Source organism: Acinetobacter sp. CFCC 11171 (genome assembly GCF_003268405.1).
GTDB lineage: Bacteria > Pseudomonadota > Gammaproteobacteria > Pseudomonadales > Moraxellaceae > Acinetobacter > Acinetobacter amyesii.
Genome location: NZ_LQXP01000029.1, coordinates 1 through 45,244 on the forward strand (window position 1 = coordinate 1; position 45,244 = coordinate 45,244).

General features: G+C 40.3%; 38 protein-coding genes and 3 pseudogenes. 20 read left to right on the forward strand and 21 right to left on the reverse strand.

The window, feature by feature from the left end:
- Positions 1–348 precede the first annotated feature (348 nt).
- Together AVJ20_RS13115 and AVJ20_RS13120 are read right to left on the reverse strand one after the other, a co-directional pair.
- Positions 349–975, reverse strand: coding sequence for a superoxide dismutase (locus AVJ20_RS13115; protein WP_078192384.1), 627 nt, complete (start codon positions 973–975; stop codon positions 349–351).
- A gap of 156 nt (positions 976–1,131) precedes the next feature.
- Positions 1,132–1,890 carry a Nif3-like dinuclear metal center hexameric protein gene (locus AVJ20_RS13120; RefSeq protein WP_111885526.1) on the reverse strand — a complete coding sequence of 253 codons (759 nt, stop codon included), beginning with the start codon at positions 1,888–1,890 and terminating at the stop codon, positions 1,132–1,134.
- 169 nt (positions 1,891–2,059) lie between these two features.
- On the opposite strand from AVJ20_RS13120, the gene AVJ20_RS13125 reads away from it, so the two are divergent.
- Both AVJ20_RS13125 and AVJ20_RS13130 read left to right on the forward strand, forming a co-directional pair.
- A complete protein-coding gene (locus tag AVJ20_RS13125) occupies positions 2,060–3,238 on the forward strand; it encodes a S1C family serine protease (protein WP_078191894.1) in 1,179 nt (392 codons plus the stop codon).
- 186 nt (positions 3,239–3,424) lie between these two features.
- Positions 3,425–3,682, forward strand: coding sequence for a hypothetical protein (locus AVJ20_RS13130; protein WP_078191893.1), 258 nt, complete (start codon positions 3,425–3,427; stop codon positions 3,680–3,682).
- Positions 3,683–3,786: 104 nt separating this feature from the next.
- Here AVJ20_RS13130 and AVJ20_RS13135 read toward each other — a convergent pair whose 3' ends face one another.
- The 3 genes from AVJ20_RS13135 to lipA form a co-directional block, all read right to left on the reverse strand.
- Complete coding sequence (locus tag AVJ20_RS13135) at positions 3,787–4,173, reverse strand: carboxymuconolactone decarboxylase family protein (RefSeq protein WP_111885527.1); 387 nt, start codon at positions 4,171–4,173, stop codon at positions 3,787–3,789.
- A gap of 159 nt (positions 4,174–4,332) precedes the next feature.
- A complete protein-coding gene (locus AVJ20_RS13140) occupies positions 4,333–6,846 on the reverse strand; it encodes an acyl-CoA dehydrogenase (protein WP_111885528.1) in 2,514 nt (837 codons plus the stop codon).
- A gap of 408 nt (positions 6,847–7,254) precedes the next feature.
- Positions 7,255–8,268 carry a lipoyl synthase gene (gene lipA, locus AVJ20_RS13145; RefSeq protein WP_111885529.1) on the reverse strand — a complete coding sequence of 338 codons (1,014 nt, stop codon included), beginning with the start codon at positions 8,266–8,268 and terminating at the stop codon, positions 7,255–7,257.
- A gap of 206 nt (positions 8,269–8,474) precedes the next feature.
- Here lipA and sthA point away from each other — a divergent pair.
- Together sthA and AVJ20_RS13155 are read left to right on the forward strand one after the other, a co-directional pair.
- A pseudogene (gene sthA / locus AVJ20_RS13150) lies at positions 8,475–9,889 on the forward strand (Si-specific NAD(P)(+) transhydrogenase).
- A 142-nt stretch (positions 9,890–10,031) separates the two neighbouring features.
- On the forward strand, positions 10,032–11,144 hold the full coding sequence (locus AVJ20_RS13155; RefSeq protein ID WP_111885530.1) for an AAA family ATPase: 1,113 nt from the start codon (positions 10,032–10,034) through the stop codon (positions 11,142–11,144).
- 34 nt (positions 11,145–11,178) lie between these two features.
- Here the strand turns inward: AVJ20_RS13155 and chrA are convergent, their stop codons facing one another.
- Complete coding sequence (gene chrA, locus AVJ20_RS13160) at positions 11,179–12,417, reverse strand: chromate efflux transporter (protein WP_111885531.1); 1,239 nt, start codon at positions 12,415–12,417, stop codon at positions 11,179–11,181.
- Between the two features lie 335 nt (positions 12,418–12,752).
- On the opposite strand from chrA, the gene AVJ20_RS13165 reads away from it, so the two are divergent.
- On the forward strand, positions 12,753–13,736 hold the full coding sequence (locus AVJ20_RS13165; RefSeq protein WP_111885551.1) for an alpha/beta hydrolase: 984 nt from the start codon (positions 12,753–12,755) through the stop codon (positions 13,734–13,736).
- 93 nt (positions 13,737–13,829) lie between these two features.
- Here the strand turns inward: AVJ20_RS13165 and AVJ20_RS13170 are convergent, their stop codons facing one another.
- Positions 13,830–14,681 carry a pirin family protein gene (locus tag AVJ20_RS13170; protein WP_111885532.1) on the reverse strand — a complete coding sequence of 284 codons (852 nt, stop codon included), beginning with the start codon at positions 14,679–14,681 and terminating at the stop codon, positions 13,830–13,832.
- Between the two features lie 102 nt (positions 14,682–14,783).
- Between AVJ20_RS13170 and AVJ20_RS13175 the strand changes: the two genes are divergently transcribed.
- A complete protein-coding gene (locus tag AVJ20_RS13175; RefSeq protein WP_078190231.1) occupies positions 14,784–15,695 on the forward strand; it encodes a LysR substrate-binding domain-containing protein in 912 nt (303 codons plus the stop codon).
- A 107-nt stretch (positions 15,696–15,802) separates the two neighbouring features.
- Here AVJ20_RS13175 and AVJ20_RS13180 read toward each other — a convergent pair whose 3' ends face one another.
- The 4 genes from AVJ20_RS13180 to AVJ20_RS13190 form a co-directional block, all read right to left on the reverse strand.
- On the reverse strand, positions 15,803–16,759 hold the full coding sequence (locus AVJ20_RS13180) for a TauD/TfdA dioxygenase family protein (protein WP_111885533.1): 957 nt from the start codon (positions 16,757–16,759) through the stop codon (positions 15,803–15,805).
- A 218-nt stretch (positions 16,760–16,977) separates the two neighbouring features.
- The gene (locus tag AVJ20_RS18895; RefSeq protein ID WP_265735977.1) at positions 16,978–17,112 is read right to left on the reverse strand and encodes a hypothetical protein; all 135 of its coding nucleotides are present in this window, start codon (positions 17,110–17,112) and stop codon (positions 16,978–16,980) included.
- Positions 17,105–18,316: an MFS transporter gene (locus tag AVJ20_RS13185; RefSeq protein WP_078190227.1), complete on the reverse strand. Its 1,212-nt coding sequence runs from the start codon at positions 18,314–18,316 to the stop codon at positions 17,105–17,107. The genes AVJ20_RS18895 and AVJ20_RS13185 overlap by 8 nt, the downstream gene beginning before the upstream one ends.
- 244 nt (positions 18,317–18,560) lie before the next feature.
- The gene (locus tag AVJ20_RS13190; RefSeq protein ID WP_111885534.1) at positions 18,561–19,619 is read right to left on the reverse strand and encodes an OmpW/AlkL family protein; all 1,059 of its coding nucleotides are present in this window, start codon (positions 19,617–19,619) and stop codon (positions 18,561–18,563) included.
- Between the two features lie 440 nt (positions 19,620–20,059).
- On the opposite strand from AVJ20_RS13190, the gene AVJ20_RS13195 reads away from it, so the two are divergent.
- Positions 20,060–20,239 carry a hypothetical protein gene (locus AVJ20_RS13195; RefSeq protein WP_111885535.1) on the forward strand — a complete coding sequence of 60 codons (180 nt, stop codon included), beginning with the start codon at positions 20,060–20,062 and terminating at the stop codon, positions 20,237–20,239.
- Between the two features lie 60 nt (positions 20,240–20,299).
- On the opposite strand, the gene AVJ20_RS13200 is transcribed toward AVJ20_RS13195, so the two are convergent.
- Both AVJ20_RS13200 and AVJ20_RS13205 read right to left on the reverse strand, forming a co-directional pair.
- The gene (locus AVJ20_RS13200) at positions 20,300–21,757 is read right to left on the reverse strand and encodes a sensor domain-containing diguanylate cyclase (RefSeq protein WP_111885536.1); all 1,458 of its coding nucleotides are present in this window, start codon (positions 21,755–21,757) and stop codon (positions 20,300–20,302) included.
- Between the two features lie 198 nt (positions 21,758–21,955).
- Positions 21,956–22,744, reverse strand: a complete 789-nt coding sequence (locus AVJ20_RS13205; RefSeq protein WP_111885537.1) for a hypothetical protein — start codon at positions 22,742–22,744, stop codon at positions 21,956–21,958.
- A gap of 294 nt (positions 22,745–23,038) precedes the next feature.
- Between AVJ20_RS13205 and uvrB the strand changes: the two genes are divergently transcribed.
- The 7 genes from uvrB (at position 23,039) to AVJ20_RS13240 (ending at position 32,632) form a co-directional block, all read left to right on the forward strand.
- On the forward strand, positions 23,039–25,060 hold the full coding sequence (gene uvrB, locus AVJ20_RS13210; RefSeq protein WP_111885538.1) for an excinuclease ABC subunit UvrB: 2,022 nt from the start codon (positions 23,039–23,041) through the stop codon (positions 25,058–25,060).
- A 156-nt stretch (positions 25,061–25,216) separates the two neighbouring features.
- Positions 25,217–25,813, forward strand: a complete 597-nt coding sequence (locus tag AVJ20_RS13215) for a lipocalin family protein (RefSeq protein WP_111885539.1) — start codon at positions 25,217–25,219, stop codon at positions 25,811–25,813.
- 126 nt (positions 25,814–25,939) lie between these two features.
- Positions 25,940–26,872 (forward strand): EamA family transporter RarD, encoded by a 933-nt coding sequence (rarD, locus tag AVJ20_RS13220; RefSeq protein WP_078191878.1) that lies wholly within the window; start codon positions 25,940–25,942, stop codon positions 26,870–26,872.
- A 218-nt stretch (positions 26,873–27,090) separates the two neighbouring features.
- Positions 27,091–28,767, forward strand: coding sequence for a hypothetical protein (locus AVJ20_RS13225; protein ID WP_111885540.1), 1,677 nt, complete (start codon positions 27,091–27,093; stop codon positions 28,765–28,767).
- A gap of 712 nt (positions 28,768–29,479) precedes the next feature.
- Positions 29,480–30,937 (forward strand): glyceraldehyde-3-phosphate dehydrogenase, encoded by a 1,458-nt coding sequence (locus tag AVJ20_RS13230; protein WP_111885541.1) that lies wholly within the window; start codon positions 29,480–29,482, stop codon positions 30,935–30,937.
- A 309-nt stretch (positions 30,938–31,246) separates the two neighbouring features.
- Entirely contained in the window at positions 31,247–31,948 is a 702-nt protein-coding gene (locus tag AVJ20_RS13235; RefSeq protein ID WP_111885552.1) for an MFS transporter, read from the forward strand.
- Positions 31,949–31,951: 3 nt separating this feature from the next.
- Complete coding sequence (locus AVJ20_RS13240; protein WP_111885542.1) at positions 31,952–32,632, forward strand: hypothetical protein; 681 nt, start codon at positions 31,952–31,954, stop codon at positions 32,630–32,632.
- 57 nt (positions 32,633–32,689) lie between these two features.
- Here AVJ20_RS13240 and AVJ20_RS13245 read toward each other — a convergent pair whose 3' ends face one another.
- Complete coding sequence (locus AVJ20_RS13245) at positions 32,690–33,544, reverse strand: SDR family oxidoreductase (RefSeq protein WP_111885543.1); 855 nt, start codon at positions 33,542–33,544, stop codon at positions 32,690–32,692.
- Between the two features lie 115 nt (positions 33,545–33,659).
- On the opposite strand from AVJ20_RS13245, the gene AVJ20_RS13250 reads away from it, so the two are divergent.
- From AVJ20_RS13250 to AVJ20_RS13265, 4 genes are all read left to right on the forward strand, one after another.
- Complete coding sequence (locus tag AVJ20_RS13250) at positions 33,660–34,034, forward strand: winged helix-turn-helix transcriptional regulator (protein ID WP_078191873.1); 375 nt, start codon at positions 33,660–33,662, stop codon at positions 34,032–34,034.
- A 213-nt stretch (positions 34,035–34,247) separates the two neighbouring features.
- A complete protein-coding gene (cgtA, locus tag AVJ20_RS13255; RefSeq protein ID WP_111885544.1) occupies positions 34,248–35,462 on the forward strand; it encodes an Obg family GTPase CgtA in 1,215 nt (404 codons plus the stop codon).
- Between the two features lie 40 nt (positions 35,463–35,502).
- Positions 35,503–36,636: a glutamate 5-kinase gene (proB, locus tag AVJ20_RS13260; RefSeq protein WP_111885545.1), complete on the forward strand. Its 1,134-nt coding sequence runs from the start codon at positions 35,503–35,505 to the stop codon at positions 36,634–36,636.
- A 90-nt stretch (positions 36,637–36,726) separates the two neighbouring features.
- On the forward strand, positions 36,727–37,245 hold the full coding sequence (locus tag AVJ20_RS13265) for a GNAT family N-acetyltransferase (protein WP_111885546.1): 519 nt from the start codon (positions 36,727–36,729) through the stop codon (positions 37,243–37,245).
- A 57-nt stretch (positions 37,246–37,302) separates the two neighbouring features.
- Here AVJ20_RS13265 and arsH read toward each other — a convergent pair whose 3' ends face one another.
- From arsH to AVJ20_RS13290, 6 genes and pseudogenes are all read right to left on the reverse strand, one after another.
- Positions 37,303–38,007: an arsenical resistance protein ArsH gene (gene arsH / locus AVJ20_RS13270; RefSeq protein WP_078191860.1), complete on the reverse strand. Its 705-nt coding sequence runs from the start codon at positions 38,005–38,007 to the stop codon at positions 37,303–37,305.
- A 1-nt stretch (position 38,008) separates the two neighbouring features.
- Positions 38,009–39,049, reverse strand: coding sequence for an ACR3 family arsenite efflux transporter (gene arsB / locus AVJ20_RS13275; protein WP_111885547.1), 1,041 nt, complete (start codon positions 39,047–39,049; stop codon positions 38,009–38,011).
- Positions 39,049–39,522 carry an arsenate reductase ArsC gene (locus AVJ20_RS13280; RefSeq protein ID WP_078191858.1) on the reverse strand — a complete coding sequence of 158 codons (474 nt, stop codon included), beginning with the start codon at positions 39,520–39,522 and terminating at the stop codon, positions 39,049–39,051. Before AVJ20_RS13280 ends, arsB begins: the two co-directional genes overlap by 1 nt.
- On the reverse strand, positions 39,519–39,848 hold the full coding sequence (locus AVJ20_RS13285) for a metalloregulator ArsR/SmtB family transcription factor (protein WP_078191857.1): 330 nt from the start codon (positions 39,846–39,848) through the stop codon (positions 39,519–39,521). Before AVJ20_RS13285 ends, AVJ20_RS13280 begins: the two co-directional genes overlap by 4 nt.
- Before the next feature lie 113 nt (positions 39,849–39,961).
- Positions 39,962–40,054, reverse strand: a pseudogene (locus AVJ20_RS19010) (hypothetical protein); the annotation flags it as partial.
- Positions 40,055–40,129: 75 nt separating this feature from the next.
- Positions 40,130–40,831, reverse strand: coding sequence for an SIMPL domain-containing protein (locus AVJ20_RS13290; protein ID WP_111885548.1), 702 nt, complete (start codon positions 40,829–40,831; stop codon positions 40,130–40,132).
- Between the two features lie 484 nt (positions 40,832–41,315).
- Here AVJ20_RS13290 and AVJ20_RS13295 point away from each other — a divergent pair, with 484 nt between their 5' ends.
- Both AVJ20_RS13295 and AVJ20_RS13300 read left to right on the forward strand, forming a co-directional pair.
- Positions 41,316–42,689: a diaminobutyrate--2-oxoglutarate transaminase gene (locus AVJ20_RS13295; protein WP_111885549.1), complete on the forward strand. Its 1,374-nt coding sequence runs from the start codon at positions 41,316–41,318 to the stop codon at positions 42,687–42,689.
- A gap of 3 nt (positions 42,690–42,692) precedes the next feature.
- Positions 42,693–44,225: a pyridoxal phosphate-dependent decarboxylase family protein gene (locus AVJ20_RS13300; RefSeq protein WP_111885550.1), complete on the forward strand. Its 1,533-nt coding sequence runs from the start codon at positions 42,693–42,695 to the stop codon at positions 44,223–44,225.
- A gap of 375 nt (positions 44,226–44,600) precedes the next feature.
- On the opposite strand, the pseudogene AVJ20_RS13305 reads toward AVJ20_RS13300, so the two are convergent.
- Positions 44,601–45,244: pseudogene (locus tag AVJ20_RS13305) on the reverse strand (aromatic ring-hydroxylating dioxygenase subunit alpha); the annotation flags it as partial.

Below are 45,244 nucleotides of genomic sequence, written 5' to 3' on the forward strand. Positions count from 1 at the left end.
ATATAAAGTTGAATTATACAATGACTTTCGAAAAATCTAATTTGTGGCAGTCCATTTTTGATGATAAGTAAAATTAAGACGAATTCCATAATTGATAATCCAGTCAATATTAGTGCTGAATTAAAGCTATATTTAATAGATTCTTGAACATAAGAGTAACTCACATACTGGATTATAGTGATAAAGATAAACATCACTAATATTTTGGTATATTTTGCTTTTAAGATTAGTAATGGTTCTTGATTCATTCTTTTGTATAGTATTGATTGTTGTGGCAGTATGATATTTAAAGCATAAAAAAATCACCCTAAAAGGGTGATTTTTTTACTTTAAAATAAGTTTTAAAACTTATTTTTCAACGCCAGCAGCTTGACCTGCATATTTAGCGTTTGCATAGTCCCAGTTCACTAGGCTTTCTAAGAAAGTAGAGATGTATTTAGGACGAGCGTTACGGAAGTCGATGTAGTAAGCGTGTTCCCAAACGTCGATAGTCAACACAGCAACTTTACCGTGAGCAAGTGGAGTGTCAGCATTTGAAGTTTTAAGGATAGAAAGGTTACCGTTTACTTCGTCAGCAACTAACCAAGCCCAACCTGAACCGAACTGAGTTGCAGCAGCATTTGCAAATTCTTCAGCGAATTTTTCGTAAGAACCGAAAGCTTCGTCGATTTTAGCTGCTAAAGCGCCAGTAGCTTTACCGCCACCGTTTTTAGCCATACAGTTCCAGTAGAATGTGTGGTTCCATACTTGAGCTGCATTGTTGAAGATACCAGCTTTAGAAGCATCGCCTTTAACAGCAGTGATGATTTCTTCTAAAGTTTTGCCAGCAAGGTCAGTACCTTCAATTGCTTTGTTTAGGTTAACCACATAAGTATTGTGGTGTTTGTCGTGATGGTATTCTAAAGTTTCTTTGCTGATGTGCGGAGCAAGATCTTCGTAACCGTAAGGTAACGCTGGTAAAGTAATCGTTGTCATGTTTTCAATTCCTTGCATTTTGCTGGGTTTTGACATTAAGTGCCGTTATTGTAATAGATTCTTGCAGTAAAATGCGCATTGCTTATAAATAACAATACAGAATAAAGCCTGAAAATATACGTATAACGACTGAGCCAAAGACCAAGACGATTTAAATTAAATCGGGTTATTTAATTCGAAATAACTATACTCAATATTGAACTGTTCTGAAATAGCTTTTGCGAGTCGTTGTACACCATATCTTTCAGTTGCATGATGTCCGCAGGCATAATAATGCACATTTAATTCTTCAGCTTCGTAAAAAGTACGTTCACTCACTTCACCTGAAATATACGCATCACAATCTAATGCAGCGGCTTTGCCAATAAAGTCTTGTGCGCCACCCGTACACAAACCAATTTTTTGAATCGATGGTTTATCTGCCGGCAGGTGAATGACATCAAATCCTAATTTTTCAGAAACGAAGTCTTTAAACGCCGCTGGAGTCATTGCTTGTTTTATATAACCAACATTACCAATAGGATTGCGCTCAGTAGGATCTAAGGCTTCAATATTCTCTAATTCGAGCAAATCTGCTATCGCTGCATTATTACCTAAAGTAGGGTGACTATCTAAAGGTAAGTGATAGCCAACTAATGAAATATCTTTTTTGATCAGGCTTTTGATTCGTTTGCCACGCATACCTGTGATTGGGTAAGCTTCACCTTTCCAAAAATAACCATGGTGTACCAATAGCAAATCAGCTTTTGCTGCTATCGCGGCTTCAATCGCTGTTTGTGACGCGGTAACTGCACATAAAATTTTATGCACTTCTGCTGAGCCTTCAATTTGCAAGCCGTTGGGAGCATAGTCCTTAAATTCATGTGCTTTGAGTGTGCTGTCACACCATTGAATAATTTCACTTAACTGAGCCATATACTGTCCAAAATCTCAAAGAGATGCATCAAAATTTACGATTGTTTAAATTGTAACTAAAGAATCACAAATCTCTGTGTTTATTTTTAAGTTTGTTGAAAATATTACATTACAATACGATATAAATTATTTAGCCATCAATGAATTATAAAATTTAGAGGATATAGACGTGCGTCGGACCTTTACATGGTTACCTTGGGTATTATTAATACTTGTGATCATCGGTTTCTTTACATGGCAACAGGTTCAAAAACCTAAAGCACCCATTGCCCCAGATGGGGTTAAAATGCCTGCAGAAAAGGTTGAGCCCCTCATTGATACGTCGCGTACAGGCGGTGTAGTTTCGTATAGTGCTGCGGTAAAAGTTGCTGCTCCAGCGGTTGTCAATATTTTCACTACGCAAAAAGTGAAACAATTGGATCATCCTTTATTAAATGATCCTGTTTACCGTGAGTTTTTTGGTAATCAACTTCCAGATCAAACCAATCAAAACGAAAATAGTTTAGGTTCAGGTGTGATTGTTCGTCCAGATGGCTATATTTTGACGAATAACCACGTGATCGCACAGGCCGATCAGATCGTTGTGGCTTTACATGATGGTCGTCGTGCTGAAGCGAAAGTTGTGGGCACAGACCCAGATACAGACTTAGCTGTGATTAAGATTGAAATGAGTCAATTACCGGTTTTACCGTTTAAGCTAAGTGGCAATGAAGTCGGTGATGTCGTCCTAGCGATTGGTAACCCTTTTGGCGTGGGTCAGACGGTTACGCAAGGGATTATCTCAGCTACAGGTCGTTCAGATTTGGGAATCAACACTTACGAAGACTTTATTCAAACAGATGCTGCGATCAACCCCGGCAACTCTGGTGGTGCTTTAATTGATGTTGCAGGAAACTTAATTGGTGTAAATACCGCGATCTTCTCGCAGTCAGGTGGCTCTTTGGGGATTGGTTTTGCCATTCCTGCAAAAGTGTGCCAACAAGTGCTGAACGCCATTTTAAAAGATGGGCGAGTGGTACGTGGTTGGTTAGGTATTAGTTTACTTCCAATTAAACAAGAAAATATTTTAGATCCACGGGTGAATGGCGTGATTGTCGCAGATGTCATTCGCAATGGACCTGCAGCACAAGCAGGTTTAAAACGTGGTGATAAAATCATGAAAGTGAATAATGAGCTAATTACCTCGACTTCGCATTTAATCAACTACGTTGCACAACAAGCGCCATTGAGCACTATGCAAATTGACATTGAGCGAGACGGAAAGGCGATGACATTACCTGTACAAGTGGGAGAGCGTAAACCGCAAACTCAAAACAGTGACTCGCAATATATTCCATTACCCCGCTAGCATAGAAAATCCCTCGTCATGAGGGATTTCTTTTGAGTACCTTTTTTTGTATATCGCTTTGAAGAGCATCGTTTGGGCCAAACAATGTGCTTTGTAATTGAAATATCAATTACAAAAATGCATTGCACACTTTGCTGAATTTGGCTTAATTTATAAGCAATAATAATCAGATAAGCGTATAAGAATATGAGCTTTTTACCCGCAGAACATGCTAAAGTTTTATCCAGTCAAGCCAATTTAGATATCGCCTTATATAAGACACGTTTGGCTTTGCTGATTGAGGAAAATGCCAAACAGGGGAATACCGCCGTATTTACGGTTTTACCCAAGCATTTAGCTTTAGAAGAGATTCGAAGTTTATCTGCTGAGCTTACAGAATTGGGATATCAAGTTCGATTTGAAGTGAATGAATTCTTCTATAATTTTAATGTCTACTGGATTTGATTCGGGATTCACTGCATTTAAGGTCCTAAGTTAAAAACAAGATGAAACCCTTTAGAAAACCACGATAAGCGTAGTTTTCTAAAGCCGTTTTATAACGCAGTAACTTATTTAGATTTTTGATAGTCATTAATGACTTCAAGTGCCGCACGAAAGGCTTCTTGAGTCGCCGGTGCGCCACAATATGGCAAACTATGAAGTAACACTTCCTGAATTTCTTCTACAGTCGCCCCATTATTTAAAGCCCCTCGGACATGACCTTTGAGTTCTGTCGGACTTTTTTGTGCAGTTAAAAAGGCAATGGTAATCAGTGAGCGATATTTACGGGGTAATACGCCTTCACGTTGCCAAGTTGAACCCCATGCATGCTCATTAATCCAATCTTGCAATGGTTGAGTAAATGGCACGGTATTGTCTTGAGCACTTTTGACGAAACTTTCACCCATAACTTCAGTACGAACTTTTAAGCCATTTTCATAATCTTGTTGTGACATGTAGCAAACCCTCTGTGATGTAATTTTGCAGTACAGCCTATACCTTTGACTCTGCGATACCATTGGCTGATGGTCGTATAAAAAAGCCATCCCATTGTTTAACAGTGGAATGGCTTTTATTTTGAGAAAAATAAAGCTTAAAAGCGATGCAGAAGCTGATTAATAACGCAGGAAGGCTTCTGGTTCATCATCGGTGTGTTGTTGCTTTTTCACTTCTGGTGCAATGGTTAAATGTGGATTGGATAGCTCAAGTTCGTGGATGAGTTGCATATCGAAAACATCTGTGAGCATACTGTCATAGCGTTGAATGTTGTAAGTGCTGAGCTGTTCAGCTTCGGAGGCAGTAATGACTTTTTGTGCAATGGCATCGGCTATATGTGCTTCAAAAGTTAAACCTTTGAATTGACCTTTAGATTCAGCTTTTTTAAATTGGTTCCACAGCGGTTCAATTTTCAACAATTGTAAAAAGGCATTTTCCATACGACCAGAAACTTCATCTGCTGCAGTGCTGTAATACACGTGCTTTTTGAGTTCTTGGCGGAAAGTATTGTCTAGCATCATTTGAGTGGCAACTTCACGTTTTAAATGGTCTGTAGGTTTGGCAACAACTCGTCCAAACGGAAAGCAGATGATTTTTACTACGCTTGCTGCTAGTCGCATTGGGAAGTTGTCAAATAAGCCCTGGAAAGCTTTTTCAACATTGTACAAAGCTTTATCTAATGCAAGTTGCGCATGTAATTGTTCAGCTTCACTTCTTTGACCTTGTTCATAATATTTAAGAATAGCCGTTGCTATAAATAAATAAGAGTGAATGTCTGCAAGTCGGCCAGAGAGCATTTCTTTACGTTTAATATCGCCGGCTAAAAGGCCAAGACACATATCTGCAGTCAGCGCGAAATCGGCACTGAATCGATTAATTTTTTTATAGTAGGGGCGGCTAAATTCATCTGCTGAAGCTGGTGAGTCGGATGGGCCACCTGTGAACGCATAAGCAAAGGCGCGTGCAGTTCGGTTAAAGGTATAGCCTAAGTGCTTAAAGAGCATTTCATTGAATGTATTGAGTGCAGCGTTTTTATCTTCGGCTTGAAGTAATTGTAGCTCTTCAAATAAATATGGATGGCACCGCATTGAGCCTTGTCCAAAAATCATCAGAGAGCGACTTAGAATATTGGCACCTTCGACAGTAATTGACACAGGAATGGCCTGATAATTCAAAGCTAAAAAATTACGAGGTCCCATTTGCACGGCACGTCCACCGACGATGTCCATGCCATGATTCACCACTTTCCGCATGGTTTCAGTGGCATAGTATTTGGCCATTGCAGTCATTACAGCAGGTTTGCCGCCTTGGTTTAAACCACAAGTCACCAAATAGCGAAATGCTTCAAGCATATAAGCGTCTGATGCGATATCACTCGAAGCTTCTTGTACACCTTCAAAATTACCTACAGAAATTTTAAACTGCTGACGAACTTTGGCAAATGCACCAACATTTAAATATGCCATTTCTCCGGCTGCCGTTGACAAAGCTGGGAGTGAAATGCCACGACCGACCGCTAAACATTCCATAAGCATACGCCAGCCTTTACCGGCATTTTCTATCCCACCAATGATCCAGTCTAAGGGAATAAAGACATCTTTACCTTCAACTGTCCCATTCATAAATGGTGAGCCTGGATTATGACGAGGGCCTGTAATGACACCGTCATGACTCGCCGGTAGCAGCGCGCAGGTGATGCCATATTCCGTTTTATTTTTATCTCCCAATAAGCCATCTGGATCGTATAACTTAAATGCCAGACCAATGACGGTGGCAATTGGTGCAAGGGTAATCCAGCGTTTGGAGAAGTTCATGTTTAAGCCGAGCACTTGTTGGCCCTCAAAAGTGCCATAACAGACGACACCTGTATCTGGAATGGCGCCTGCATCTGAGCCTGCTTCAGGGCTGGTGAGTCCAAAACATGGAATTTCTTCACCTTTTGCAAGGCCAGGGAGGTATCTGTCTTTTTGTGCTTCGGTACCATAGTGTAGAAGTAATTCCCCCGGTCCAAGAGAGTTGGGCACCATACAACTGACTGCGGCAGTCAGTGATCGGGATGCAATCTTGCTCATGACACGGCTTTGTGCAAATGAACTAAATTCACGTCCTCCATACGATTTTGGAATCACCAGTCCTAAGAAGCCATTATCTTTAATGAATTGCCAAGCTTCTGGTGGGAGGTCTTTGTGTTTATGGTGAATATCCCACTCGTTGAGCATGGCACAAAGTTGCTCGACTTCATTATCAATGAAGGATTGTTCTTCAGCGCTGAGCTGAGGGTAGGGATAAGCCTCAAATTTTTTCCAATCAGGCGCGCCCATAAATAGCTCTTTTTCCCACCAACTTGTTCCTGCATCTAACGCTTCACGTTCCGTAGTACTCATACTCGGCATCGCATTTGCTAAGGTTTTATAGGCAGGTTTGGTGAGTAGATTGAGCCTCAGTGGATCAATCAACACAATTAAACTTAAAGCAATAAGCGGGATGCCAAGTATTAATGACCATGGGGTTAAAAAGGCGAGTGCAATTGAAACAAATATCAGTGTTATTGCGCCTACAGCTCGTGAAAGTTCAAAGAAAAAAACGGCCCAAAGAGCAAAAATAAAGAGTACTGCACTGAGTATAAATAGCATTTGTTATGGCTCCAGTGACAAGGGCCAGAGCGTTATGCGTTTAAAACAGCCTACATGCGTTTAAAAATGATCTCATCTTTTGTCTTTCTGATTTTAAAGTGCATGAGACTGTCAAAATGGCATCACTCGGCTGGTGAGTTTGATTGGACAATTGCGCGAATATAATGAAAGCGCAAATAAAGTGTTATCAATAGATTGATTAATAAATAATCACAACACAATCCCTATCGGGCAAAGAAATGTCACATTACGTAAATTTGGATGATTCGATATACTGGATAACGTTTAAGGAACGCACTATTTTCAAAAGATCATATAGTGGTAAATGAATTGGGCTGAGTGTGAAAGCCACAAAAAAGCCTCAATCAATGAGGGCTTTAATTTGCGATGTTTTAAATCTTTGCGTGATTAGGCTTCAATCGTTTGAACTGCAATTTTCTTTGCAGGATCAGTTTTACGACGTACCGTAGGTACTGGCTCACCATAGTATTGACGGTCAGCAAAGTAGCTTGAACGGACCATTGGTGCAGCCCAAATGTTTTTGAAACCAAGCTTTTGACCATGTGCTGTGTAACGATCAAACTCTTCAGGTGTAACGAAACGATCGATCGGTGCATGTTCTTTAGAGGGCTGTAAGTACTGACCAATGGTGACATAGTCAACATCGTGTGCTTTTAAGTCGTCTAATAACGCGATCACTTCTTCTTCAGTTTCACCAATACCGACCATCAAACCACATTTGGTTGGAACATCTGGGCAGTATTCTTTAAACATTTTTAATAAGTTTAGAGAGTGTTGGTAGTCAGAACCCGGACGCATTGCTTTATACAAACGTGGCACGGTTTCAATATTGTGGTTAAACACATCAGGTGGACACTCCGTCATAATACGAAGGGCAACATCCATACGACCACGGAAGTCAGGAACTAGAATTTCCAAAAGTGTTTTTGGACTCAAGTCACGAGCTTCTTTAATACAGTCAACAAAGTGCTGTGCGCCGCCATCAACTAGGTCATCACGGTCGACCGACGTAATTACGGCATATTTCAAACCAAGATTGGCAATGGTTTCTGCCATGTGACGTGGTTCATCTGGGTCAAGAGCATTGGGACGACCATGCGCAACGTCGCAGAATGGGCAACGACGAGTACAGATATCGCCCATAATCATAAAGGTTGCAGTACCGCCACCGAAACATTCAGGTAAGTTCGGGCAAGCCGCTTCTTCACACACGGTATGTAATTTTTGTGCGCGCAAAGTTGTTTTAATACGTTGAACTTCATCAGGGGCAGCCATTTTGACCCGAATCCAGTCAGGCTTACGAGGCGTTTCAACCGTTGGCACAACCTTCACAGGTATGCGAGCGACTTTTTCTGCGCCACGAAGTTTTACACCCTGTACAGGTTTACGGTTCTCAGACATATTCAACTTTTCCACTGTTTTTGACGAGGAGATATTCAAAAAATTAGCTCGATCATTATAGCGGACTTGAGCTTAAATAGGGGGAAAACGATATTCATATAATAAATGTGGTTATCACATAATATATGTGAGCTAAATATCCAAAAAAGTTAGGATATACGTCATAATACAGCCTAGATTAAAGAATATTTGTAAAGGAGCGTTGAATGCCACGTAAGAAAGAGGTCGTTAGTGGAACTTTCGTGAAATACGATGCGGTAGTTCTGGGTTCTGGCCCTGCGGGTGAAGGCGCTGCAATGAAACTTGCTAAATCAGGTAAGCGAGTTGCAATTGTAGATATGCGTGAACAGCTTGGTGGTAACTGTACCCATGTAGGAACAATTCCAAGTAAAGCATTGCGTCAGACCGTTTCAAGCATTTTACGTTACCAACGTGACCCTATGTTCCAAAAAGTCGGTGAATGGAAACAGTTCACGATGAAACAGGTGTTACGTAATGCGCATAAAGTGATTCAACAACAAGTTGAAACGCATTCACGTTTTTATGACCGTAATAAAATTGATATTTTCCACGGCCGTGCGTATATCCAAGATCAAAACACTGTTTGATTTTTAGCAATGAAGGTATGACGGAAACTTTAGTATTCCAGCAATTAGTGATTGCTACAGGTTCACGTCCTTACCGTCCAGCTGCTTTAGACTTTAATCATCCTCGCGTATTTGATTCAGACAAAATTTTGGATCTGGATTATTCAATCCAAAAAATCATCATTTATGGTGCAGGTGTGATTGGTTGTGAATATGCGTCTATCTTTATTGGTCTAGACCACAAAGTTGATTTGATCAATACACAGCACAAATTACTCAGTTATTTAGACGATGAAATCTCAGACGCCTTGTCATACCGTTTACGTGAGCAGGGTGTACTGATTCGCCACAACGAACAGATTGATCATCTTGAAACACATGATGATCACGTGGTTCTTCACTTGCAAAGTGGTAAGAAAATTAAAGCCGACGCGATTTTGTGGTGTAACGGTCGTTCTGGTAATACCGATGGTTTAGGCCTAGAAAATGTAGGTATTAAACCAAACAGCCGTGGTCAATTAACCGTGAATGATCAATATCAAACTGAAGTAGAGAATATCTTTGCTGCGGGTGATGTAATCGGTTGGCCTTCACTTGCATCTGCTGCATATGACCAAGGTCGCTGTGCCGGTTCTAACATGAGCGGTGAAGAAGGAATTGCACCTGTAACGGATATTCCGACAGGTATTTATACGATTCCTGAAATTTCTTCGATTGGTAAAACTGAACAACAGTTAACTGAAGAAAAAATTCCGTATGAAGTAGGTCAAGCATCTTTCCGTCATTTGGCACGTGCGCAAATTACGGGTGATACCGTAGGCGAGCTTAAAATCTTGTTCCATCGTGATACTTTAGAAATTTTAGGCGTTCATTGCTTCGGTAATAATGCTGCGGAAATTATTCACATTGGTCAGGCCGTGATGAACAGCCCGAACAATACGATTAAATATTTCGTAGAAACCACATTTAACTATCCGACTATGGCGGAAGCGTACCGTGTTGCAACATTGAATGGTATGAACCGTTTATTCTAAGGTTAAATTGAACTTAGAATGTGCAATGAAAGACCCGTAAGTTTCGGCTTGCGGGTTTTTTATGGGTAGAATAAAGTGCATGAAAAATATACAAGCAATAAACTTATAATCATCAACATTTCCAACTCATTTTAGGTAACCCATGACGATCCGTTCAGTGACTATTCAAGGTTTTCGATCTATTCATCATATGAATCTGACCTTGTCGCGTCTGAATATTGTCAGTGGTCCGAATGGTTGTGGTAAATCCAATCTATATAAAGCTGTACGTCTCCTACATGAAGCTGCAAATGGCCAATTATCCCAAGCTATTGCAAATGAGGGCGGGATTCAAAAAATCATGTGGGCAGGTGGTCACCGTGCGGGTGATCGATCGAAAGACCCTAAGCGCATGAAGCTTGCAGTGGAGATGGAGCATTATGAATATCAACTTGAAATAGGTTTTCCTGAACCGCTCATCACCTTGTTTGCACTCGATCCTTTGGTCAAAGTAGAAGGAATTTGGTTAAGCGGCTATCAACGTCGAAAAATGAGCGAGTTGTTAGAGAGAACCAACCAAGCGGCATTTCTGAAAAATGTTGATGAAGAACGGATTGCTTATCCGATGTCTTTAACACCTGAAGAGTCGGTGTTTGGACAATTGTCCGATCCACATTTATACCCCGAAGTTTCACAAGTGCGTGAGACCATGAAAAACTGGCGCTTTTATCATGAGTTTTCAGTCAGTGGAAATTCACCGATCCGTGTCCCGCAAGTAGGCATTCGTTCACCGGTTTTAGCGCATGATGGCACAAATTTAGCCGCAGCCTTTGAAACTTTACGTGAGCGTGGCAACAGTGAAACCTTGTTTGAAGTACTAGAAAAAGCCTTTCCGCAGACCCAGTTTTATGTGCAGGAAATGGGTGGGCGCTTTCAAATGATGATGCAAAAGCAGGGGATCTTAAGACCTTTAGAAAGTGCAGAATTTTCAGATGGGACGTTACGATTTTTGTGTTTAGCCGTGGCTTTGTTGAGTCCTAGACCCCCAAATTTTATGGCACTGAATGAGCCAGAAAATAGCTTACATCCAGATTTATTACCTGCCTTGGCGATGCTGATTGCCGAAGCAAGTCGCTATACACAGCTTTGGTTGACTACACATTCCAATGAACTGGTTGAAATGATCAAACAGTATAGTGATGTGCAGCATTATCAATTGGATCAAGTCGAGGGGAAAACTGTGGTCAAGGGCGCAAGTTTAATCGATGAGGATTAGATTATTCCTTTAGCTATAGTTTTTTTGCTTTCGTTTAAAAAGGCAGAAAAGTTAAAAAAGCATAATAGCCGATAAAACTGCTTATTAAGCTAAACCAGACTGGCAGCTTGCTGCGAAGTAAAGCAATAACGACGGCAACAAATATAAAGTCCGTCCATTGAATGATGTATTTCTGGCTCATTTGAAATAGTAGACACAGTAATAGACCGACGACAGCTGCATTGATTATTTTTAAGGTGCCAAAAAGCATCGGGTATTTCATCAACTTATTCCAATAGGGCAATAAGCCAAACAGTAATAAAAATGATGGTAAAAATATCGCCACAGTCGCGAGTACAGCATTTAAGAGTAGTACATCAGTCATGGGTAAAAGCGTGCCGAGATAGGCGGCGAAACTAAACAAAGGCCCCGGCATGAGTTGTGCAAGGGCATAGCCTAAGTCAAAATTTTCATTACTGATCAGTCCTGTCGAGACAAAGTCCTGATGTAAAAATGGCAAAATAATATGTCCACCACCAAAGACTAGGGACGCTGTGCGGTAGAAGCTTTCTAAGCTAAATGCCAAGACACTGCTGTGTTGTATATCGAAGAATGGCGGAACGAAAAAAGGGCTGATAAAGGCGAGAAGCCATAACCACGAGGTGCAAGTATTTTCATGTGCATTCCGGCTAAAATTGTCATGTTTGGGTGGAACTGTTTCGGCGATATTTGGCTTTTGGCTGCGTAATTGATTTGACGATAAAACTAAACCGATAATTGCAGCAGCTACAATCACCAAAACTTGATTTAGAGAAAATTGAAAGAAATAAATAAAAAATGCAGCTAAAAGCATGACTAGATACTGAAATTTTGTTTTACAGAAGCTTCGCATCATTTGCCAAAATGCCCATGCAACAACGGCTAGTACAATTAACTGAATAACATGAAAGAATAAAGTTGAGAGTTGATTACTGAGTTTTATACTTAAAGTGGCCGCGGCACACATCAGCAGGGCTGAAGGTAAAGTAAATCCTAACCATGCAAAACAAGCACCTTGATAGCGGTTGAGTTGAAATCCAATCGCCATGCCGAGCTGGCTACTTGTTGGGCCTGGAAGGACTTGAGCCAAGGCAAGCAAATGCGCATATTCATGCTCTGTTATCCATTTTTCTTGTTTCACAAAATATTGAAAAAACAACACCAAATGTGCCGCAGGTCCACCAAATGCAATACACCCTAATCTTAAAAAGGTGAGAAAGATGACAAGGTTTGGTTGTGGTTTGGACTGGCTCATGCGTTACCAATATTTAAAATCAAAAGTAAGGTTATGAATTTCTAAAGGATAAAATTATGAAAGTTAAAAGATCTTAAAGGCTGATTATTGCAGGAGTATGTAAATCCTGCTTCAAAAATATTTTGAAGTGCTTAGCAGGGAAAAAGGTAATTGGACGAAGTGACATAGTGCTGTCCCACATGCACATGGCGTCGGTTTCCGCCGCTGATTAGCATCAGCACATACACATAAAAAATTGTCTAAAAATGACTTCTCCAAAATCAGACACCTTATCAGAAATTTTGAGCGCTTTATTGAAGTGGTTGATGAGTGGCATTGCATCGTTACTTTCAATCATGGCATTTGCAGATGATCAGCTACTTGCTTCACAAGCATTAGCAAGTTATACAGATCAAAACAGTTGGCAGGAAATTCAGCACTATCTACCCAAAGAATACAATTTAACAGAAACGCAGCGACCCAAAGAAGAGTGGTGGAACTGGCAAGGTCATACTGTTCACTTAGATACTTATCGGAATCCACAGGCAAAAGTGAAGGTGATTCTGTTTCATGGTGTGGGAACAAATGGTCGACAAATGTCGATGATTTTGGGTCATCCTTTGGCACAACGTGGCTATGAAACTATCGCTATTGATATGCCCGGTTATGGCCTCACCCAAGTCAAAAAGGGCTCAAAAATTCGTTATGATGATTGGGTTCAAGCAGGTAATGACCTCATTGAAGCCGAGCTACAAAAAGATCATCGTCCTATCGTTTTGTATGGGCTTAGTGCAGGTGGTATGTTGACCTATCACGTGGCGGCAAAAAATAAAAAGGTGAAAGGTATCGTCGGTATGACCTTTCTAGACACTTCAAATAAAACTGTGCGTGATCAAGTCTCTTTGAATAAATTTATGAGCCGCGTGGGCAGCCCACTGGCTCATGTGACAGCACATACACCATTTTCAGCATTGCCAATGCCGATGCGGTGGGTAAGTAAAATGCATCGCTTGGTGAATAATGACGCAGCATTGCAGGTCTTTTTAAAAGATAAAACGTCAGCTGGGAATAGTGTATCGGTTAAATTTCTAGATTCGTATTTATATTATAAAAATGACACGCCACCGGAGCAGTTTGATGTCTGCCCAATTTTACTAACGCAGCCTGAACAAGACCGCTGGACGCCTTTGGCTTTAAGTCAGCCATTTTTAGCACGGATTCACCAAGTTCCAGTCGATGTCGTGCTGTTGAAAAATGCAGGACATTATCCTTTGGAACAGCCGGGACTTGAGCAAATGGTCAATGCAATAGATGCGTTTTATCAAAAAGTCACGCAATAATCTGTTGAAAGCGTGATGCGTAATTCATACCAACATAGATATAAAAAAACCGCCAGAAGGCGTGTTTTTATTGGGACTTTATCGTGGAAATATTTAAGCAAAATGACCATGTTGAAAATCATAAAATGCCTGACGTATTTCATCTTCAGAATTCATGACGAATGGTCCATGTGCCGCAATCGGTTCATTTAAAGCTTCGCCACTTAAAATAAGCAGTTTGGTTGCTTCAAAAGATTTAAGTTTCAAGGACGATACTTGGTCACTGACATATAAAGTCTGTTTCGCATCAAAGCGTTGACCTTCAATTTCGATCGCCCCACTTAATACAAAAATCATGTTATTCCACTGTGGGTTGAATGAAAATTCCTGTTCAGCATTTGCATTCAAGCGCACATCCAATACATTCATCGGGCTAAAGGTTTCAGCGGCGCCCAATGTATCTTCGAATTGGCCAGCAATGACGCGTACCACGCCAGCATTTTGTGCAAGTTTAACTTCAGCAATATTGGCTTTAGTCAGTTCTTGATAGCGAGGTTCAGTCATTTTGGCATGACGAGGTAAATTGACCCAAAGTTGTACCATGTCTAAATTTCCGCCTGTTTTGGTAAAATCTTTAGAATGATGTTCTTCATGCATAATGCCTCGACCCGCAGTCATCCATTGCACTTCGTCTTTGGCAATGCTGCCGTGATTTCCTTTAGAGTCAAAATGCTCCAATTCTCCTTCATAAACAATGGTTACTGTTTCAAAGCCACGATGTGGATGCGACCCAACACCACGTTGATGATGACTTGGAGAGAAATGATATTGTCCGGTATAGCCCATAACGAGGAATGGACTGGTTTGATTGCCCATTTCTTGCATAGGGAGCATAGAGTTTGTTGGGAAGCCATCGCCCACCCAAGTCCTACGATCACTATGATAAACACGTTTGATTGAATTCATAATTCAGCCCTCAATTTATTGCTTCTGAGATCTATTATTGAGGTATAGTGAGGGAATGACAGGGCGAAAAACTCAACAGATTATTCTAAAAATGAAACAATCATGCAAAATTTAAATGACTATTACTATTTCGTGCAAGTGGTGAAATACCAAGGTTATACCAAAGCCAGTGAAGCATTGGGTATTACAAAATCTAAGCTATCACGCCGTATAACAGAATTAGAGACCCGTTTGGGGGTGCGTTTGATTCAGCGTAATACGCGTAAATTTACAGTAACTGAAATAGGACAACAGTTCTATTTGCATTGCTTAAAAATTTTAGAGGAAGTCAGCGAAACGGAAAACTTTGTGCTTAGTACGTTGAATGACCAACTCTGTGGCCAAATTAAAATCTCTTGTCCTGTGGCTTTGGTGGAAATGCCTGTTGCCAAAATGGTCACTGATTTTATGCAGCAATATCCAGACATCAGTGTGCATCTGATGGCGACCAATCATCGGGTTGATGTGATTGAGGAAGGCGTAGATTTAGCCATTCGTGTGCGTAATATGCCTTTATTGGATAGTGATTTGATCGTTCGAGATTTAGATGCTTGGGATCATGTTTTGGTGGCATCGCCACAACTTTTCTTCGAGCGTGAAATTCCACAGCAATTGGCTGAGATTCAAAATTTTCCGTGTATTGGTTTTGACCGACCTAAACATTTTTGGGATTTCCGACATCGTGAAAAAAGTGAAACCCAACAAATTGAATTTCATCCACGCTTAAGAACTGACAGTTTTAGTGCGATGATTTCGGCTGCTCTTTCTGGCGTAGGAATCGCATCTTTGCCCAAAGTGTTTGTACGTGATGCTTTAAAAAGTGGTGAGTTAATAGAGCTATTTCCTGAATGGCAATTGCCGCAAGGGGTCATCCATGTTGCCTACGCGACACGACAAGGCATGCTGCCGGGTGTGCGTGCGATGTTAGATCATTTAATTTCAGGTTTTAAGGCATTAGATATAGATCATCCGTAATTTGAGCAGTGTTCTTATTGTTTTAAAATTTTAATTATTTGGAGTTATTGCTCAAACACGGATTTTACAGGGTTATTTATTTTTTATTGTAGGCATGAAGTTCAACATTAGTATGGTCGTCCTCCTGCTAGGCTAATTCGCTTTAATAGGCGACGTTGGTCTGAAGGGAAAGGGCGGCGTGAGTGTAAAGTGGCTTGGTTATCCCAAAATACAATGTCACCTTCTTCCCATTGATGTTCATATCGAAACTCAGGTTTCAATAAATGTTCACGTAAGGATGCAATCAATTCACTGCCTGACTGATCATCGTAGTGAACCAATTCCACTTCAGATCGTTCATTTAACCACAGACCTTTACGGCCACTTTCTGGATGGGTACGTACAAGCGGATGTGGATAGGCATGTCCAACAATCGGTTGGTCTTTGAAACGGTAAAGCGGTGTAGCGCCATATCCCGTTGTGCCTTTATTATTTTTGGCACGGACAAATGGGTTATAGGTAATGAGTTGAAGTTGGTCTAAATGTTTTTGTGTCGCTTCATCTAAAGCTTCATAGGCTTTAATGGTGTTATACCATGAGGTTTGTCCACCGTCTTGTGGCAGTTCAATGGCATAGAGTAATGAACCAAAAGATGGCAGCGGAGTCCACTGATGGTCTGCATGCGCAGCCAATTCACCATGTCCAGTATAGTCACCTTTGCCGACTGCATTTGAAACAGGTACGACGTCTGGTGGTGTACCGGTATCATCTTGTGACGCTAGCACAGGAATATCTGCACCAGGACGGAAAATTGAACCGAAGTAGCTTGCAAACGCGAGATACTGTAAATCATCTAGACTTTGATGTTTAAAAATTAAAATCAAGTGTTCTGCCAGCGCTTGTTTTAAACGGTAGATGGTTTCCCCAGACTGTGCTTTACGCGCATCTAAACCATAAACCACAGCCCCCAAAGCTTGGTCATGTTGCACTTCAATACGAATTTCATTGCCATCTTGAAATTGTTCTGCTTGATGCCAACGTGGCGCATCATGGATGGCTTGCGAAAGTTGAGTTAATGCGGTCATTTCATAAGTTCTCAAATTGTTCTTTATTGAGACTTAATCTATGAAAGAAAGCGCAGGATGAAAAGTTAAAAAATAAGCTAAGTTTATGAAAAAACGTATTATTAATACTATGCTGAAAATGCAGCTTTTATTGAATCGTGTAGAAAATAGCTAAAAAACTGCTGTTGTAGTGTTGATAAAACAGCAGTTTGAATTGGAATTAAGGTTTCTATGCGTCTTTAATGCACACAAAACGCTTGGTTAAAGTATTCAAATAATTCAGGTGTTTGGATCCATAAGCCGATGGATAAGGCTAACAAGGCCAGAATACTGATAGCAATACTGAGTCGGAACCATAATATTGAATTAGTCATGAATGACACTTTCCTCATTAACCATGAAATGAACCAATACCCCAAAAATACTCAGGACAATCGAAAAAATCCAAATGGCATTATAGTTACCGGTCATATCGTGGTTCACACCACCCAACCAGCCACCAAAAAATGAACCGACTTGGTGAGTAAAGAACACGATACCACTGAGCATACTGAGATATTTAACGCCAAACATATTGGCCACAATACCGTTGGTGAGTGGTACGGTAGAAAGCCATAATAGACCCATAATGACGCCAAAAGCATAGATTGTCCATGTGCTTAAAGGCAGCAAAAGAAAGGCAATAATGGCAATGCCACGTAAACCATAAAGTCCCATTAACAGCTTTGGTTTGGAATATTTGCCACCAAGCCAACCTGCTGTGTAGGTGCCGACAATATTAAACAGTCCAACGAGCGCTAGGAAAATAGTGCCCGTAGTGGCATTAAAGCCATGATCGATTAAATATCCCGGAAGATGGATGCCAATAAACACCACTTGGAAGCCACAGACAAAGAAACCAAGTGCTAAAAACCAAAAGGGTTTATGCTCCCAAGCCAATTGCAAAATTTGTTTAAATGTCAGAGAGGCTTCATGCGTATTGGTTGCATTTGGTGCAACATACATTGGTGCTTTTAGCATCCAAGCTAAAGGAATAATAAGCGCAATTAAAATGGCGCTGACCACCAAAGCCGAAGACCAACCAAATTTTTGCAGTAGCAGTAATGTAGAGGGCAGCATAATGAACTGACCAAAAGAACCTGCGGCACTGGCAATACCCATGGCTAAACTACGTTTGTCTGGATGCGCTGCACGTCCTACGGCCGAGAGTAATACTGGAAATGAAGTGGCCGAGAGAGCCAAACCTAGGATTAAACCTGCGCTTAAATTAAGCAGTAAACCGGTGGAGCTGACGGCCATGAGTAATAGTCCGAGGGCATATAATGCACCACCGACGGCGACCACGATCTTACTGCCATATTTATCTGCAAAAGCCCCAGTAATTGGCTGCACAGCACCCCAAATTAAGTTTTGCATGGCAATGGCAAGGCTAAATACGTTATGTCCCCAACCGAATTCATCACTCATCGGCACGAGATAGAGGCCAAATGCATGACGCACCCCTAAAGACAATGCCAAAATAATAGCACTGCCAATGAGCATGTAAATCAGGGGCTTTGAGAAACGAGTATCAGACATACAGCAGTCTACATTTTTTAAATTTAATCCAATGGTATTCGAATAAACGCAGAGTTGCGATTAAATTTAATTCACCAAACAATAAATTTTTTTTATAGGTAACTATGGATGAATAAAGGAAATTGCCTCAGCATAAATTCAAAAGTGTTTAAAAGAGATTGAAAAGATATCTCAGAATAAAAGACCATATATAGCCTAATAAAAAAGACGGCTGTAGCCGTCTTTTTTATATTCAGGTTATTAATTAGAAACGCATACCGATACCTGCATATGCAAGGATCGGGTTTACTTCAATATCCGCTTTAGATTTGATCAGTTCGCCGTGTGTCGCATCTGTAACGGTAATGGTTGTTTCATTTTGAAGGTGTGCATAGCTAACAGAACCAACAGCAAACCATTTATCATTGAAATCATAAGTGAAGCCCACCGTCGCAACCGGAGCAAATACATCAGTTGCCTCTAAATCAACTTTTGGATTAGCCTTACTTGGCTTTCCTTCTAAAGAGGCGCCTGCATTACCTTCTTTAATGTTAGCAATCATGTGACCTGCGGCAATCAAATCTTTCTCAATTTGTGGATTCATTTCCAATTCATTGAAGTAGGCATACATCACGCCTAGACCCACATAGGGACGGAATTTATTGACGCCAGTTTTACCAAAGTGATATTGGATTTCAGCAGCCGGAGTCCATGCACGTGCAGAAGCTGCTGCACCATGTGCGCCTAAGTCGGTAATGAAAATATCATTTTCAAGTTCAAGATTTCCCAGTGCACCGCCTAGTGGTTTCGCAATGGCTGAAAATGGTGCGTAAATTTTTCCTGAGCCTTGTAAATCAACTTTTGGCGGAATACCCGCTTTCATTTCTAGTGATACATTGTCAGTGAAGAAATAGTTGGTCATGATCCCAAGCGTGGTGACATCGTCTGCTTCAAGACCGGTCCCTGGATTGTCCCATTGTTCAAGTCCTGAAATCGTGGCTTTACCACTCATTGAAGCAGGAACGGTGTCTAAAAGATCTAGTGCACCTGCTAGCAGTGGAGGGACTTTGTATCCTTCTCGAATATTGTCTTTTACTGTTTGTGAGCTAACCTTGCCAACTTCTGCTTCATAGCCTTCATTGATGGCAGTATTTACACGGAATGGCTGTGCTTTACCTTGTGGCATAACATGTAGAGCACCAACAGAGACAGAAAAACGTTTGAAGCCATCGCCATCTTTTAAACTAAAATATGGTGAGTCTGCATGACTGAGCATAGGTAGGGCAGCCATAGAAGCAGCAATGCACAATACACTTTTTTTCATTTTAAAGGACTCCATGTCCGTAAATTGATAATAATTTTTCTAAGTGCCCATTATTCAAAATTAGTGCGTAAAAAATGTTATAGAAAACAAGAATAAACGTAATAGTCCTGTAACATTTTTGATGATTTGTATTATTTGAGGGCTTTAAGTAGGTATTTGTGTAAAAAATCTAACTTTTTTGAAATTTAGAAATGGTTCTATCTATTTGTAAATATTAAATATTTATTAACATAAGTGACAGTGTATTGGTTGAATTGGGTCAATAAAATAGTTTAAAACGACCATATTCAAAGCAGTTTTTTGCTTTGTTTTCCTCTACAGATATAAGTCATAGGTCATCGTTGAGTCGTTATATGTTAATCGTGGTTAATCTCTTAAAGCCTTTTACACCAAAACCATTTTTTTTGTACAATAGCACCAGATTCAATTGAGTTATTCGTATGAGTACGCAAAAACCTCCCAAGAAAAAGGCTTTAGTAAATTTGCCTTTTCCGATTAAAAAAGCTGAAGATAATGCTTCGGATGAAATCTTTGAAGATATGCGTCCAAAACCTCAGCGTTATGCTGACCGTACTTGGATGCCACCACGCGGTACACGTCGTTCGATGGGTAAGCGTTAAGAGATTTAAATAAAAAAGCCATGATTAAAACCATGGCTTTTTCATTGCAAATGATTGATGTTAATTGCGTATTTCAGACTGAATTCTACGGTCTTTATTGAGATAATACTTTTTTTTCTGACGATACATGTCAAGATCAGCACGTTTAAGCATATCTTCCATTCGCTCATTCAAGATATTGGTGGCAGAACCAATCGATATACTCATCGGTTGATTAGAATAAAATTGGTTATCGACCAATAACAACTCATTCAAACTTTGTAAACAGTTTTGCAGTGCTGCATCATCAGCACCCGGTAAAAGTATGACAAATTCATCACCGCCAATGCGCGAAGCAGAATAGGGCGTATGCTGAATAAGTTGGTTAAGAATGTTGCCCAGACGTCTGAGGATACTGTCACCAGCATCGTGCCCAATACTGTCATTGAGTTCTTTTAGTCCATTCAAATCAATAAAAATACAAGAAACAGGGCGTAATTGATTGCGTTCAAGACGCTTGAGTTCTGCTATATAAAATGAACGATTATAGAGTTTGGTCAGTACGTCGTGCTTACCTAAATACTCAAGATAATTTTCAGCCTTTTTACGTGCGGTAATATCGGTTAAAGCAACCTGCACGGTGCTCCAGTCGTCGAGATAATCGGGAAATACAGTAAATTGTAGTAAGACGTGGCGAATACTGCCATCAAGTGCATAATTTATAGCTTCACGTTGATGATGTAGATTACCATTCCAAAGTTCAATCAGTTGTTCTTTAAATGTTTGAAGCATTTCTTTGGTAAATACTTTATGTACATTTTTGAGCAATATTTCTTTGTTCGGAGCGCCAAACAAATCAAGGGTGGCCTGATTAACATCAACGATCAGTATTTCCTTAATACACTCTTGTACAAAATCGGGGTGAACATCCAAAAATGTCACAAAATCTTCTATACCTAAAGCGCGAAGTTGATCTAATTTTATTTTAATCCGGCTGAAATCTTCTACCCAAAGAGAGGTTGGCGAATAATGGAAACGCGCTTCTGCTAAATGACGACTTTGTTCTTGTAAACGGCAAGCTTCGGTATACGACGTGATATCTTCAGTTGTAATTAAGACTGCTGATAAATCCTGCTCATGATTTGGTAGGACGATGCCTTTGAGTTGAATGTCTAAACGTTGCCCACTGAGTGTATAGTTTACGGCAGAATGGGAAAAATGTGTTTCCCCATTCCATAATGCAACCAATTCTCTAATGTGTGTTTGACACATCTCCGCCTGAAAAACTAAATCAAGGTTTTGACATAAATGTTCAAAGTCACGTGCTTGATACAGTTCTAACGTTTTTGTATTGACCTGTAAGATTTTTATTTTTCTTGCACATTGCAGAATTCGTGATTCATCTTGTTGAAGAAAAGTGGCGAGATCCTGCACACCTTGCTGACGCCAGAGATCAAATTGTTTTTTGACTTCACTGTAATCTTCAAGCCACATGGCAATGGGGGATAGCTCAAAAAAAGGAGAATCTAGCATGTCTATTTTATGTGCTCGTCATTCTTTATGATAATGTCAGCAAGTAGTATAAGACCAAAAAAATGATATTAAAATAATGTGATATATAAAATAAAATTTATTTTTAATGTGACTTAAGTCGCTAAAATTCGTTAATTCAACTTAGATAAAAAGCCAATGTAGACTTTGGCTTTTTAGGCGGGGGAGATATGGTGAAAAAAGTCTTTAGCGGCTGGCTTTACGAGCTTTATTTTCAGGTCTTGGTGCAGCGATTTCACGTTCAGCTTTCCAAACATCAATGAAATCTTTTTCATTAATATTGTACAGTTCAAGTAGGGCTAAAATGACGCCGCCAAACATCATTGGGCCTTCTGAGTTGCTTTGAAACTCAAATATTTTCCCATTCAATGCATGCAAAATATCTTCAATTTCAAAAATACGGTCACGACCATTGCTGTCTGTCGGATACATTTGGGTATTCAGCACAATTTTTGCAAGACTTTTTTCATTATCTGTTAAGGCCAGAACATCAACCAATTCATCTGCCGAAGGTGCAAAAATTACCGAGTCTCGAAAAATTGTATGTAGAAGTTTCGAAGTAAGTTTAGGTAAAGCTTTTTCAACGAAAGGGCGGAATGAAATTGGAAAAATAACATTTCTGGAAATCCCCTTAAACATGGGAGCAATTTCTTCAACTTTATAGCCAGCGACACCACAGCCAATCGACGTAATGAAATATTTGGTCTTCGGATGATTCTTGGTATAGATTTTAAAATCATCAACATAATGTTGAATCTGAGACAATGGCATTTGTTGTAAATGCTCATTCATTGTTGGAATAGCAAAACTTTGACCAGCCCATCCACGACCAATACCATTCATTGCACCAAAATGCTCTAGGGCAGTACGCGCTGCACCGCCAGTATGTTGACCTGCCATATTGCTGCCAAAAACAAAAATAGTATCTTCGGGTAGGTTTTTAACAATACTTTCGTCATGATATTGGTAAGTCATAAGTTTGATCTGTGGCGTCCTTTTGTTCATGTTGCAGGTGAAATTTACATAGGTCAAGTATCAATAAGGGATAAATGAACGCTTTATTCCTGAGTTTTTTTAGAGCCAAGAGTTTCCTCAAGAAAAACATGCGAAATCAGGCGAATTATTTTTCAAACATGAGAAAAATCTATGGGGTTACGTTGAATTATAATTTTACAGTCTGTACACGCCTCTGGTATTTACATAAATTTAGCGTTGTTTTGTGCAACTTTGCCCTCATAATAAAGCCATATAAAACTGTTGAAGAAGAGTGTGATGCAGGAACAGCCTTTTGAACTGGTAACACAATATCAGCCGGCAGGTGATCAGCCTCAAGCGATTGAGAAATTGGTGAAGGGGATTGAAAAAGGAATGCATGATCAGTTGCTCTTAGGGGTAACAGGTTCAGGTAAAACCTATACCATGGCAAATGTGATAGCACGCACGCAACGTCCAACGATTATTATGGCGCATAATAAAACTTTGGCTGCGCAGCTTTATGGCGAGTTTAAAGCCTTCTTTCCGCATAATGCCGTGGAATATTTCGTCAGTTATTATGACTATTATCAACCCGAAGCCTATGTTCCATCTTCAGATACTTTTATTGAAAAAGATTCATCGATTAATGATCATATCGACCAAATGCGTCTTTCGGCAACACGGGCATTATTAGAGCGACGTGATGCAATTATCGTAGCGTCAGTTTCAGCTATTTATGGTCTGGGTGATCCCAATGCTTATATGAGTATGCTTCTGCATATCGTGGAAGGAGACCGTATTAGCCGTGATGATATCATCCGTCGTTTGGTGGAAATGCAATACACCCGAAATGAACTCGAATTTTTACGGGGCACATACCGTATTCGTGGTGAAATTATTGATATTTTTCCTGCTGAATCTGATCAAAATGCCATTCGAATAGAATTATTTGATGATGAAGTTGATTCAGTTCGATGGTTTGATCCATTGACGGGCAGAATGGTCCGTAAAGTGCCACGGATTACGATTTACCCAAAAAGCCATTATGTAACACCTAAAGATAATTTACAGCGTGCAATTGGAACGATTCGTGAAGAACTCGCAGAACGACTAGGATTCTTTCGTGCAAATGATAAATTAATCGAAGCACAGCGTATCGAACAACGTACACGGTATGATTTAGAGATGATGCAGCAGCTTGGCTATACCAACGGTATTGAAAACTATTCACGCCACTTGTCTGGCCGTCCTTCTGGTGAAGCACCTCCGACTTTGTTTGATTATGTACCTGATGATGCTTTATTAATCATTGATGAATCGCACGTTACCGTTCCGCAAATTGGGGCTATGTATAAAGGTGACCGTTCACGTAAAGAAAATTTGGTCAATTACGGTTTTCGTTTACCAAGTGCGCTTGATAACCGCCCAATGAAATTTGAAGAATGGGAGCGGATTATTCCTTCGACCATTTATGTCAGTGCAACGCCTGCACATTACGAAATGGAAAAGTCTGAACAAGTCGTTGAGCAAGTGGTTCGGCCCACAGGTTTGGTTGATCCTGAAATTGAAATTCGTCCAGTGTTAACGCAAGTGGATGATGTATTGTCAGAAATTAATAATCGAAAAAACTTAAATGAGCGTGTATTGGTTACGACATTAACCAAACGTATGGCAGAAGATTTAACTTCATATTTGAAAGAATATGGTATTAAGGTCGCTTATTTACATTCAGATATTGACACTGTTGAACGAACTAAAATTATTCATGAATTGCGTTCAGGTGTATATGATGCAATTGTCGGGATTAACTTGCTGCGTGAAGGCTTAGATATGCCAGAGGTGTCTTTAGTCGCCATCTTAGATGCTGACAAAGAGGGGTTCTTACGTTCTGAGCGTTCTTTGATTCAAACCATTGGTCGTGCAGCGCGTAACTTAAACGGTAAAGCGATTTTATATGCAGATCGTATGACCGACTCCATGCAAAAAGCCATTGATGAAACGGATCGTCGTCGTAATTTACAGATTGCATTTAACCTTGAACATGGCATTACACCACGTAGTGCTGTACGCCAAAACGTTAATGATATTGATACTGGTGAACTGCTGACAGATGATGAAATCGATGCAAAAATTTCAGATCAGGCCAAGGCATTAACTGCAGATGAACGTCATTTGATGTCGGATCCAAAACTTCTGGCAAAACATATGAATAAGTTGGAAAAAGAAATGCTAAAAGCGTCTAAGGAATTACAGTTTGAACAAGCCGCTCGATTACGCGATGAAATCTTGCGTTTAAAAGCACAGATGATTTCATAATTTTGTTAGACAAGATGTGGAATATTGTTTGAATGACATACATAATTCAGACAAGAAAATGATTTTTAGAGCAATTTTTTCCGCTAGAGTAAAAATACGAGAAAAAGAATCTACTTAATTTTCATCGAATGTTTTGCATCGAAATGAGGCATAAAAATGACAACAACGAATCTTCCGAAAGCTGGTTTTAAACTCGCAAAAATTGCACTTGGTGCAGCAGTGTTAATTGGTTTGGGTGCAGCCACAATGGCCTATGCACAGACGAAACCGTTACAGACTGTGGAAAAAGTCGAGCTCGATCGTTATTTAGGTATGTGGTATGAAGTAGCTCGTAAGCCTATGGTTTTTCAAAAAAGCTGTGACCGTGATGTGATTGCGGTTTACACGCTAAATGAAAATGGCAACATTAATGTAAATAATCGCTGTGTATCTAAAGATGGTACCAAGAAGCAATCAATAGGCGAGGCATTTGTACAAAATGCACCGTTTAACACGAAATTAAAAGTTAGTTTCTTACCAGAAGCCATTCGTTGGTTGCCTGTGGGGCGTGGTGATTATTGGGTACTCAAAGCCGATGAAGACTATCAAACAGTTTTGGTGGGTGAGCCACGTCGTAAATATATGTGGGTTCTTTCTCGTTCGGCTCATCCAGATCAGGAAGTGATTCAGGAATATTTAAATTATGCGCAATCTGTTGGTTATGATTTATCAGATATTATTCATACCAAGCAGACAGTGAAACCTAAAACCTAAATAATTGAACAAATGCTAAAAACCATGCCTGTGCATGGTTTTTTATTTGCTAGAATGTCCATGCGAAAAGCTTGATTGATCAAGCAAAATATCAAGATTATGTAGTCATTTGGACTGGAGTGAAAGATGTATAAAGGCGTTGCATTGTCTGTATTGGCATCGGTCACTTTCGGTATTTTATATTTCTTTACCATCTTTTTAAAACCTCTAGATAGCGAGCAAACTTTTGCATGGCGCATGTTGGCGACCTTGCCATTTTTAACCTTATTTATGTGGTGGATGAAAGATTTAAACAAAGTCAGTGAAATTTTTTGGCGTGTGGTCAAGCAACCGATCTTTCTCATTTGGTTAATCATTAGTTCATTTTTATGTACTACACAGCTTTGGTTGTTTTTGTGGGGACCAATTAATGGCCGAGGGCTAGAAGTATCTTTAGGGTATTTTCTATTGCCCTTAGTAATGGTTCTGGTTGGATGTGTACTGTATAAAGAAAAGCTGTCTAAATGGCAGATGGCTGCCGTGGCATTGGCAATTTTAGGGGTCGGCCACGAAATTTGGCGTATTGGCAGTATCGCGTGGGAAACTGTCTATGTCGCTGTGGCTTATCCAATTTATTTCTTTTTACGTCGTACCTTTAAAACCGATCATTTGGGTGGTTTTTGGTGGGATCTTTGCTTAATTTTGCCTGTAGCCTTTTATTTAGGATTTATTCATAGCGATAGTTTAGCGCTGATGTCGTTATTCCCGTATCTGATTTTGGCGGTTTTAGGACTGGGTTTTCTGAGTGCGCTTGGCTTAGGTAGCTATATGTTGGCGAGTCGTTATTTGCCATTTGTGATTTTTGGTTTGTTGAGTTATTTAGAACCCGTGTTGTTAGCTTTTGCATCCATCGCATTGGGGGAGCGAGTAGAAGCCGAAGAATGGCTGACCTATATTCCAATTTGGGGTGCGGTATTGTTATTGGTGATAGAAGGTGTTTTGCATCTGTTTAAACAAAAGCAAAATGAACGTGCGCTAGCAAAAAATGTAAAAGCGTTAAATGATCGAATCGATTCTTAGACTGAAAATCCTGGTACGATAAATTGATCAGTTTACAATTAATGCTTGCTGTTTTTTAATAAAATCTTAAACTTAGAAAACTAAAACACGCCATGATTCAATTTATTGTTTAGGAAGAACAGCATTGAATGATGGTGTACAAAAATATTTATTTTAGATAAAAATAAACTGAAATCGATAAAAGATTGATTAAAGAACCAAGATACAGGAAGCAGTCAGTGGTTGTCCCATTTCATCTAAGCGCAAAACTTTTACAGCTACAACCCGTGCTGGATCAGCATTGGCAGAGTATCGTGTCTGAAGTGTGCACTGATCTTGATCAATCCAATTTAGCACAGATACAGCAGGTGTTATTGCAAAAAGGTATTCGTTGGGAGTCTTCATCACAGTCGTATCAAAGCGATGTACCGATGAATTTGGGCATGCTGATGAAAGTACTAAAATATGATGTCATGCGTGAGCATGCACAGTATTTGGCAACACAGCTCGAAGAACTTAGGATATTGACCCAGAGTATTCAAATTGCGCGAAAATTAGAAGAAAACCTACTCTATATCAATAAAATAGATGCAGAAGAAGATTTTGAATTACAGTATGAAAAAAATGTATTACATCAGCATTTCATTTTAAATGCCGCACAAATCATTCGTGAAATGGATTTGATTGCGCCGAGTGATGCACGTCAACTCACTGCTCTGCAAGTTAAAATTTTCTTGATCGAAATTTTCTTAAAGTCACATATGTTAGGGCAAGTTTTTGATGCTTCTATCCCAAAATCATCTGAGGTTTGGCAACATCCGATTTTTAAATATTATTTAAAGCGTGAACAAAAAATGCGATATTTACAAATCGTACAAACATCTGAGTTTATTTATATTTTGTCGCCTGATTTAGATTGGACGACGCAGTATTCAGCAACTCGATTTTTATCGACAAAGCATAATGAGGCCTTAGCAGACGAAATTTTTGATGGGGTGGCCATAGATTTAAATACTGCTTTAGAAAATCATCAGATAGAACAATTAAAAACTCAAGTCTCTAAGCTGGCATCTATTGCAGGCTTTATACATTTAAATCTGCAAAATTTAATGCAGCAACTTTATAAACGGTTAGATAAGCATCTACTTTTAATGCTGCATGTAGAAGATGCTACTCAATTAGCGACGGTTTTACCTGCTTTTGAGCAGCAGTTCAATACATTGATCTTGAAGCCCTTACATCAGACTGTTCAATATCAACTGATTGAGCAGATACAGCATGATTTTGCCTTTTTCCATAGCATGCAAATATCTCAGAAGCTCATCACGAGTCTAAACGTCTTGAGTAGTTGCCCTAAGTTTGAGGCAAGTTTGGAGTTAAAGCGACTGCGACTTCAACTACAGGCTTGGCAGGTGCTTTTGTTGAAACGGCGTACGCACATTTTTCATGTTCAAAATGAAGATGATTGGGAGTTACATCATCAGCAGTCACAGCAAATTCATACGGCGTTGAAAGCGCTCTTGCAGCCGAACGAGGATCAACAGAAAATCTTTGCTACAGAAGCAACTGTAGAAAATACGGGTGCCCATGGCGCGCATGTTGGATTTTCCAAACGCATGACGAAATCAGGGGATTATGAAAGCCTTGAAGCCGATGCTTTAAAAGCGCAGCAGCAAAAAAAGCGACAAACTTATATGCAGGTTTTAATGTTGCTAAAGGAACATGCGTCACAGCTCGTCAATCTCGATTTTGAGCCATGTGAAAATGCCTTAAAGGTGCAGTCTTTTAGTGATCGGAGATATTTTGCGATTAGTACTGGAGAGAATGGTTTAAATGCACTACCGAAAATATTAGAGCTGAGTGTAAATTTCTTTGATTTTAATTTGGAAAAGTTTGCTGAGAATCTGAAAAATTAGCAGAATTTTAAATATTGATCTGACTTTAAAACTAATGTTAGGCAGTAACATTAGAGGCGTAATTTGATCCAAATAAAAGAACGATACGCGGTAATGTTATCCGCAATTGTCTAAGACAAGGTTACTTCTAATAAAAAATGTTTTTGCGATACTTTGAATAAATTGACGGTAGTGAACGAGTTTTGCGGTGAGGAGCATTGCTCCGCAAGATGGTTTCCTTGCGAAGCTTCGCTTCTCATTTTGCCAAATGAGAAACAACGTTTCGTAAGAGTACCTCCAGCTGAAGGCTAAACCCTTTATTCAAACCTCAGATGTAAGACTCCGTCGAATAGTCTTAAAAATCATCTAAAAATGTGAAATTATTATTACGAGCTTAGCATCAGTAAAAATACTATAAATTGAGCAAAATAAAAAAACAGCACAATTTGAAAAATATAAATATTCGTTCATCTTTGAGCTAAATCTGCTGAGATCTGGTTGATAAAACTACATTTGAAATTTTGTGACAAAAATCTGCGAAAAAGCCTGTTTTTCAACTTTCGGCTATAAAATCATAATACTAATCATGATTATTTTGAAAACTTATAGTGAATATATAACAAAATAACCTTGTCGAAATCTGCTTTTAGATTCATTAATTTTCAGTTTTCCATTACAATTGTGGGGTTTTGAAATTTATGCTTAGATTTACAATTAATTAGAGGACGTATCTGTGAGCAAAGACACTATCGTTGCCCTACATGCAGAGCACCAAGGTCGCTGGAAAAACCGTGAAGAAATCGCGGAACGTATGATTGCCCTAGTGGGTCAGTTATATCGTGAAAAAAACATCGTAGCTACAGTATACGGTCGTTCTTTAATTAACCGTTCGGTTATCCAAATTCTTAAAGCGCATCGTCGTACTCGCGTACTTGACGTTGAACTTTCAGTTGTGAACACTTTCCCAATTCTTGAAGCTTTGGCAAAAATCGAAAACATCGGTACTGCTGAAATTGATCTTGGCAAACTTGCTGTTGAGTTCAAAGAAAAAGGCGGTGATGTTGACGCATTCGTTGCTGACGCTGTGAAATCACTTGAAGGAAATGCAACTAACGTTGAAAACCGTGATGTTGTACTTTACGGTTTCGGTCGTATCGGTCGTATCCTTGCACGTTTGATGATCAGCCAATCTGGTCTAGGTCGTGGTCTTAACCTTAAAGCAATCGTTGTTCGTAAATCATCTGACGGTGACTTAGAAAAACGTGCGTCTTTGTTACGTCGTGACTCTATTCATGGTCCATTCGCAGGTACGATTTCTGTTGATGAAGAAAACGAAGCCATCATTGCTAACGGTAACTTCATCAAAGTGATCTATGCGTCTAACCCATCTGAAGTTGATTACACTGCTTACGGTATTAACAATGCACTTGTAATCGATAACACAGGTAAATGGCGTGATTCTGAAGGTCTTGCACAGCACCTTAAATGCGCTGGCGCTGCACGTGTAATTCTAACTGCACCTGGTAAAGGTGATATGAAGAACGTTGTATATGGTGTGAACCAAGCAGACATCCTTGATGAAGATACAATCATCTCTGCTGCAAGCTGTACAACAAACGCGATCACACCAACACTTAAAGTGTTAAATGACAAGTACACAGTGATCAATGGTCACGTTGAAACAGTTCACTCGTTCACAAACGACCAAAACTTGATCGACAACTACCATAAAGCTGACCGTCGTGGTCGTGCTGCTACTTTAAACATGGTAATCACTGAAACTGGTGCTGCTAAAGCTGTTGCTAAAGCACTTCCTGCTCTTCAAGGTAAATTGACTGGTAACTCAGTACGTGTACCTACTCCAAACGTATCTCTTGCAATTTTGAACCTTACTTTGGGTCAAGATGTTGACCGTGAAGAGGTGAATGAATACATTCGCCAAATTTCAATCAACTCTAACCTTCAAGGTCAAATCGGTTATACAAACTCAACTGAAGTCGTATCGTCTGACTTTATCGGTTCACGTACTGCTGGTGTGTTTGACGCTCAAGCGACAATCGCTTCTGGTAACCGTTTAACTGCTTATGTTTGGTACGATAACGAAGTGGGTTATAGCTGCCAAGTATTGCGTATTGCTGAGCAAATGGGCGGCGTAAGCTATCCAAAAGTTCCTGCTGAAACTAATGCTTAATTAGTTCACGCTGTAAAAAAAAGGGCCTCATTTGAGGCTCTTTTTTTATCTAAAGAGTATGGGTTAAAAACTTAAGGCATAGATGACGAATGGATTGATCAAAAGTATCAAAAGTTCTTGTTTTTTCTGCCACTGTTAGATGAGTGTGAGTCATTTATAATGAAAAGCTGACTAAAATGTTCAAGTTTTAAGTTAATGAAATTATTAAAGAATTAAATACAAAAAATTGCAAACTGGTTTGTATAATGTGTTCAAAATGAGACTGTAAAAAATAAAAAGCAAAAGGAATTTAGTTTGCAAGCAAAGCACATGCTCAATGGATTGGCATTTATTGTGTTTGCTGCGCTCTGTGGTGTACTTATCGCCATTTGGGTGTTTAAGCACTTTAATATTTATATCCCGCTAGAAAATCAGAACGTCAATATTGACCTGCAAGAGCCGTTACAAGCCGAAGTCAAAATTCATGATGCCTTGGATGTGGACGTGACAGGGAGGGTGAATGCTGAAATTCCGATACATGAAAATTTAAATATTCCCTTAACTCAAACGCTGACGCCACGGGTGTATTTTGATAATCAAGTCCCGATTAAGACCACGATTCCAGTGCGTGAAACTTTGAAAGTGAATCAAAACCTACCTGTGAACACCAAAGTGAAAGTTAAAGTCATGGGGCAGGATGTGACTTTGCCGCTCAAAGGTGATATCCCGATACAATTGGATATTCCAGTAAATATGAATGTGCCTTTGGAGCAAAAAGTACATTTAAAATTTGATGCGCCAGTTAAAACCGTGCTGAAAGAAAACCTACATATTCCACTAAATGCAAATTTAAAAACCAACATTCCTATTGAAGGTAATTTAAATGTTCCAATTAAGACGGCATTAAAAGCGACAGTGGATGTGCAAAATACGTTGCCGGTTCAAATTAAAAAGGGTGAATTGGTAATTCCACTAAAAACAATGCGACTCAATAGAGAGCATGCCAAAACTGAAGCTAAAGCTCAGGAGTAAGCCATGTGGATATTTCAATCGGCGAAGCGCGTCATTTTGAGTTTTATCGCAGTTGCGTTATTGGTTGCGGTGTTATTTTGGTTGTATTTAAATATTTATGCGTCGATGCAAGTACGTGCAAAAAATGCTGATATTCAATTGTCGCATTCACTACCCACCAAAATTTCCGTTGGTAATTATTTGCAAACGCAGTCTATTGGGACTCTGGATACGCAGATTGCTTTAGATCGGAAGCTGCAACTACCCTTAAAGGGAAAATATCTGGCAGATTTGCAGTTTAGTGTAGAGGTTCCGATCTCAGTGGATATTGATTATTCCACCAATATTCAAATTAACCAGACGATGCCGCTTGAGGCGACCACAGATTTGGTGATTAAAAATAAACTCGTGCCGAAATTTCCCTTAAAAATGGACATTCCTGTCAAGTTAGATGTGCCTTTTCATTTGAAAAGAACCTATAACATTCCTATTCGAATTAATTTTAATGGTCCTGTGTATTTTGAGTTTAATGAAAAAGTCGATTTGCATGTGGTACGTCAGTTTGCACCACAGCTAAAACTCAATGACCCGATGACCATGAGAAAAATCGCAACCTTTAATGCCACGATGTACAACGCAGAGCGTAATACCAAGGCAAATTTAGATATGAATATGGATTTGCCGATAAAAAATGTACATCCATAACTCAGATTCAAACCAACAAAAAAGCGAATCAATTCGGGCTTTTTTGTTGGTTTGATCTTATTTTAAAGCAGCTTCAACAGCACTACGTAGAGAAGTGGTTGGGTGACCGAGTAACTGTTCCAAGTCCTTGCGATCACTTTGCATCGCACCGTCAATGCTATTGATATCGGCATCGACGATCACATCTACAAGACCAGCAGGTAAGCCAGCTTGTAATAAACCTTGTGTGTAGTCTTCTGCAGTTAAATTTTGATAGTGAACATTTTGACCTGAAACTTGCTGTAGGGTTTCAGCAAGCTGTGCCAATGTGAAACTGTCTGAGCTTGCAAGTTCATAGGTTTTATTCTCATGACCAGAGCTTGTAAGTACTTTTGCAGCTGCTTCAGCATAGTCAGCACGGGTCGCTGCATTAATTTTCCCATCCTTTGCTGCACCAAATAAGGTACCTGTTTCAACCACATGTCCTGCAGCAGCAAGATAGTTTTCGACATACCAGTTATTTCGTAAGAAGGTATAGGTTAAACCACTAGCTTGAATCAGACTTTCTGTTTCACGATGTTCTTGAGATAAACCCAATGGTGACGTATCTGCACGTAACAGGCTGGTATAAGCAAGATATAGAACTTTCGCTTCTACTGCAGCATCAATTACGGCTTTGTGTTGTGGAGTACGCCGACCAATTTCATTGGCAGAAATGAGTAATAATTTATCGACACCTTGTAGTGCAGGAACCAGTGTATCTGGTTGATCATAGTCAAAATGACGAAGTTCGATGCCTTGAGCTTGTAGAGATGCTGCTTTTTCTGGTGAGCGAACTAAAGCGATGATGTTTTCGGCCGCGGTTTCTTTCAATAAGAATTGAAGGACCAATTGGCCTAATTGACCTGTTGCACCTGTAATTGCGATTTTCATATTTAAACCCTCTGATTGTTGAATAAATGATCTTGATGGTTGAATCTTAATCTGTTAACTTACTAAATGTAAGTACGTACCAAAAAGTAAGTTAGTGAGTTTGAGGAAAGATTTAATGAACACATACGCTACAAGTAAGTTATTAGGTCAAGTTTTATCCACTGATTGTCCATCTCGAGAAATATTGGAACATCTCACCAATAAATGGTCAGTATTAGTTTTGCGTTGTTTGACTGAAGGGGTACACCGTTTTAGTGAACTTAAGCAGCGGATCGAAGGGGTGAGCGAAAAGATGCTGGCTCAAACGCTGAAAATGCTCGAGCAAGATGGTTTTATCTTACGGACAGTCTATCCAGTCGTGCCACCCAAAGTTGAATATCAACTGACTTTAATGGGCTCACAGGCTGCAGAAAAGTTAATGCATCTGATTGGTTGGGTTGAACGAACCTTGCCTGAAATTATTGAAGCCAAGGAAAATGCACGTAAATAGCTTTCAGAAATGGGGAGTGAAATTCGTTTGCCATTTATCAAAGGTATTTTGATGATGAGCTAAAGATTTTCGAGCGAGGTGCGGATTTTCCTAAAAATTTGCATCAGCACCAAGATGAATGAAATTTATAGTATTGCTGAATAATATTGTTCGAGAAATTCTTTAAAATATGGCAGAATAAGCGGTTTTAAAGTTTTTAGAGGATTGGCAAACATGCGCTTTGTTGATGAAGCAGTCATTACCGTAGAGGCTGGCGACGGTGGCAATGGCGTAGCCAGTTTTCGCCGTGAAAAATTCGTACCATTTGGTGGTCCAGATGGTGGTGATGGTGGTCGTGGCGGTAACGTATACGTTCAAGCCGACAACGACACAAGTACCCTAGTAGATTATCGTTATACACGTAAATTCCGTGCAGAACGTGCTAAAAATGGTCGTGGAGCGAACTGCTCAGGCCGTGGCGGTGAAGATACCGTATTGCTCGTTCCAGTGGGCACAACAATTGTAGATACAGAATCTGGCGATATCATCGGCGACTTAGTGGCTGACGGTCAGCGTGTGTTAGTGGCAGCAGGTGGTGAAGGTGGTTTGGGTAATACTCACTTCAAATCTTCAACCAACCGTTCTCCACGTAAATGTACACACGGCTCAAAAGGCGAATTTCGTGAAATTCGTCTTGAATTAAAAGTACTCGCAGACGTTGGTTTGTTGGGTATGCCAAATGCGGGTAAATCAACCTTTATCCGTGCAGTTTCAGCAGCGAAACCAAAAGTTGCAGATTATCCATTTACCACTATGGTGCCAAATCTAGGTGTGGTTGATGCTGATAGTCACCGCTCATTTGTAATGGCGGATATTCCAGGTCTAATCGAAGGGGCTGCAGAAGGTGCAGGTCTAGGTATTCGATTCCTGAAACACTTGGCGCGTACACGTATTTTATTACACATCGTAGATGTTCAACCGATTGATGGTTCTGACCCTGCGTATAATGCAAAAGCAATTTTGGAAGAGTTGAAAAAATTCTCCCCAACACTTTCAAAATTACCTGTTGTATTGGTACTCAATAAAGTAGACCAATTGGCGGTTGAAACGCGTGATGAATGGTGTGATCACATTCTCGAAGAGTTGCAGTGGAAAGGCCCTGTATTCAAAACTTCAGGTTTAACGTTTGAAGGTACTAAAGACGTTGTGTACTACCTGATGGATCAAATTGAAGAACAGCGCGAACGCGAAACTGAAGATCCTGAATATGCAGCAGAAGTTAAAGCGTTCCGTGATCAGCTTGAAGCTGAAACACGTGAGCAAACGCTTGCTGCGAAAGAAGCATATCGTGAAATGCGTCGTCAACAACGTCTGGCAGGTCAAGGTGAAGACTTTGATGATGAATTTGAAGACGGTGATGATGAGGCAGAATCGTACTACGTACGTTAATTGCTGAATAAGTGTCAAAGCAAACAAGTCTGAGGACAAGATGATAGAAGTGGTAGATGGGCAACGTCAGCTCAAGGGTTGTAAACGTATCGTTGTTAAAATCGGATCATCACTACTCACAGCAAACGGAAAAGGGTTAGATCTGGATGCAATCTCGCATTGGGCGGGACAAATTGCAGAACTACACAATGCAGGGCACGAGATCATTCTTGTGTCTTCCGGTGCTGTGGCTGAAGGGATGGTTCGTATGAATTTGGACAACCGACCCACAGATCTACCCAGTCTACAGGCTTGTGCTGCCATTGGTCAGATGGGCTTAATTCATACTTGGTCTAGCGTATTAGAACAACGTTCGATTCGCACAGCACAAGTTTTGTTAACGCATGATGACTTGGCAGACCGTCGTCGCTATTTGAACTCTTGTGATGCCTTGCAACACTTGATAGACTGGCGTGTCATTCCAGTCATCAATGAGAACGACACTGTTTCGACAGATGAAATTCGCTTTGGTGATAATGATACTTTGGCAGCTATGGTGGCGGGTCAGGTACATGCAGACTTATTGGTGATTTTAACTGACCAAGAAGGCATGTTTGACTCAGACCCTCGTTCCAATCCAGATGCAAAACTGTTCCATACAGTACGTGCAATGGATGAATCATTATTCGATATGGCTGGCGGCGGCGGTAAATTCGGTCGTGGTGGTATGTTGACCAAAGTTCGTGCGGCACGTTTGGCAGCCAAGTCCGGTTGCCCAACAGTCATTGCGAGCGGTGATAGTGATAATGTGCTGTCACGCGTGATGGCCGGTGAATTACTCGGTACATTATTTATTACCGACAATGACCGTGTCACAGCCCATCAACAATGGTTAGCTGCACATTTACAAACAGCTGGTCGCTTAGTAATTGATGATGGTGCAGTTAAAGCCATTCGTGATAATCACCGCAGTTTATTACCTGTCGGTGTGAAAGCAGTTGAAGGGCATTTTGAACGTGGTGATGTGGTGGAATGTGTTGATATTGCAGGACATCGTGTAGCTGTTGGCCGTGTAAACTTCAGTTCACGCTCGGCAGAAATAGTTAAAGGTTTGGCCTCAGATAAAGTTCATCAAGTTTTAGGGGAAGCCCGATCACTTGAAATGATCCATCGCAATCATATGTCGATTTACTAAATTGAAAGATCAAAATCCTGCTTCCGAGCGGGATTTTTATGGCATGCCATTTGAATATAACGATAAAAATAGTAATATGACGAGAAGAATATGAGCGAAATTCAATATTTAAACATTCAAGATCTAAAAGATGAGCAGGCTCAACTGTGTGAATTATTGGCACAATGTGTGCAAGATGGTGCATCACTGGGTTTTTTAACTAAAGAATCTAAGTCGCACTATGATGAATATTGGTCTGCTGTGGCAAAGGATATTCAAAAGCATAAAACCTTTTTGTGGGCGGCGCTACAAAGCGGTGAAATTGTGGGCACAGTACAATTGGTTCGTGCCACCAAAGCCAATGCACTGCATCGTGCTGAGATTGAAAAACTTATGGTGCATCCAAAGGTACGTCAGCAAGGCATTGCTCACCAACTATTCACACTTGCAGAAGATAAAGCAAAACACTTGAACTTGAAATTACTTGTACTTGATACGCGTACAGGCGATGTCTCTGAAAAGCTATATGAAAAATTTAACTTTATAAAAGCTGGGATCATCCCGCAATTTGCATTGAGCCATACAGGTACAATAGATTCAACGACATTATTTTATAAATTATTAGTTTAAGTTGAAACGGATAGATATTTTAGACCAAAACTCCTGCACAGATGCAGGAGTTTTTCATTAAAGGTTCTTTTGATTAACTCGTTTAGAGAGTTCTTCCGCACTTTCAACTCGTTCAGAATAGCGATCTGTGAGGTAGGCAGATTGACCACGTGTGAGTAGGGTAAATTTATATAATTCCTCCATCACATCGACAATGCGAGTGTAATAGGAGGAAGGTTTCATGCGATCATTTTCATCAAACTCTAAAAATGCTTTTGCAACGGAAGATTGATTTGGAATCGTGATCATCCGCATCCAACGCCCAAGGATGCGCATTTGGTTAACAGCATTAAAAGATTGCGAACCACCACTGACTTGCATTAACGCCAGCGTTTTACCTTGAGTAGCACGAATGGCACCTGCGGCTAAAGGAATCCAATCAATTTGTGCTTTCAATATAGAGCTCATCGCACCATGTCGTTCTGGCGAACACCAAACCATGCCTTCAGACCATGCAAGTAATTCATGTAATTCCTGAACTTTGGGATGTGAAGTTTCAGCATCTTCAGGCAGTGGAAGACCTTTAGGATGAAAAATTTTGACTTCTGCACCAAAATGTTCAAGGATTCGACCCGCCTCCAATACCGTTAGGCGGCTAAATGAGCGTTCACGGTTAGAGCCATATAGCAGCAGAATGCGTGGCGGATGTTCAAGTGCTTTAGCTTGAACTTGTTCAAAACGCGGTGTTTCAAGTAAATCTAGTTGAATATTGGGGAGCTTCATTTTAGTTCTCTTTATACCATTTGCGTTTTAGCCAGAGCGATACACTCACTAATGCAATAAGCACAGGCACTTCAACCAATGGGCCAATAATCGTGGTAAATGCAATCGGAGATGCAATGCCAAAGGTGGCGATGGCAACAGCGAGGGCAAGTTCAAAATTATTACCTGCTGCTGTAAAGGATATCGCAGTGGTTTTGGCGTAGTTATTGCCCATCCATTTGCTCATCAAAAAGCTAATGAAAAACATCACCACAAAGTAGATCGTGAGGGGGATGGCAATACGCAGTACATCCATCGGAAGGCTCACGACATCTGCACCTTTGAGGCTAAACATCACCACAATAGTAAAGAGTAATGCGATTAAACTGATGGGGCTGATTTTGGGTATAAATTGATTTTTATACCAATCCAGACCTTTTTGTTTTACCAATATGGCACGCGTTAGGAAACCGAGCAGGAAGGGAATGCCTAGATACACCAATACTGCATGTGTGATGGTCCAAAAGCTGACTTGGATCACTTGTGCTTCGATACCAAAATATGGCGGTAAAAAACTCAAAAAGAACCATGCGTAGGTACTAAAAAATGCAATTTGGAAAATACTGTTAAATGCCACTAAAGCCGCAACGTATTGGTTATCCCCACAAGCGAGATCATTCCAAACCAGAACCATCGCAATACAACGTGCTAAACCAATCAGAATCAAACCGGTCATGTATTCAGGGGAGTGTTGTAAAAAAACGATCGCCAAAATAAACATCAGGCAAGGTGCGATTAACCAGTTTTGAAGTAGTGAAAGGTATAAGGTACATTTATCTTTAAACACTTCAGGCAGGGCTTTGTAATCCACTTTAGCCAAAGGCGGATACATCATCAGGATTAAACCAATGGCAATCGCAATATTGACATCACCGATATTGAGTTGATTTAAAGCCCTTGAAGCACTTGGAATATACACGCCAATCGCAATGCCTAGCCCCATTGCGATAAAAATCCATAGCGTTAGATTGCGGTCTAGAAATGACAGTTTTGCAGCAGCCATTATTGAATCTCTGAAATTTTTTGGATTTCTTTGTTAAGCTCTTCACGACTTAATTGCTTAAAATCGAGTGCAAATAAAGCATCTAAACGGCGGTTAATATGCGCCACGGTATCAAGAAAAGCTGCAAGTTTTACGTCATCTGCAAGCTCTAAATGGGAAGGGTCTTCTAAACCCCAGTGTGCTTTGATGGCAGAGCCTAAGTAAATTGGGCAAGCTTCTTGAGCTGCAGAACCACAGACAGTAATTACCACATCGGGTTGGTATTGTTCACATGCTGTGATGGTTTTACTCGACAAGCCCTCAGTCGGTAGATTGAGGTTATGTAGGGTTTTTAAGGTAAATGGGTGGACTTGTCCTGAAGGTTTACTGCCTGCGCTATAAGCACGGAAACCTTCAGGGGCACGCTGGTTAAAAAGTACTTCGGATAAAATGCTGCGGCAGCTATTGCCAGTACATAGAAATAAAAAATTCATAGCGTTTCACACAATGTGGTAGTGCCTTTCGGGGAGTTTAAATCGAGGTCTTTAAATCGTTCTTGGTGACGCATGACATCGAGTATTTGTGTACACCAAGTAGGCAGTGCAGGGTGAATGGAGTAATAGACCCATTGACCTTTACGTTGATCACTCAGCACACCTGATGAACGCAGTAATGCCAAATGACGCGAAATTTTAGGTTGGCTCAATTCAAGGGACTCAGTGAGTTCGCAGACGCAGAGTTCACCTTTACAAGCCAACAGCATGATGATGTTCAGACGAGTCTCATCTGCAAGTAATTTGAAAAATTCAGTCTGTTCCATGTTTATCTGTATATATGGATTTTCATATATCTTTACATGTGAACATATGGATGTCCATATGTATTGTTCAATAAAAATCCCACACTTGGTGGGATCTTTATATTTAGACCAGTTTAAAAGTCGAATGAAGTTTGTAAGAAGAAGGTTCGTGGCTGACCAATATATTTACCACCGGTTGCATCTGATGAACGGATGAAATACTGTTTGGTTTAAATAAAGATTAGATGGAATTTATAGTCAAAAAAACCGCGCTAAAGCACGGTTTCTTAAAATGAATTTAATTATTTGAACTGGATAGAGCCATTTGCACTGACCGTGATTTTAGATTCACCACCTGCCATTTCTTGCTCAGGAATAGCATCAGCTGCCGCAGCTTTCATCATCGCCATACGCGGAACTGGCTGACCACCATAATTGCTGGTATTTAAATTAATATTAACTAAGTTGTAGCCTGATTTATTCCATGCCTGAGCGAGCGCTTGGGCACGTTGTTGAAAGTTTTTGGATGCTTCAACCATCAGTTCATTTTCAACTTTTTTACGCTGTGCATCTGACACACTAAAGCTGATGGATTGAGTTTGGAAATTTTGTTGTAACTCGCTCACCAATTGGCTAGCTGCTTTAAAGTCTGTACTTTCTAAACGCACTTCGGCACGACCACGCCATTCTTTCAATTTACGACTGTCATTGTCATAAATCGGGTAGGTGCTTTGAGATCCCGTTTCGATTATTACCGCAGGGTATTTACGGGCTGTGTTCACCGCTTGGGTCATCAATTGGTTGATTTGGGTAGCAAGTTCAGCCGGCTGTTTATTTGATTTTTCAATATATAAAACGGCATACATTTGGTCGTTCGACACTTGGCGAGTAGCATCCGCCTGAATATTCACGATGTTGTAATTGAGTGGGTCAGCTGCTTGAGTTGCTGCTGCCAAACCTAGACCGGATGCTAATAAAACAGTGGATAAGATAATTTTACGCATTGTTATGACCTATTCTTCTTTCAGAATGACTAATTTAGCTTATGCTGTTATCTTAAAAGGTGATTATGATGGATTAAAGGAAAATCTGTGGTGGGATTGTAAATCTTTCAAGAAAAATAAATGTAGTGCTTGATGAATATTTATTTAAATAATCAGTACTTAGTTGTTTTAATAATTGAAGATTACAATAATCATTCATAAGTTGTAAAAAAGCATAAAATAAAAAGGTTTTCTTTGTTTTGTCACACTGTAAGATGATAATTCAAGATATCCATGGAATAGATCTGTTTTTTCTCTAAATTATCTTTTTATTTGATCATAAAAGTGATTTATTTTCTTGAAAAAGTCTGTATCATCCGCCTCCTAGTTAGCCCATACTCAAAGAGCTTTTAAAGCTAACTAGAAACTCATAAAGCACCGAGTCAAAGGACCGCAAGTCACCCGACTTATTTCTTTCAACCCATATCAGAGATGGTAATTCGATATGAGCGTTTCTTCTGTAAACCCTGCCACTAATTCTACTAACGAATACTATTTGACTCGCCAAAGCCAGATGGAATCCAATGTTCGTAGCTATCCGCGTAAACTTCCACTTGCGATAGCAAAAGCTTTAGGTTGTTGGGTTACTGATGTTGAAGGTACAGAGTACCTCGATTGTTTAGCTGGGGCAGGAACATTGGCATTAGGCCATAATCATCCTGCGGTAATTCAAAGTATCCAAGACACACTTGCAAGTGGCCTCCCATTGCATACTTTGGATTTAACAACGCCTTTAAAAGATGCTTTCACTGAAGCACTACTTGAGCAATTACCTGGTGGTAAAGAAGAGTATTGTCTACAGTTCTGTGGTCCGTCTGGTGCAGATGGTACAGAAGCAGCAATTAAATTAGCAAAAACTTACACTGGTCGTAGTTCAGTAATCAGCTTCTCAGGTGGCTACCATGGTATGACCCATGGCTCTTTGGCTATGACTGGTAACTTGTCTGCTAAAAATGCTGTGAACGGCTTAATGCCAGGTGTTCAATTTATGCCGTATCCGCATGAATACCGTTGCCCATTAGGCATAGGTGGTGAAGCGGGTGTAGACGCATTAACGTATTATTTCGAAAACTTCATTGAAGACGTAGAAAGCGGTGTAACGAAACCTGCAGCTGTAATCTTGGAAGCAATCCAAGGCGAAGGCGGTGTAGTGACTGCACCTGTAAAATGGTTAAAGAAAATCCGCGAAGTGACTGAAAAGCACAACATCGTGTTGATTCTTGATGAAGTACAAGCGGGCTTTGCACGTTCAGGTAAAATGTTTGCCTTTGAACATGCAGGTATTGAGCCAGACGTCATTGTAATGTCTAAAGCGGTAGGTGGTAGCTTACCACTTGCAGTATTGGGCATTAAACGTAAGTTTGACGCATGGCAACCAGCGGGTCACACGGGTACATTCCGTGGTAACCAACTTGCTATGGGTACTGGTCTTGCAACAATCAAAACCATCAAAGAGCAAAATCTTGCGCAAAATGCACAAGAGCGTGGTGACTTCTTACAAGCTGAATTGAAAAAATTAGCGGTAGAATTCCCATGTATCGGCAACGTACGTGGCCGTGGTTTGATGATTGGTATTGAAATCGTGGATGAGCGTAAACCAGCAGATCACATGGGCTCATTACCAGGTGATTCTCAATTGGCAGCAGCAATTCAAGCAGCATGTTTCAACAACAAATTGTTGTTAGAAAAAGGTGGTCGTAACGGTACTGTCATTCGTTTACTTTGTCCATTGATCATCAATCAAGCTGAATGTGAAGAAGTGATCGTTCGCTTCAAGAAAGCACTTGCTGAAGCACTTGTTGCAACTCGAGGCGCGTAAGACATGGTAGATTTTGCAGAACATCGTAAAGCGTTATTCTGCAATGATGCACAATCCATTGCTGACTACCAGTCAGCAATGGGTGAAGCGGTAAAAGCCGTTTCTGCATGGTTGCAAAATGACAAAATGTACACCGGCGGTAGTATTAAAGAGCTTCGTAGTGCAATTGCATTCAATCCTTCTAAAGAAGGTATGGGTGTACATAAATCACTAGACCGTATGGTTGAGCTGTTCTTAAACAAAAGCTTAAAAGTACATCACCCACATTCTTTAGCGCATTTGCATTGCCCAACAATGGTAACAAGCCAAATCGCTGAAGTGCTCATTAACGCGACAAACCAATCTATGGACTCATGGGATCAAAGCCCTGCAGGTTCATTGATGGAAGTTCAATTGATTGATTGGCTTCGCCAAAAAGTGGGCTACGGTGCAGGTCAAGCAGGTGTATTCACCTCTGGCGGTACGCAGTCTAACTTAATGGGCGTTTTACTTGCACGTGATGCGTGCATCGCGAAAAACTGGAAAGACGAAAACGGCAATCCGTGGTCTGTTCAGCGTGATGGCGTACCATCTGATGCTATGCGTAACGTCAAAGTGATCTGTTCTGAAAATGCGCACTTCTCTGTGCAAAAGAACATGGCGATGATGGGCATGGGCTTCCAATCTGTCGTGACTGTTCCTGTAGATGCGAATGCTCGCATGGATATGGACGCGCTTGAGAAAACCATGGCTCACCTTCAAGCTGAAGGCAAAATCGTGGCATGTGTAGTTGCAACTGCGGGTACTACCGATGCAGGCGCGATTGACCCATTGAAAGAAGTGCGTGCAATCACCAACAAATATGGCGCGTGGATGCATATCGACGCAGCATGGGGCGGTGCACTGATTCTTTCAAATGACTATCGTTCAATGTTAGACGGTATTGAACTGTCTGACTCGGTAACGCTTGATTTCCATAAGCATTACTTCCAAACGATTTCATGTGGCGCATTCTTGCTTAAGGATGAAGCGAACTATCGTTTCATGCATTATGAAGCTGAGTACTTAAACTCTGCTTATGATGAAGAGCATGGTGTTCCGAACTTAGTATCTAAGTCATTACAAACAACTCGCCGTTTTGACGCGTTGAAATTGTGGATGACAGTTGAAGCATTGGGTGAAGAGCTTTACGGTTCGATGATCGATCACGGTGTGGGTTTAACACGTGATGTTGCAGCATATATTGATGCAACAGATGGTTTAGAAATGTTGGTTGATCCACAATTCGCTTCTGTATTGTTCCGTGTAATTCCTGAAGGTTACCCAGCAGAATTACTCGATACACTTAACCAGAACGTTGCTGACGAATTGTTTGCACGTGGTGAAGCGAATATTGGTGTAACTAAAGTGGGTCAAGTTCAATCATTAAAAATGACCACTTTAAGCCCAGTGGCAACTTTAGACAACGTGAAGAACTTGCTTGCACTTGTACTTGCAGAAGCTGATCGTATTAAAGGTCCAATCGCGGATGGTACATATACACCTGCAATTGACTAATCGGTTGTTTGTGTTAAAAAAAGGCGCTCAATTGAGCGCCTTTTTTTATGCTTTTAAATAGCTTAGATTTATAAATAAAGTGCAACTTAATTGATGTTATAGCCGTAATTTTTCATTAGTGCATACTTTTTTTTGCGTAGGCGTATTGTTACTTTGAAGGATCAAAGTAACTAAAATCCTTCTCAGGCAAAAGGTACATCCATGTGACCTTTACCTTGCAGCGACATCCCTGTCGCCAGTCGCGATAGTCATTGATGTTTATCATTTGATGAATGAGATACCACAATATTTATAACCAATATAAGGCTTGTAAAGGAGTTTCCCTCTCCTTGTAGGAGAGGGTTAGGGTGAGGTGAATGCAATACGATATTGATGTTATGCAGCAAACAATGGAGTAAATCCTTTCTTTCGTAATAGTTTCCGATACATGCTTGAACTGCGGTCTGCAGGAAAATGTGCTTCTATACTCAAATCTAATGGCAAATATTCAGGCTTTTGCGATTCGGATACTAAGCGATCTTCTTCAAATATTTTTAAGTTAAAGTCGTAAGCATCTGCTACAGGCAGATCCTTGTCATAATTTCGACAAATAGGTGCAAATAGACGTGTAGAGCGGGCGGTCATTGGTGAGGCCGTATTCATAATCACTTGCTTGCTGTTATTTGGAAAATGAATCGTCAGCGTTGCAGTAAACGGCAGATGAATTTCAAAATGGCGCAACCATTGGAAACACTCTTGTCCGCGCTGTTCTAAACCAATTGGATAGCGCCCAACACTGCTCCAATAGTCTGCATTAAGCCAGTTTCTGTTTCGATGGTCGTGTAGTCAGGTACTTCTACATTTGCATGATCGCCAAACGTATCGGGATGTACCCATGCAAAATTCGCAACATCAATAAAACCTTCAAGCTGCCGGCCTGCAAAACATTGAAAATCTACCGTTGGACAAACCAATTGTTGAAAATCTGCATCTTCCCAATTGGGCATGCTAGGTATATTGGGTTCAGCTTCAGAATGAGC

Bases quoted from the DNA above. Each gene is read 5' to 3' on its own strand.
- AVJ20_RS13115 (WP_078192384.1), bottom strand. From the start codon at position 975: ATGACAACGATTACTTTACCAGCGTTACCTTACGGTTACGAAGATCTT.
- AVJ20_RS13120 (WP_111885526.1), bottom strand. From the start codon at position 1,890: ATGGCTCAGTTAAGTGAAATTATTCAATGGTGTGACAGCACACTCAAA.
- AVJ20_RS13130 (WP_078191893.1), top strand. From the start codon at position 3,425: ATGAGCTTTTTACCCGCAGAACATGCTAAAGTTTTATCCAGTCAAGCC.
- AVJ20_RS13135 (WP_111885527.1), bottom strand. From the start codon at position 4,173: ATGTCACAACAAGATTATGAAAATGGCTTAAAAGTTCGTACTGAAGTT.
- AVJ20_RS13140 (WP_111885528.1), bottom strand. From the start codon at position 6,846: ATGCTATTTATACTCAGTGCAGTACTCTTTATTTTTGCTCTTTGGGCC.
- lipA (WP_111885529.1), bottom strand. From the start codon at position 8,268: ATGTCTGAGAACCGTAAACCTGTACAGGGTGTAAAACTTCGTGGCGCA.
- AVJ20_RS13155 (WP_111885530.1), top strand. From the start codon at position 10,032: ATGACGATCCGTTCAGTGACTATTCAAGGTTTTCGATCTATTCATCAT.
- chrA (WP_111885531.1), bottom strand. From the start codon at position 12,417: ATGAGCCAGTCCAAACCACAACCAAACCTTGTCATCTTTCTCACCTTT.
- AVJ20_RS13165 (WP_111885551.1), top strand. From the start codon at position 12,753: ATGGCATTTGCAGATGATCAGCTACTTGCTTCACAAGCATTAGCAAGT.
- AVJ20_RS13170 (WP_111885532.1), bottom strand. From the start codon at position 14,681: ATGAATTCAATCAAACGTGTTTATCATAGTGATCGTAGGACTTGGGTG.
- AVJ20_RS13175 (WP_078190231.1), top strand. From the start codon at position 14,784: ATGCAAAATTTAAATGACTATTACTATTTCGTGCAAGTGGTGAAATAC.
- AVJ20_RS13180 (WP_111885533.1), bottom strand. From the start codon at position 16,759: ATGACCGCATTAACTCAACTTTCGCAAGCCATCCATGATGCGCCACGT.
- AVJ20_RS18895 (WP_265735977.1), bottom strand. From the start codon at position 17,112: ATGACTAATTCAATATTATGGTTCCGACTCAGTATTGCTATCAGTATT.
- AVJ20_RS13185 (WP_078190227.1), bottom strand. From the start codon at position 18,316: ATGTCTGATACTCGTTTCTCAAAGCCCCTGATTTACATGCTCATTGGC.
- AVJ20_RS13190 (WP_111885534.1), bottom strand. From the start codon at position 19,619: ATGAAAAAAAGTGTATTGTGCATTGCTGCTTCTATGGCTGCCCTACCT.
- AVJ20_RS13195 (WP_111885535.1), top strand. From the start codon at position 20,060: ATGAGTACGCAAAAACCTCCCAAGAAAAAGGCTTTAGTAAATTTGCCT.
- AVJ20_RS13205 (WP_111885537.1), bottom strand. From the start codon at position 22,744: ATGACTTACCAATATCATGACGAAAGTATTGTTAAAAACCTACCCGAA.
- AVJ20_RS13215 (WP_111885539.1), top strand. From the start codon at position 25,217: ATGACAACAACGAATCTTCCGAAAGCTGGTTTTAAACTCGCAAAAATT.
- rarD (WP_078191878.1), top strand. From the start codon at position 25,940: ATGTATAAAGGCGTTGCATTGTCTGTATTGGCATCGGTCACTTTCGGT.
- AVJ20_RS13235 (WP_111885552.1), top strand. From the start codon at position 31,247: ATGCTCAATGGATTGGCATTTATTGTGTTTGCTGCGCTCTGTGGTGTA.
- AVJ20_RS13240 (WP_111885542.1), top strand. From the start codon at position 31,952: ATGTGGATATTTCAATCGGCGAAGCGCGTCATTTTGAGTTTTATCGCA.
- AVJ20_RS13245 (WP_111885543.1), bottom strand. From the start codon at position 33,544: ATGAAAATCGCAATTACAGGTGCAACAGGTCAATTAGGCCAATTGGTC.
- AVJ20_RS13250 (WP_078191873.1), top strand. From the start codon at position 33,660: ATGAACACATACGCTACAAGTAAGTTATTAGGTCAAGTTTTATCCACT.
- cgtA (WP_111885544.1), top strand. From the start codon at position 34,248: ATGCGCTTTGTTGATGAAGCAGTCATTACCGTAGAGGCTGGCGACGGT.
- proB (WP_111885545.1), top strand. From the start codon at position 35,503: ATGATAGAAGTGGTAGATGGGCAACGTCAGCTCAAGGGTTGTAAACGT.
- AVJ20_RS13265 (WP_111885546.1), top strand. From the start codon at position 36,727: ATGAGCGAAATTCAATATTTAAACATTCAAGATCTAAAAGATGAGCAG.
- arsH (WP_078191860.1), bottom strand. From the start codon at position 38,007: ATGAAGCTCCCCAATATTCAACTAGATTTACTTGAAACACCGCGTTTT.
- arsB (WP_111885547.1), bottom strand. From the start codon at position 39,049: ATGGCTGCTGCAAAACTGTCATTTCTAGACCGCAATCTAACGCTATGG.
- AVJ20_RS13280 (WP_078191858.1), bottom strand. From the start codon at position 39,522: ATGAATTTTTTATTTCTATGTACTGGCAATAGCTGCCGCAGCATTTTA.
- AVJ20_RS13285 (WP_078191857.1), bottom strand. From the start codon at position 39,848: ATGGAACAGACTGAATTTTTCAAATTACTTGCAGATGAGACTCGTCTG.
- AVJ20_RS13290 (WP_111885548.1), bottom strand. From the start codon at position 40,831: ATGCGTAAAATTATCTTATCCACTGTTTTATTAGCATCCGGTCTAGGT.
- AVJ20_RS13295 (WP_111885549.1), top strand. From the start codon at position 41,316: ATGAGCGTTTCTTCTGTAAACCCTGCCACTAATTCTACTAACGAATAC.
- AVJ20_RS13300 (WP_111885550.1), top strand. From the start codon at position 42,693: ATGGTAGATTTTGCAGAACATCGTAAAGCGTTATTCTGCAATGATGCA.